Consider the following 56693-nt stretch of genomic DNA (forward strand, 5'->3'; position numbering starts at 1 on the left):
GGACCGGGCCCGCAAGCTGATCGAGGACGAGGGCCTGGAGCCCGGCATGGTGACCAGGGCGTTCAGCGACGAGGTGGCCAAGGGCTTCGTGATCTCCACCAAGCCCGCCTCGGGCACCACGGTGCGCGCGGGCTCGGCGGTCGCCCTGGTCGTCAGCAAGGGCAGCCCGGTCGACGTCCCGGACGTCACCGGCGAGGACCTGGAGGACGCGAAGTCCGAGCTGTCGGAGGCCGGCCTGAAGGTGAAGGTCGCCGCGGAGCGGGTGAACTCGGAGCACGACAGCGGCCAGGTCGCCCGGCAGTCCCCGGACGCGGGCGGCCGGGCCGCCGAGGGCGACACGGTGACGCTCACGCTGTCCAAGGGCCCCCGGATGATCGAGGTCCCGGACGTGGTCGGCGACAGCGTGGACGACGCCAAGCGCACGCTCCGGGACGCGGGCTTCGAGGTGGAGGAGGACCGAGGGCTGCTCGGGCTGTTCGGCGACACCGTCAAGAAGCAGTCGGTGGACGGCGGGGACACGGCTCCCGAGGGGTCCACCATCAAGATCACCATCAGGTGACGGGGCACCGCCGGCCGCATGACACCCTGGATGGGTGAAGAGTCAACAGTCCGCCCCCTCGGCCTCCGCCGCCCTCCCCCGCAACCCCGTCGGCGCCCACGTCCCGGTGGCCGGCGGGCTGCACTCCGTGGGGCTGTCCTACGCCCGTGACCTGAAGGCCGAGGCCGTGCAGGTCTTCGTCGCCAACCCGCGCGGCTGGGCCACCCCGGCCGGCAGCCCGAAGCAGGACGAGGCCTTCCGGGAGGCCTGCGCGGCCGGGTCCGTCCCGGCGTACGTGCACGCGCCGTACCTGATCAACTTCGGCTCGCACACCGAGGCGACGGTGGAGCGGTCGGTGGAGTCGCTGCGGCACTCGCTGCGGCGCGGGCGGGCCATCGGGGCGCTGGGCGTCGTGGTGCACACCGGGAGCGCGACCGGCGGACGGGACCGGGCGGTGGCCCTGAAGCAGGTGCGGGAGCACATGCTGCCGCTCCTCGACGAACTGACCCACGACGACGACCCGTACCTGCTCCTCGAGTCGACCGCCGGGCAGGGCGCCTCCCTGTGCTCACGGACCTGGGACTTCGGGCCGTACTTCGATGCGCTGGACGCCCACCCGAAGCTCGGGGTGTGCCTGGACACCTGCCACATCTTCGCGGCCGGCCACGACCTGACCGGACCGTCCGGCATGCACCGGACCCTCGACCTGCTGGTGGAGACGGTCGGCGAGGGCCGGCTGAAGCTGATCCACGCCAACGACTCCAAGGACGTGGCGGGGGCGCACAAGGACCGGCACGAGAACATCGGCACCGGTCACATCGGCGAGGACCCCTTCCGCGCGCTCATGACGCACCCGGCCACCGAGGGCGTGCCGCTGGTGATCGAGACGCCCGGCGGCAAGGAGGGGCACGCGGCGGACGTGGAGCGGCTGAAGAAGCTGCGCGACGGCTGACCCCCGGGGGTGCCGCGCCGGGTCACGGCTCGGGGCCGTCCCCGGGCTCCTCCTGGTAGGAGTAGCGCTGCTCCCGCCACGGGTCGCCGATGTTGTGGTAGCCGCGCTCCTCCCAGAAGCCGCGCCGGTCGGCGGTCATGTACTCGATGCCGCGGACCCACTTCGGGCCCTTCCAGGCGTACAGGTGCGGGACGACCAGCCGCAGCGGGAAGCCGTGCTCGGCGGTGAGCAGTTCGCCGTCCTTGTGCGTGGCGAAGAGGGTGCGCTCGGCGGTGAAGTCGGACAGCCTGAGGTTGGAGCTGAAGCCGTACTCGGCCCAGACCATGACGTGGGTGACGGCGGGCGCGGGCGGTGCCAGCTCCAGGATCGTGGCGGCCGGGACGCCGCCCCACTCGGAGCCGAGCATGCTGAACTTCGTGACGCAGTGCAGGTCGGCGACGACCGTGGTGTAGGGCAGGGCGGTGAACTCGTCGTGGGTCCAGCCGTGCTTCTCGCCGTCGGTGGTGGCGCCGAAGACGCGGAACTCCCAGCGCTCCGGGCGGAACTTGGGGACCGGTCCGTAGTGGGTGACCGGCCAGCCGCGCTGCAGCCGCTGCCCGGGCGGGAGCTCGAACCGCGACGCTCCTTGCGAACCGTCTTCTCCCGATCCGTGTTCCACCGGCTGACCCATGCCTTCCATCCTGACAGACCCGGACCCGTGCCCCCGACCCGCCCCCCTTACATTCGGGCAAACCGCCCCATCAGTCACCAAAGTGTCACCAAGGCGTCTAAGCATGCACTTACTTACTAAGTCTAGACTTACTGGACGATCTTCGACACCGGTGCAATCATGCCGCGCAACACGCCTGTTCCCGTTCGAAGGAGCGTCAAGCGATGCAGGGCGACCCGGAAGTCATCGAGTTCCTCAATGAGCAGCTCACGGCCGAGCTGACGGCCATCAACCAGTACTTCCTGCACGCGAAGCTGCAGGACCACAAGGGCTGGCACAAGCTCGCGAAGTACACGCGCGCGGAGTCCTTCGACGAGATGCGCCACGCCGAGGTGCTCACCGACCGCATCCTGCTCCTGGACGGCCTGCCGAACTACCAGCGCCTCTTCCACGTGCGGGTCGGCCAGAGCGTGACCGAGATGTTCCAGGCCGACCGGGAGATCGAGCTGGAGGCGATCGACCGGCTGCGCCGGGGCATCGAGGTGATGCGGGCCAAGCACGACATCACGTCGGCCAACGTCTTCGAGGCGATCCTCGCCGACGAGGAGCACCACATCGACTACCTGGAGACCCAGCTCGACCTGGTCGAGAAGCTGGGCGAGTCGCTGTACCTGTCGACGGTGATCGAGCAGACCCAGCCGGACCCGTCGGGTCCGGGCTCGCTCTAGGCCACCGGGGCCTCAGGCCGCCTCGGGAAGCTCCGCGAGGACCGGCTCGCCCTGGTCGGCCAGCCGCCGGCGGGGGCAGGCGCCGCGGCCGAGCAGGGCCTGGATGCGGCGTACGCAGCCGCCGCAGTCGGTACCCGCCTTGCAGGCGGAGGCGATCTGCCGGGGCGTGCACGCACCGGCCTCCGCGTGGCTCTTCACCTGTTCCTCGGTGACACCGAAGCAACTGCAGACGAACACGCGGTTCACCTCCCGGGCGGGATCCATGGTCGTGCCGTACCGACGACCGGAGGGCCCGACTGATCGGTGAGGCAAACCTAACCTAACCCATCGCCCAGGGCCTGCGACAGTGCGAGGGGCGCGGATCCCGTGTGACCCGCGCCCCATTTCGCCCGCCCGGGGGCGGCCCGTCACTGGTCCCGGTACATCTCCGCCACCAGGAACGCCAGGTCGAGCGACTGGCTGCGGTTCAGCCGCGGGTCGCAGGCCGTCTCGTAGCGCTGGTGCAGGTCGTCGACGAAGATCTCGTCGCCGCCGCCCACGCACTCGGTCACGTCGTCGCCGGTCAGCTCCACGTGGATGCCGCCCGGGTGGGTGCCGAGCGCCTTGTGCACCTCGAAGAAGCCCTTGACCTCGTCGAGCACGTCGTCGAAGCGGCGGGTCTTGTGGCCGGAGGCCGCCTCGTAGGTGTTGCCGTGCATCGGGTCGGTGATCCAGGCGACGGTGGCACCGGACGCGGTGACCTTCTCCACCAGCTCGGGGAGCTTGTCGCGGATCTTGTCCGCGCCCATCCGGACGATGAAGGACAGCCGGCCCGGCTCGCGCTCCGGGTCGAGGCGCTCGATATACTGCAGCGCCTCCTCGGCCGTGGTGGACGGGCCGAGCTTGATGCCGATCGGGTTGCGGATCCGCGAGGCGAACTCGATGTGCGCGTGGTCGAGCTGCCGGGTGCGCTCGCCGATCCACACCATGTGCGCGGAGACGTCGTAGAGCTGCCCGGTGCGCGAGTCGACGCGGGTGAGGGCCGACTCGTAGTCCAGCAGCAGCGCCTCGTGCGAGGAGAAGAACTCGACGGTCTGGAACTCGGCCGGGTCCGTGCCGCAGGCCCGCATGAAGTTCAGCGCGTTGTCGATCTCCCGGGCGAGCTGCTCGTAGCGCTGGCCGGAGGGGGAGGACTTCACGAAGTCCTGGTTCCAGGCGTGCACCTGCCTGAGGTCGGCGTAGCCACCGGTGGTGAAGGCACGCACCAGGTTCAGCGTGGACGCCGAGGCGTGGTACATGCGCTTGAGCCGCTCGGGGTCCGGGACGCGGGCCGCCTCGGTGAAGTCGAAGCCGTTGACGGAGTCGCCGCGGTAGGTCGGCAGCGTCACGCCGTCGCGGGTCTCGGTGGGCTTCGAGCGCGGCTTGGAGTACTGGCCGGCGATCCGGCCGACCTTCACCACGGGCACGGAGGCGGCGTAGGTGAGGACGGCCCCCATCTGGAGGAGGGTCTTGAGCTTCGCCCGGATGTGCTCGGCGGACACCGCGTCGAACGACTCGGCGCAGTCGCCGCCCTGGAGGACGAACGCCTCTCCCCGGGCGACCGCGGCCATGCGGGCACGCAGCTGGTCGCACTCCCCGGCGAACACGAGCGGCGGATACGACTCGAGCTCGGCGATCACATCGCGCAGAGCCTCGGCATCCGGGTACTCGGGCTGCTGCGCCGCGGGCAGGCTTCGCCAAGTCGCCTGAGCGGCGACGCTTCGGGAATCAGCGTTCACGGTCACGCGCCCAACAGTACGCGGTCGGTCACGGCGTCCAGCACCACGCCCAGTCCGTGAGACGGGACCCCGGTGCGGGCCGCCGCGGCCGGGTTGGTAGCCTCACGCGCCTTCTGAGTTCGAATTCACAGGCAACTCGCACAGACGTTCACATCGAGCGCACACCGGGGTGGGGTTTTGATCGCGGACCATCGCAGAGACCGCAAGAAGAAGAGACTGCTCGTCTACGGCGTCGCCTCGGCGGTGGCCGTCGCCGCCACGGCCGGCGGCCTGGCCCTGGCCTCGCCGGACCTGCTCGGCTCGGACACCGCCCAGGCCGTGACCGGCCCGCCCGGGGCCCGGCTGCAGAGCGAGTTCGAACGGGCCGCCGAGGAGTTCGACGTCCCGCAGAGCGTGCTGATGGCCGTCTCCTACCGGCAGACGCGCTGGGAGGACCACGACGGTCTGCCGAGCACCACCGGCGCCTACAACGTCATGGGCCTCACGGCCGTCGACGAGGACAGCCTGGACAACCGCAGCGCCGCCGAGGAGCGCGAGCACCGGCTCGAGCACATGAACCGCAGCGGCGACCCGGTCGTCGAGCGGCACTTCGACGCCGACAAGGCGCTCAAGAGCCTCGACGAGAAGCCCGTCGACACCGACGACCCGCGGCTGCACACCCTGGACGAGGCGGCCGGTCTCATCGACGCCTCGGCCGACGAGGTGCGGAGCGACACCGCCGAGAGCATCCGGGCGGGCGCCGCGCTGCTGGCCAAGTACCAGAAGGACGCGACCGGTTCGCTGCCCGAGGACCCCGGCGCCTGGTACCCGGCGGTGGCCCGCGCCAGCCAGGCACCGGACCACAAGGGCGCCCAGCTCTTCGCGCAGCGCGTGTTCGAGTCGATCAAGACCGGTGAGCAGCGCGTCACCACCGACGGCCAGTCCCTCACGCTGCCGGCCGACCCGGCGGTGGAGCCGAAGAAGACGACGGACCTGGAGCTGGCCGCGGCCTCCGCCGCCCCCGCGCCCGAGTGCCCGTCCGGCCTCAACTGCGACTTCCGCCCGGCCGCCTACAAGCAGAACGGCGGCATCGACGACTGGGGCAACTACAACGTCGCGAGCCGCCCCACGGCCGGCCACGAGATCACCTCGATCGTGATCCACGACACCGAGGGCAGCTACAGCAGCGCCCTGGGCGTCTTCCAGAACTCCCTGTCGTACGCCAGCGCCCACTACCTGATCCGCGCCTCCGACGGGCTGGTCACCCAGATGGTGGAGACGAAGAACGAGGCGTGGCACGCGGCCAACAAGACCCTCAACATGCACTCGATCGGCATCGAGCACGAGGGCTACGCGATCAAGGACGGCAGCTGGTACACCGAGCCGCAGTACGAGTCCTCGGCCGCGCTGGTGAAGTACCTGGCCGGCAAGTACGACATCCCGCTGGACCGTGAGCACGTCCTCGGCCACGACGAGGTCCCGGGCGTCCTGGACGGCAACGTGAAGTCCCAGCACTGGGACCCGGGCCCGTTCTGGGACTGGAACCACTACATGGACCTGCTGGGCGCCCCCACCGGCGCCGAGGGCCCGGGCGGCCCGTACCGGGCCGGCCAGGTGGTCCGCGTCGTCCCGCCGTTCACCACGGCGAACCAGCCGAAGATCACCAACAGCGGTTCCCCGGTGGCCCAGCAGCCGGCGAACTTCACCTACCTGTACTCCTCGCCGTCCACCTCCTCGGCCGCGCTGACCGACCCCTACCTGGGCAGCCAGAGCCCGACCGAGGGCTGGAACTGGGCCAACAAGGTCCTGGCCGGCGGCGAGTACGTGGTCGCCGAGGCCCAGCAGGACTGGACGGCCATCTGGTACGGCGGCAAGAAGGCCTGGTTCTCCAACCGGGGCGGCCAGTTCGCCACCGCCGTCGGCACGCCGGACGTGGTCACGCCCAGGTCGGGTTCGGGCTCCGTCCCGGTCTACGGGCGCGCCTACCCGGAGGACAGCGCGTACACGGGCACCGGTGTGCCGGTGCAGACCAGGAACAACGAGTCGCTGACCAAGTACGGCGTCCTCGCCGGGCAGAAGTACACCCTGGCCGGCGGTGCCCTGAAGGGCTCGTACTTCAACAGCGGCAACATGGACGGTTCGGGCACGGGCTCGCGCACGGTGGTGGTGGGCAGCACCACGTACTACCCGATCCGCTACAACCACCGCATCGGCTACGTGCGCACGGCCGACGTCCAGCTCGTCAAGGGCACCGCGCCCGACCCGGGCACCGACCGGTACGACCTCCTCGGCCGGGACGCCTCGGGCGTGCTGTGGCAGTACCAGGGCACCGGCAGCGCGTCCTCGCCGTTCTTCGGCCGCTTCCGCGTGGGCGGCGGCTGGAACACCTACGACGCGGTGACCACGCTCACGGCCCTGCGCGCCGACGGCACCGGCGACATGGTGGCCCGCGACAAGAGCGGCGTGCTCTGGTACTACAAGGGCACCGGCGACGTGGCGAAGCCGTTCGGGCCCCGCATCCGGGTCGGCGGCGGCTGGTCCGTCTACGACACGGTCACCGGCGCCCGCGACCTGACCGGCGACGGCAGGCCCGACCTGATCGCCCGCGACAAGAGCGGCGTCCTGTGGCTCTACAAGGGCACCGGCAGCGCCTCCGCGCCCTTCGAAACCAAGTCCAGGATCGGCGGCGGCTGGTCCGTCTACAACACGCTGACCGACACCGGCGACCTGACCGGCGACGGCAGGCCGGACCTCGTCGCCCGCGACAAGAGCGGCGTCCTGTGGCTCTACAAGGGCACCGGCAGCGCCTCCGCGCCCTTCGAAACCAAGTCCAGGGTCGGCGGCGGCTGGTCCGTCTACGACGTGCTGCGCGGCCCGAGCGACCTGAACCGGGACGGCCGGCCGGACCTCGTCGCCCGCGACAAGGACGGCGTGCTCTGGTTCTACCAGGGCACCGGCAGCGCCTCCGCGCCGTTCAAGGGCCGCACGAAGATCGGCAACGGCTGGAAGATCTACGGCATGCTCGTCTGAGCCGTCGGCCGTCGGCCCCGGCGCGGATGCGCTAGGGTCGACGGCATGTTCGCGCACTCGACCCGCACCTGGTGGTGGACCGCTCATCCGGCGGCCCACTGACTGCGCGCGACACACGACTCCGCGAAGGCCGCCCGAGGGGCGGCCTTCGGTGTTTCCGAGCCCGGGTCCGTTCCTCTCCGACAACCGAGAAGGACCCGGACCCATGACACCGCTCGACGGCCTCCTGGCCGACCACCGCCCGTTCGCCCTGCTCCGCCGCCGCGCCCCCGGTCACGACCACGACCTCGTGGAGCTGCTGACCGGCCCGGTCACGGAGTACGCCACGCTCGCCGAACTGCCCGACGAGGGGCTGGCGCTCGTCCCCTTCCGGCAGATCCGCGAGCGCGGCTTCGACGTCCGCGACGACGGCACCCCGCTGCTGATGCTCACCCCCGAGGAGCGGTGGACGCTCCCGCTCGCCGAGGCGCTGGACCGGCTGCCCGCGCACGAGGTCCGGGTCGAGGGCGGTGGGTTCGACGTCGGCGACGAGGAGTACGCGCGGATCGTCGGCCGGGTGCTGGACGAGGAGATCGGGCGGGGCGAGGGCGCCAACTTCGTGATCCGGCGGACGTACGAGGGCCGGATCCCCGGGTTCGGGCGGGCCGACGCGCTGGCGCTGTTCCGGCGGCTCCTGGAGGGCGAGCGGGGCGCGTACTGGACGTTCGTCGTGCACACCGGGGACCGGACGCTGGTCGGGGCCAGCCCGGAGGTGCACGTGCGGATGTCCGGGGGCACGGTCGTCATGAACCCGATCAGCGGCACGTACCGCTACCCCGCCGAGGGCCCGACCCCCGAGCACCTGCTCGGTTTCCTCGCCGACGGCAAGGAGATCGAGGAGCTGTCGATGGTCGTCGACGAGGAACTGAAGATGATGTGCACCGTCGGCGACATGGGCGGGGTGGTCGTCGGCCCGCGCCTGAAGGAGATGGCGCACCTCGCGCACACCGAGTACGAGCTGCGCGGGAAGTCCTCCCTGGACGCGCGGGAGGTGCTGCGGGAGACGATGTTCGCGGCGACGGTCACCGGCTCGCCCGTGCAGAACGCCTGCCGGGTCGTCGAACGGCACGAGAGCGGCGGGCGGGGCTACTACGCGGGCGCGCTGGCCCTGCTCGGGCGGGACCCGGGCGAGGGGCCGGGAAGTCCGGCCGGTCTCCAGACGCTCGACTCCCCCATCCTGATCCGCACCGCCGACATCGACGCCGAGGGGCGGCTGCGGGTGCCGGTCGGCGCCACGCTGGTGCGCGGCTCGGACCCGGCGGGCGAGGTCGCCGAGACCCACGCCAAGGCGGCCGGGGTGCTGGCGGCTCTGGGCGTCCGTCCGTCCCGGCCGCGTGCGCGGGAGGAGCGGCCGGGACTGGCCGACGATCCCCGGGTGCGGGCCGCGCTGGACGGGCGCCGCGCCTCGCTCGCCCCGTTCTGGCTGCGGATGCAGGAACCGTCGGCCGCGCTGAGCGGACACGCGCTGGTCGTCGACGCGGAGGACACCTTCACGGCGATGCTCGCGCACGTCCTGCGCTCCTCGGGGCTGACGGTGAGCGTACGGCGCTACGACGAGCCGGGGCTGCGCGAGGCGGTGCTGGGGCACGAGGGCGGCCCGGTGGTGCTGGGTCCGGGCCCCGGCGACCCCTGCGACCCGGCCGACCCGAAGATGCGCTTCCTGCGGAACCTGACCGCCGAGGTGCTCGGGGCGCACCGGCACGGCGTGCTCGGCGTCTGCCTCGGGCACGAGCTGATCGCGGCGGAGCTGGGGCTGGACATCGTGCGCAAGGAGGTGCCGTACCAGGGTGCGCAGACGGAGATCGACCTGTTCGGGCGGCCGGAGACGGTCGGCTTCTACAACAGCTTCACCGCCCGCTGCGACGACGCGGTCGCCGCCGAACTGGCCGCGCACGGCATCGAGGTGAGCCGCTCGGTGGGCGGCGAGGTGCACGCGTTGCGGGGTCCGGCGTTCGCGGGCGTGCAGTTCCACCCGGAGTCGGTGCTGACCCTGAACGGCACCGCGATCGTGCGGGAGCTGGCCGGTCAGCTCCGCGGCACCAGCACGTTGTCCGAGCGGCGGCCCTGACGGTAGTCGAGGACGTTGCGCGCCGTCGTCTCGACGATCTGGCCGACGGCGTCCTCGGTGTAGTACGCCTGGTGGGAGGTGACCAGGACGTTCGGGAAGGTGACGAGGCGGGCCAGGGTGTCGTCCTCGACGGCCTCCAGGGACTTGTCGAGGAAGAACAGGCCCGCCTCCGCCTCGTACACGTCCAGGCCCACGCCCGCGAAGCGGCCCGAGCGCAGCTCGCCGACGAGGGCCGCGGTGTCGATCAGGCCGCCCCGGCTGGAGTTGATCAGGATGGCGTCGTCCCGCATCGACTTCAGCGCGGCGGCGTCGAGCAGGTGCCGGGTCTCGGGCATCAGCGGGACGTGCAGGGTGACCAGGTCGGAGCGGGCGAGCAGCTCGTCCTTCGGGACGTAGCGCATGCCGAGTTCGGCACAGGCCGGGTTCTCGGCGACGTCCCAGCCGAGCAGGCGCATGCCGAAGCCGTGGGCGATGCGGGCGAAGGCCTCGCCGATCTTGCCGGTGCCGAGGACGCCGGCGGTGCGGCCGTGCAGGTCGCGGCCCATCAGGCCGTCGAGGCGGAAGTCGAAGTCGCGGGTGCGGTTGGAGGCGCGCACGATCCGCCGGTTGACGGCCATGGCGAGGGCCCAGGCGAATTCGGCGACCGAGTGGGGCGAGTAGTACGACACGCGGGCCACGGTCATGCCGAGCCGCTCGGCCGTGGCCAGGTCGACGTTGTTGAAGCCGGTGGAGCGCTGGGCCACCATCCGGGTGCCGCCGGCCGCGAGGATCTCCAGGACCGCGGCGCCGAGGTCGGCGTTGACGGACGTGGAGACGATCTCGTGGCCCGCCGCGATGGGGGCGGTGTCCTCGTTGAGGAAGACGTCCAGGCAGCGGACGTCTTCCTGGTCGCGGAAGGCCCGCTCGATCAGGGGCTTCTCGTCGGCCTGGACGCCGAAGGCAAGGATCTCCATGACCGCTCCCGTCGTGGTGGGCTCCGGGCCGAATATACGGGCCCGGGCCTGCCCTCGCCGGTCAGCCGGAGGAGACGCCGGCCTCCTCGTACCGCGCCGGGCCGGCCGTCCTCGGGCGGGCCGTGACCTCGGCGGCCGGGGCGCGGGACGCCCGCGGGCACGCCGTACTCGTCGGCGAGGCGGGTGGCGACGCCGGGGCGTCCTCGCCGACGAGGGTGATCCGGGCCGCGACGCCGAGCGCGGCGAGGGTGTCCTCGATGCGCCGGATGCCGTCCCGCTCCCGGAGCCGCGGCCGCGGTCCCGCGCGCGGGTCACGCGTCGTCCAGGCCCCGTTCTATCGCGTACCGCACCAGCTCCACGCGGTTGTGCAACTGGAGCTTGCCCAGGGTGTTCTGGACGTGGTTCTGCACGGTGCGGTGGGAGATGACGAGGCGTTCGGCGATCTGCTTGTAGCTCAGGCCCTTGGCCACCAGGCGCAGCACCTCGGTCTCCCGGTCGGTGAGCCGGGGCGCGCCGGGGTCGTCGGTGCCCGCGGCGGGCGCGGGTTCGGAGGCGAGGCGGCGGTACTCGCCGAGGACCAGTCCGGCCAGCCCCGGGGTGAAGACCGGGTCGCCGGCGGCGGTGCGGCGCACCGCGTCCCGCAGTTCCTCGGTGGAGGCGGACTTCAGCAGGTAGCCGGTCGCGCCGGACTTCACGGCCTCCAGCACGTCGGCGTGCTCCCCGCTCGCCGAGAGCACCAGGACGCGCAGCTTCGGGTCGGCGCCGACCACCTCCTTGCAGACCTGGACGCCGGGCTTGCCGGGCAGGTTGAGGTCGAGCACGAGGACGTCGGGCGCGGCGGCCGCGGCCCGGCGCACCGCCTGGTCGCCGTCGCCGGCGGTGGCGACGACGTCGAAGCCGGACTCGGCCAGGTCCCGGGCGACGGCGTCGCGCCACATCGGGTGGTCGTCGACCACCATCACCCTGATCGCATCCGGCCGTTCGGGGTCCAAAGGTCCGGAGGTCCGTCGTTCAGTCATGGTCCGCTGCCTTCCCCCGTGCGGTGGTGCCGACGGTCTTCTTCGGTGCCTTCAGTTCGACTTCCGTGCCCTGTCCGGGCACCGAGATCAGCTCGGCGGTGCCGCCGAGGTCGCGCAGCCGGCCGCGGATCGAGAGGGCCACGCCGAGCCGTCCCTCGCCCTCGGCCTCGGCGAGCCGCCCCTCCGGGATGCCGGGTCCCTCGTCGCGGACGGTGACGATCACCTCGTCCGGTTCGTCCTCGACCAGGATCCACGCGCGGGCCCGCTCGCCGACGTGCCGGCGGACGTTGTCCAGGGCGGCGCCCACGGCGGCGGCCAGCTCCCGTGCGGCACCGGGGGCGAGGAGCACCGGGGCGCCCGGCTCGGCGAGGTTCACCAGTGAACCGGCGTACGGGGCGAGCAGGGCGCGCAGGTCGACGGGACCGTCCGGGTCCGCCGCCTCCGGTTCCTCCACCTCCCGTACGACGGCGCCCTCGGCGGCGTCCTCCGACACGCGGGAGACGGGCACCAGGCCGCCGGAGACGAGGGTGCGCAGGGCCACCTCCTGCTCACCGGCGAGCCGGCCCAGCTCGGCCGCCTCGCCGCCGATGACGGCGCCCCGGCGCTGCACCATCGCCAGCACCTGGAGGACGCTGTCGTGGATGTCGCGGGCGAGCCGTTCGCGTTCCCTGGTCGCCGCCTCGATCTCCAGGGCGCGCGCGAGGGTGCGCTCGGAGGCGCGGGCGACCTCGACGACGTAGCCGATGGCGATGGAGGCGACCCAGACGAGGACGACGTTGTGGACGGTGTCGCGGGCCGGGGTGCCGCGTTCGACCAGGTTGGCGACGGCGACGAGGGTGGAGGCGACGGCGGCCCAGCGCCAGCCGCCCTTGATGGCGAAGGCCAGCACGGAACCCGCGGTCCATATCGACGGCAGGGTCGGCCCGCCGTCCATGACGCGCTCGTGGGCGTCGGCGAAGGGTGTGAGCAGGATGCCGGCCAGGGCGATGGTGAGGTCGGCGGCGAGGAACCGCTTGGTGCAGCTCGCGGCGTTCTGGACCTTGGGCAGGGTGGCCAGGGTCCACACGAGGAGGAGGGCGTAGTAGGCCACGGCGAGCCAGGGGCGGGCGAAGCCGGAGTGGGCGGTGGCGAAGAAACCGATCGCGTACAGCATGGTGAGCACGCGGTAGCCGGCGAGCGCGCGCCACAGCGGCAGCTCGACGGACATCCTCATGACTCTCTCGCGCCTGGCCATCTTCCCCTCCCCCGAACGCCCGGTGCTCCTGTCCGCCCTAGGTCCCGGTCCGGCTCCTGTCGGCCCTGGCCGCCGCCTTGCCCGCTTCCTTCTCGGCCTTCGCCGCCTCCGCGAGCTGTCGCTTCATGGCGGTCGCGTACATGTCGACGTACTCCTGGCCGGAGAGCTTCATGATCTCGTACATGACCTCGTCGGTCACCGCGCGGAGCACGAAGCGGTCGTGCTCCATGCCCTGGTAGCGGGTGAAGTCGAGCGGGCTGCCGATGCGGATGCCCGGGCGCATCAGCTTCGGCATCACCTGGCCGGGCGGCTGGATCTTCTCGGTGTCGATCATGGCGACCGGGATGACGGGCGCGCCGGTGGCCAGGGCCACGCGCGCGAGGCCGCCCGGCTTGCCGCGGTAGAGGCGGCCGTCCGGGGAGCGGGTGCCCTCGGGGTAGATGCCGAACAGCTCGCCGCGTTCCAGGACCTCTATGCCGCTCCTGATGGCGGCCTCGCCCGCGCCGCGCACGCCGGAGCGGTCCACCGGGAGCTGGCCCACGCCCTTGAAGAAGGCGGCGGTCAGCCTGCCCTTGACCCCGGGGGTGTTGAAGTACTCGGCCTTGGCGATGAAGGTCACCTTGCGGTCGAGGACGGCGGGCAGGAAGAACGAGTCGGAGAACGAGAGGTGGTTGCTCGCCAGAATGGCGGGGCCCTCGGCCGGGATGTGCTCAAGGCCCTCCACCCAGGGCCGGAAGGCGAGCTTCAGCGACCCCCCGACGGTGACCTTCATCGCGCCGTACAACAACCGAGTGCCTCCCGTGTGTGAGGTTCAGACCTTAACCCGCGCCGCCGTCAATGGCCCCGACGGCCCTGGTCGGTGTCCGTGCGGTCGCGTACGGTGAAAGACCCGCGAGTCCCCCTTGACGACAGGAGACCGAGACGTGCCGGTGCTGCCCGGAGCCGAGCCGTTCCGCCACGAGGGCGGGGAGACCGGCGTCCTCCTCTGCCACGGTTTCACCGGCTCCCCGCAGTCGCTGCGCCCCTGGGCCCGGTACCTGGCCGAGCGCGGTCTGACCGTGTCGCTGCCGCTGCTGCCCGGACACGGCACGCGCTGGGAGGACATGCAGGTCACCGGCTGGCAGGACTGGTACGCGGAGGTGGACCGCGAGCTGCGCGCCCTGCGCGAGCGCTGCGCCCGGGTCTTCGTGGCCGGCCTGTCCATGGGCGGTGCCCTGGCGCTGCGGCTCGCCGCGAAGCACGGCGACGCGGTCGAGGGCGTCGTCCTGGTGAACCCGGCGAACCGGATGCACGGCGTCGCCCAGCACGCCCTGCCGGTCCTGCGCCACCTGGTGCCCGCCACGAAGGGCATCGCCAGCGACATCGCCAAGCCGCTCAGCACGGAGCTGGGGTACGACCGGGTGCCGCTGCACTCGGCGCACTCGCTGCGCGCCTTCTTCCGGCTGGCCGACGGCGACCTGCCGCAGGTGACCCAGCCGCTGCTGTTGCTGCGCAGCCCGCAGGACCATGTGGTGCCGCCGGCCGACTCGGCGCGGATCCTGGGCCGGGTGTCGTCGACGGACGTGACGGAGATCCTGCTGGAACACAGCTACCACGTGGCGACGTTGGACCACGATGCGGACCGGATCTTCGCGGAGAGCGTCGCGTTCATCGGCCGGCTCGCACCCGGTTCCGTCAGGGAACCGGAGACCGGTCTCGGCAAGGAAGGGACGGCCGCAGGTGGCTGAGCACGACTCCGACCGTGAGGACCGCGAGGAGCGGGGCGTGGGGCGGGAGCACCGCGAGGGGCCGGAGCGCGCGGCGGAGGGCGGGCCCGAGGCGCAGGGCACGCCCTTCGACGAGGGCGCCGCCTGGGACGCGATCGTCGCCGGGTACGGGGAGGAGCCCCCGGACCCGCCGGGCGCGAAGCCCTTCAAGTCGGTCGAGGACCTGGCCCTGCTGGAGACCGAGGTGAACGACGAGAAGCCCGCGGCGGACCGGCCCTCCCCCGACCGGCCGCTGGGCGGCTCCGTGGCGTTCGCGCCCGGTGTCGGCCCCCGCGACCACACGCCCGCCGAGCCCTCCGACGACGACTTCGACGCGGACGACGAGGGCCACTTCGTACCGCCCGAGCCGCCGCCGCTGCCCGACGCGGACGCCACGTCGAAGTTCGCCTGGCTGGGCGTGCTCGGCGGCCCGGTGCTGCTCCTGCTGGCGGTGGTGCTCGGCTGGGAGATGACCTGGTGGCTGACGACCCTGAGCATCGGCGGCTTCCTCGGCGGCTTCGCCACCCTGGTGGTGCGGATGCGGACGGGCGACGAGGACGACGACGACCCGGGGCGCGGCGCGGTGGTCTAGTCCCCCCGGGACCGCGGTCGCGCGCTCGCGGCCGGTCAGCCGGTCGTGGCGGGTACGCGGAGGGCGGTCAGGACCGGGAGATGGTCCGTGGCCGCCCTCAGGTCGTCCTCCGCCACCCCGGGCAGCCCCGCCGGCACCCCGCAGCCCAGCACCTCGACGCCCTCGGTGACGAAGACCGCGTCGATCCGGCGGTCCGGGGCGGCGGCCGGGAAGGTGTACTCCCCGCCCCAGGGCGCGGCGGTCCAGCAGTCACGCAGCCCGTCGCCGAGCCGCCGGAAGGTACGGCCGCCGGGACGCTCGTTCAGGTCGCCGCCCGCCACGGCGTGGGTGACGCCGAGGGCGGCCAGGTGGTCGAGGAGCAGCCCGGCCTGCTCGTGGCGCTCGTCCGGCCGCAGCGACAGGTGGGTGCTGAGGACGCCGAGACGGGCCCCGCCGATCCGGACCACGGCGGTGGCCAGGCCCCTGCGGTGCTGACCGGGGGTGAGCGGGAGCAGCACGTCCTCGGTGCGCTCCACGGTGGCCCGCAGGGAGCAGAGCAGCGCGGGGCCGGCCGCGGTGGCGCCGCCGGAGAGGAGGACCAGGTCGCTCGCGGCGGCGAGGCGGGTGATCTTCTTGCGCCAGCGGAAGAAGCGGGGGGCCTCCTGGAGGAGGACGAGGTCCGGTGCGCAGGCCTGGATGACGCGGGAGAGGGCGCCGGTGTCGTCGCGCAGCGAGCGGACGTTGTAGCTCAGGACGCGGATGACGGCGGAACCGTCGGGTTCTGTGCGGGAGTTGGGGAGCGCGGGAAGGGACGTTGCCATGCGGTCAATTTACGGGACCGCATGATCGGCCGCCTTGTGGGCCGGGGCGCGGGGACGGCGGGCGAGTGCCGGTCCGTCGTGGCTCGTCGCGCCCGCGGGGCGGAGCCCCGAACGGACTCCGCCCCGCGCGCCTTGGGTCGGGACGGTGCCCGCCGCTCGAAAAGCAACCGTCACATGATCGGGTCGGGTTCCCTCGCCAGGTCGGCCGCGCCCACCAGGCCCGCCTTGTTGCCGAGTTGGGCGGCGATCACGTCGGCGACCGGGCGCCAGTTGCCGCCGACCAGCCAGCGCTTGTACGACTTGCGGATCGGGTCGAGGACCAGGTCGCCCTCGTCCGAGAGGCCGCCGCCGACGATGAAGGCGGACGGGTCGAAGAGCGAGGCCAGGTCGGCGAGGCCGGCGCCGGCCCAGCGGGCCAGTTCCCGGTAGGAGTCGACGGCGACCGGGCAGCCCTGCCGGGCGGCGACGGAGATGTGCTTGCCCTCGATGCCGTCGGGGGTGCCGTCGCCCAGCGCGAGCAGCACCTCGGCGCGCTCGGGGGTGGCGTTGGCGCGCTGCTTTGCGTACCGCACCAGCGCCCGGCCCGACGCGTACTGCTCCCAGCAGCCCTGCGAGCCGCAGCCGCACAGCAGACCGTCGGGCACCATGCGGATGTGGCCGAACTCGGCGGCCACGCCGAAGTGACCGCGGCGCAGCTTGTTGCCGATGATGATGCCGCCGCCGAGGCCGGTGCCGAGGGTGATGCAGATGACGTTGCGGTGGCCCTTGCCGCCGCCGAACTTGTACTCGCCCCAGGCCGCGGCGTTGGCGTCGTTCTCCACGACGACGGGGAGCCCGACGCGCGCCTCGACCTTCTCCTTGAGCGGCTCCTGGCGCCAGTCGATGTTGGGCGCGAAGTAGACCGTGGAGCGCTGGCGGTTGACGTATCCGGCGGCACCGATACCGACGCCGACGATCTCGTGCCCCACGCGCGCCCCCTCGACCGCGGACGCGATGGCGTCCACGATGGCCTCGGGCGTGGTGGGGGTCGGCACCTTGTGGGTCGAGAGGATGTTGCCTTCCTCGTCGACCACGCCGGCCGCGATCTTCGTGCCGCCGATGTCGACGCCGATGGTGAGTCCCATGAATCCCTCAGTTCGGTCGAGCCCCGCTAAGGGCAACCGTACCCGAGGCGGGGCTCAGTCCAGGTCGATGCGCTGTCCGGGACCGGTGCCCCCGTCGCCCTCGTCGCCCTCGTCGGTGCCGCCTTCGCCCTGGTCACGGGGGTCGCGCGGGTCCTTGGACGGGGTGTCCCCGGTGGTCCAGCGGCGTTCCTGGTTCTGGACGGCGGAACGGTAGGCGGCGAGGAGTTCACCACCGGCGGCGGCGAGGTGGTCGAACACGTCCGGGTTGCGCTCGAGGACCGGTTCGACGGCGGCCTTCGCCTGCTGGACGACCTGCCGGACCACCTGCTGGGCGGCGGGTCCGGCGACCTGGCCGAGCAGCGGGGCCTGGAGGCCGGACAGCTTGTCGGCGACGGTGTCGACGAGCCGGCGCAGTTCCTCGGCGGCGGAGCCGGGCGGCGGCCCGTACGCGGCACGGCGGCGGGCCTTCTCCGCCTCCAGGTCCTCGGCGCACGCCGTCGCCCAGGCGTCGGCGTCGGTCGCGCGCGTCTCGTCGGCCGCGCGCGCCCCACCGGTCGCACGCGTCTCGTCGACCGTGTCGGCCTCGTCGGGGCGGGGGGCCTCGGACGGGGGGAGCTCTTCGCTCATGACGGACTCCTGACTACGGTTCGTCCTTACGACGTTACCCGAACGCGGGCGGCCCCGGCCGGGTCATCGTCCGCGCGGCCACAGCGCCGGGTCGGGCGCGAACCGCACGGCGAGCGTGCCCTCCCGCAGCGCGGCCCCGTCGACGGTGCAGCGGCGCAGCGCGGACGGCAGCGGGACGGTACGGCGGAACGGCCCGGCGGCGACGACCAGTTCGTCCCCGCGGCGGATCAGGTCGAGTTCCTCGCGTACGGCGCCGGGCAGCGGGATGTGCCAGACCAGGACGCCGTCCTCGGCCAGCCGGTCGGTGACGGGCCACTCGATGGGGGAGGCCGCCGGGTTGACGCCGGGCACGTCGAGGGCGGCGAGGTCGTCCGTGCCGCGCGGGTCGCGGCCGAGGTGGGCGACGGCACGGACGTCGTACGTCCCCCGCCACTCCTCCAGCGTCTTGCGCTGCTGGGCGAGGGGGCCGCCGAGCCAGCTGTCCGCCGGGACGTCCTCGGGCAGGACGCGGTTGGCGACCAGCAGGTCGGTGCGCAGGCCGCGCAGGGCGAGGCCGAGGGCCGTGGCGCGGACGGCGTCGGCGCCGGCCGGCCCGGGCTCGGCGACCAGCCGTACGGTGGTGTTCCGGTCGGCCAGGACGGCCTCGGCGGCGGCGAGTTCCAGGTCCCAGCGGGCGCTCGCCTCGTACAGGGCCTCCGCCGGCATGGGGACGCCCGCGAGCCGGCCGAGGACGGGGCGCAGGGCGCGGGCGGCCTGTCGTTCCGGCGGGAGCAGGAGGCGCAGGGTGCGGCGCAGTTCCTCGGGCGCGGCGAGCAGGGCGAGGGCGCGGGGTGCGGGCGGGAGGTCGACGACGAGCAGGTCGTGCGCCTCGGCGAGCGCCGCCTCGCGCAGGGCGCGCAGCAGGGCCAGGTCGTCGGCGCCGGGCAGCGGGGTGAGTTCCCCGGGCTCGAGACGGGAGGCGCCGAGGAGGTCGAGGGCGGAGGCGGCGCGGTCCTGGAGGGCGGCGAGCGCGTCCCGGAAGCCCTGGGCGGCGTCGGGGCGCCAGGCGGTGAGGCCCGGTTCGACGGGGGTCGGGGCGGGGCCGGTGGGCACGCCGAGCGCGGCGCCGAGGGTGTCGTCGCGGTCGGTGCCGAGGAGGAGGGTGCGGGTGCCCTCGCGGGCGGCGGTGAGCGCGGTGGCGGCGGCGAGGGTGGTACGGCCGGTGCCGCCGGGACCCGTGATCAGGAGGGTGCGCATGGGGGTGAACGGTACCTGGGGCTTCTACCGGTCGGGCGTGTGACCGGCACGCGGTGCGGGTAACGGGGTGCGCGGCCCGGTGTCGCGGGGTGGCCTGCCCGCGCGCGGCTGCCGCGCTCGGGCGGGAGGTGCCCCTCGTCCGCCGTGCCGCCCGGGGATGCCTCCCGGCCGTTCAGGCACCGGGGGAGGCACGCCTGCCGCGGCCGCGGCGGCGGGCGACAGCCCGCGGCCGCGCTACGTGCCCGACTCCACCCGCTTCTTCAGGCCCGCCAGGGCCCGGTCGATGATGACCTTCTCCGCCTTGCGCTTGATCATGCCGAGCATGGGGATCTTGACGTCCACCGTGAGCCGGTAGGTGACCTCCGTGCCCGTGCCGGCCGGGCGGAGGAGGTAGGAGCCGTCGAGGGAGCGCAGCATCTGGGACTTCACCAGCGTCCAGGAGACCTCGTGCTCGCCGGGCCAGGTGTAGCCCAGCGTCTGGTCGTCCTTGATCGCCCCGGCGTCCATGACGAGTCGGACCTGCTCGGCACGCCCCTGCGCGTCGGTCGCGAGGACCTGCGCCTCCTTCACCTCGCCGGTCCAGTCCGGGTAGCGCGCGAAGTCGGCGATCACCGCCATGACGTCGGCCGGTGCCGCCTCGATGGTGATGCTCGAGCTGGTGTGTTCCGCCATCGCCGTGGATCCTCCGGATGCGGTCCGCTACTGAGGTGGTCGTGCGCCCGTCGCGCGCACGTGTGTGCCGCGTGAAGGCTATCGCGCACGGGGGCGGCCCGTGCCACCACCCGCCTGCGCAGGTCCGCCGCCCCTGTTCACCACTCCAGCACCCACGGCCGTCCCGTCGACGCGAAGTGTCCGACGTTCACGCACTCGGTCGCCCCGACGCGCATCCGCCGGGTCAGCGGCTGGTGCACGTGCCCGAACAGGGCGTAGCGGGGGCGGGTGCGGCGGATGGCGTCGAGCAGCGCGCGGCTGCCCCGTTCGAAGCGCCGGGCCACGGTGTCGTAGACCAGGTCGGGCACCTCCGGCGGGATGTGGGTGCACAGCACGTCCACCTCGCCGACGGCCTCGATCTTGGCGGCGTACTCCTCGTCGCCGATCTCGTACGGCGTGTTCATCGGGGTCCGCAGGCCGCCGCCGACGAAGCCGAAGACCCGGCCGCCGATCTCCACCCGCTCCCCGTCGAGGACGGTGGTGCCGGGGCGGGCGTACTCGGGCCACAGCGGGGGCACGTCCACGTTGCCGTAGGTGGCGTACGTCGGGGTGGGGAACGCGGCGAACAGCTCGGCGTACTGCTTGCGCACCGCCCCTTCGATCAGCTCGCGCCGGTCCCCGTCGACGCCGGCCCACAGCCGCGCGCCGAACTCCCGGGCCTCGGCGAAGCGGCGGGCGGTGCGCAGCTCGACGATGCGGTCGGCGTTGGCCACGCCGAACAGGTCGGGGAAGATGCCGCGCGCGTGGTCGGCGTAGTCGAGGAAGAGAACCAGGTCCCCGAGGCAGATCAGGGCGTCGGCGCCCTCGCCGGCCCGGGCCAGGTCGCGCGCGTTGCCGTGGACGTCGCTGACCACGTGGACGCGCGTGGTCGTGTTACGGGGCGGTGTGGGTGCCATGGCGATCAAGCGTAGGCAGCGCGCGCCGGATGTGAACAGTGGCGGTCGGACCTGCGGTTACTGGCTGGTCGGACGCCCCGTCGACTACTGTGCGCACAGCAAACCCCATCCGTGTGACGCAGCGAACATCTCGCGGGGACCCCCTGTCGGAGAACGCATACCGGCGGGTAACGTCCGGGCAGTCCAGTCGTGCTCGGGATTTCAACATGTGAATCGCGCATGAGTTCTCCCGAGCACTTGCCCGAGCCTTGGACCGCACCGTCGCATCACACAGTGTCGTGGCGCCGGCGCCCTATGAGGAGCAGCAGTCTTGCGCGAGTTCAGCCTTCCGGCCTTGTACGAGGTCCCCGCGGACGGAAACCTGACCGACATCGTCCGCAGAAACGCCGCGCAGCATCCCGACGTCGCCGTCATCGCCCGCAAGGTGGGCGGCGCCTGGCAGGACGTGACCGCCCGCGCCTTCCTCTCCGAGGTGCACTCCGCCGCCAAGGGCCTGATCGCCTCCGGTGTCCAGCCGGGCGACCGGGTCGGCCTGATGTCCCGCACGCGCTACGAGTGGACCCTGCTGGACTTCGCCATCTGGAGCGCGGGCGCGATCACCGTGCCGGTGTACGAGACCAGCTCGCCGGAGCAGGTGCAGTGGATCCTCGGCGACTCGGGTGCCACGGCGTGCGTCGTGGAGTCGGCCGGGCACGCCGCCGCCGTCGAGTCGGTGCGCGACCGGCTGCCCGCGCTCAAGAACGTCTGGCAGATCGACGCGGGCGCCGTCGAGGACCTGGGGAAGCTGGGCCAGGACGTCACGGACCGGGCCGTCGAGGAGCGCGGCTCGATCGCGAAGGCCGACGACCCCGCGACCATCGTCTACACCTCCGGCACCACCGGCCGTCCCAAGGGCTGTGTCCTCACCCACCGCAGCTTCTTCGCCGAGTGCGGGAACGTGGTGGAACGGCTGCGTCCGCTCTTCCGCACCGGTGAGTGCTCGGTCCTCCTCTTCCTTCCCCTCGCGCACGTCTTCGGGCGTCTGGTCCAGGTCGCGCCGATGATCGCGCCGATCAAGCTGGGCTGCGTCCCCGACATCAAGAACCTCACCGACGAACTGGCCGCGTTCCGGCCCACGCTGATCCTCGGCGTCCCGCGCGTCTTCGAGAAGGTGTACAACTCGGCGCGCGCCAAGGCGCAGGCCGACGGCAAGGGCAAGATCTTCGACAAGGCCGCGGACACGGCGATCGCGTACAGCAAGGCCCTGGACGCCCCGTCCGGTCCGTCCGTCGGACTGAGGATCAAGCACAAGGTCTTCGACAAGCTCGTCTACAGCAAGCTCCGTACGGTCCTGGGCGGGCGCGGCGAGTACGCCATCTCCGGCGGCGCCCCGCTCGGCGAGCGGCTCGGCCACTTCTTCCGCGGCATCGGCTTCACGGTCCTGGAGGGCTACGGCCTGACCGAGTCCTGCGCGGCCACCGCCTTCAACCCCTGGGACCGGCAGAAGATCGGCACGGTCGGCCAGCCGCTGCCCGGCTCCGTGGTGCGCATCGCGGACGACGGCGAGGTGCTGCTGCACGGCGAGCACCTGTTCAAGGAGTACTGGAACAACCCGGGCGCGACCGCCGAGGCGCTGGCCGACGGCTGGTTCCACACCGGCGACATCGGCACCCTGGACGAGGACGGCTACCTGCGGATCACCGGCCGCAAGAAGGAGATCATCGTCACCGCCGGCGGCAAGAACGTCGCCCCGGCCGTCATCGAGGACCGCATCCGCGCGCACGCGCTGGTCGCGGAGTGCATGGTGGTCGGCGACGGACGGCCCTTCGTGGGCGCGCTGGTCACCCTGGACGAGGAGTTCCTGGGCCGCTGGTGCGCGGAGCACGGCAAGCCGGCCGGCTCGACGGCGGTGTCCCTGCGGGAGGACCCGGAACTGCTGGCGGCGATCCAGGACGCGGTCGACGACGGGAACGCGGCGGTGTCGAAGGCGGAGTCGGTGCGCAGGTTCCGGGTGCTGGGCGCTCAGTTCACCGAGGACTCGGGGCACTTGACGCCTTCGCTGAAGCTCAAGCGGAATGTCGTCGCGAAGGACTACGCGGACGAGATCGAGGCGATCTACTCCAAGTGAGGGCGCCTGTGGGCGTGCCTCCCGGTCGCCGTGGGCGGGCGCGGGCCGGCTGTGGTTTCCCGTGCGGTTCCCCGCGCGCCCAGGCATCTCCGGCTTCCCCGTGCCGAGAGGGAACGCGCGTCACAGCAACCCCTTCAGATGCTCCGCCAGCAGGTCCCAGCGCCATTTCTCCTCCACCCACGCCCGGCCCCGCTCGCCCATCCTCCGGCGCAGTTCCGGGTCTCCCAGGAGCGTGACGACGCGGTCGGCGGTCTCCTCCGGGGCGTTGCCGCGGACCACCCAGCCCGTCTCGCCGTCGAGTACCGCGTCGGGGGCGCCGCCCGAGTCGCCGGCGACGACGGGGAGGCCGGTCGCCGAGGCCTCCAGGTAGACGATGCCGAGGCCCTCCACGTCGAGGCCGCCGCGGCGGGTGCGGCAGGGCATGGCGAAGACGTCGCCGGCGCCGTAGTGGGCGGGCAGCCCGGACCAGGGCACGGGGCCGGTGAAGTGGACGGAGCCGGCCACGCCGGTCTCGACGGCGAGGCGGCGCAGGTCCTTCTCGTAGGGGCCGCCGCCGACGATCAGCAGGACGGCGTCCGGCTCGGCGGCGAGGATGCGGGGCAGGGCGCGGATCAGGGTGTCCTGGCCCTTGCGCGGGACCAGGCGGGAGACGCAGACGACGACGGGGCGGTCGGTGAGGCCCAGGCGGGCGCGCACCTCGTCGCCGCCGCCGGCCGGGTGGAAGGTCTTCTCGTCGACGCCGGGCGGCAGTTGCACCATCCGGGCGGCGGCCCCCGGCGTGAGCGCGCCCGCGATGCGGGAGCGGGTGTACTCGCCGAGGTAGGTGATCGTGTCCGTCGACTCCCCGATCCGGCGCAGGAGTTGGCGGGCGGCGGGCAACTGGGCCCAGCCCGCCTCGTGGCCGTGGGTGGTGGCGACCAGGCGCTCGGCGCCCGCCTTCCGCAGGGCCGGGGCCATCAGGCCGAGGGGCGCGGCGGCCCCGAACCACACGGAGGTGCAGCCGTGCTCGCGCAGCAGGCCCACCGCCCGCCGGGTCGCGCCCGGCGTCGGCAGCAGCATGGTCGTACGGTCCCGTACGACGGTGAAGGGCTGCTCGGCGTCGAAGGCGGCGGTGGCCTCGACGCCCTCGCGGCCGCGCTTCCAGGTGGAGGCGTAGACGACGAGCCGGTCGGGGTCCAGGCGCAGCGCCATGTTGTGCAGGAAGGCCTGGATGCCGCCCGGACGGGGCGGGAAGTCGTTCGTTACGATCAAGGTCTTGCGCACGTCGCCGACCCTACCGAACCGGCCTCCGGGCGCCGGGGGCGGCGGTCTCCTGTGGCACGCGCACAGGTGTCCGGGTCATCATGTCCGCACCGGCAGGCAGGGCAGGCACGGACGGGCAGGGAGCACGTGAAGACGAAGGACGCGGGGCGGTCACCGCTGTGGCTGCTGTCGACCTGGGGCGCCTCGCGGCTGGTGCTGATGCTGCTGGTGCTGAAGGTCCTGGTCTCTCCCGGTCCGGACGTCACGAGCGACGTCTCCGTGATCTACCACGGCTGGTACGACGTCCTGCGCACCGGAACGTTTCCCCAGAACGACGTCACCTGGCAGTACCCGCCCGCCGCCGCCCTCGCGATCCTCTCCCCCGCCCTGCTGCCCTTCTTCTCGTACGCGACGGCGTTCTTCGTCCTGGTCTGCGTCACGGACGCGGCCGTCCTCGCGCTGCTGTGGCACGCGGGCCGGGGGGCGGGGCGTTCTCGGCGCGGCGCGTGGGTGTGGGTGGTGGGCGTACCGCTGCTCGGTCCGACGGTGTACGCCCGTTACGACGTGATGGTCACCGCCGTCGCGGTGGCCGCTCTGGTCCTCGCCGGGCGGCACCCGCGGGTGGCGGGGGGCCTGGCCGCGTTGGGGGCGCTGCTGAAGGTGTGGCCGGCGCTGGTGCTCCTCGGCATGCGGGGGCGGGCGCCGTGGGTGGCGGCCGTGCTGAGCGGGGCCGGGCTCGCCGCGGTGTTCGCCGTGTCGATGCCCGGGTCGTTCGCGTTCCTGACCTTCCAGCGCGAGCGGGGCATCGAGGTCGAGTCGCTGGGTTCGCTGGTCTTCCACGTGGCCCGGCACTTCGGCTGGGAGGGCGGCGTGCTGCTGAACTACGGCTCGATGGAGTTCCTGGGTGCGCACGTGGGCACGGTGGGCACGGTCTCGCTGGGGCTGAGCGCGGTGGCCTTCGGGTGGCTGCTGCTGTGGCGGCTGGCGGCGGCGCGACGGCCGGCCCGCCCGCGGTCCGCCGCGCACACGGCGGCGGACGCGGCCTTCGTGGCGGTGCTGATGTTCACGGTGACGAGCCGGGTGATCAGCCCGCAGTACCTGGTGTGGCTGATCGGCCTCGGGGCGGTCTGCTGGTGCTTCCGGGCGAGCCGGATGCGGGTGCCGGTCACCCTGGTGCTGGTGGCGAGCCTGGTGACGGTGCTGGAGTTCCCGCTGCTGTTCGGCGACGTGGTGACGAGCACCCCGCTCGGCATCGCGCTGCTGTTCGTCCGCAACGGCCTGCTGGTCGCCGCGTCCGTCGTCGGCGCCCGGGCCCTGTGGCGGGACACGGTGCGGCGCGGGCGCCGGGAAGCGGCCGGGGGGTCCGGGCGGGTCAGCCGAGCCGCGTCCGCAGATACTCCCGCCAGCGCGCAGTGAAGTCCCCGAGGGTCGTCCCGAGCACGTCGTGCAGCGCGTCCTCGACGGCGCCGGCGCGCTCGGCGTGCGCGCCCACGGAGCGGTAGAGGGCGTCGAGCCGGTCCTCGCCCCACTGCTCGGCGACCATCCGGCAGGCCAGCCAGCCGCCCTCGTACGCCCGGGCCAGTTCCCCGGCGTCGGCGGTGAAGCCGAAGTCCTCGTCGGCCGGCAGCCGCGCGGGCGGCTCGCCCCCGGCGACCGCCTCGGCCAGTTCGGGGGCGGCCTGGGCGGCGGTGCGGTCGCTCGTGCGGTACCCGACCCAGTCGGCGTACCCCTCGGAGAGCCACAGCGGGGTGGCGGAGGTGGTGTCGGCGCGGGTGGCGACGTGGGTCGTCTCGTGGGTGAGCACGACCTGCTTGCCGAGGTCGCCGAGGAGCCCGTACGCGTCCGGGTTGACGATGATCCGGTCCGCGGGGGCGCGCTCCCGGCCGCCCGTCTCCCCGGTGGTGACGGCGGCGATGCCCCGGTAGGAGGAGGCGGGCGAGCCGAGCAGGCCGGCCATGCCCTCCAGGGACCGGGGGACGACCACGACGACCCGGCGGGCCCAGGCGCCGTCCCAGGCGTCCGAGACGGCGGGCACCGCCCGGTCGGCGAGGCCCGCGAAGCGGCGCAGGGTGCCGGTGGGCTGCCCGACGCCGAGGACGAGGCTGTGCTTCCCCCGGACGACGTCGACCGCGCCCTGGTCCCAGGGCTGCTGGCCGGACTTCCCGGCGGGCCGGTCGGAGTCCACGGACCACCGTCCGCCGGCGCCGTCCCGGCTCAGCCGCAGCGTGCGGCCGGTGGCGACCTCGCCCCGGTCGTAGCCGTCGACGCGGTAGCGCAGCTCGACGTCGGCGGTGGCCCGGTCGCCGGTGCGCTCCACCGTCCGCACCCGGTAGGACCAGGCGGCCAGCGGGATCGCGCTCACCTCGCCGAGACCGGCACTGTTGCCGGTGCGCGCGTAGGCGGCGGCGTCATGGGCGAGGACGGCGGCCGCACGCCGGTCCAGGACCCGCTGGACGTCGGCCCGGTCGGACTCGGCCGCGCTCCGCCCGGAGCACCCGACGAGCCCGGCGAGCCCGGCGAGCCCGGCGAGCAGCAGGCACAGCACGGCCGCACACGTCCCCGACACCCGCCTTCGCCCGGCCACCCGCCCGATCGTACGGGCGCCGGACGGCGGAAGGCGCCGGCAGGGTGGGACACGGCCGGGGGACGCCGTGGGGTCACACCCTGGTGATCGAGGAGATCGGCATCATGCCGACCGGGTCGTAGCGCACCGGGGCGCCGGGGTGGGGGGCGTGGATCACCTGGCCGTTGCCGGCGTACATGGCGATGTGGCTGGCGTCGCTGCGGTAGGCGACCAGGTCGCCGGGGCGCGCCTCGGCCAGGGAGACGTGTCGTCCGGCGCCGGTCTGCGCCTGGGAGGTGCGCGGGATGCCGACGCCGGCCTGCGCGTACGCCCACTGGGTCAGGCCCGAGCAGTCGAAGCCGGAGGGGCCGTTGGCGCCCCACACGTAGGGCTTGCCGAGGGCGGAGCGGGCGGCGGCGAAGGCGGCCGCGGCCCGGCCGGAGGCGGGGGCGGCGGCACCGGCCAGGGCGGTCAGGTCCTCGCGGCCCGAGCGGGACCCGCGCTCGTAGGCGGCGCGTTCGTCGTCGGGGAGGGCGGCGAGCAGCGCGCGGGCCCGGGCGAGCTTGCGCTCCACGGTCTTCTTGTGGGCGGCGACGGCCCGGCGGCCCTTCTCCAGCTCGGTGAGCTTGGCGGCCGCCTCGGCACGGTCCTGGGCGAGGCCGCGCATCGCCTCCTGGAGCTCCTTCAGCTCGCCGGCCTGGCGGGTGCTGATCCGGTCGAGCACGGAGGCCCGGTCGAGGTAGTCGTCCGGTTCGGCGGACAGCAGCAGCGCCAGCGACGGATCGATGCCGCCGGAGCGGTACTGGGCACCGGCCAGCGAACCGAGCGCGTCCCGCATGGTGTTGACGCGCTCCTGCTTGCGGGCGATGGAGTCCTGCGCGGTCGTGACCTCCTCGCGCAGCACCTCGGTGCGGGCGTCGGCCTTGTTGTAGGCCTCGGTCGCCCGCTCCGCCTCGGTGTGGAGCCGGTCCACCTCCGCCCGCCGGTCGTCGTGCGGGGCGGCCGCGGCCGGTACGGCGCCCAGGAGCGCGGCGGCAACGGAGAGCAGGCCGACGGCGGCGGTGGAGCCGCGGTCGAACCCGGATGGTGCAAGGCGGCGATGGGACCCCACGGGAAGCCGCACTCCTTCCGCTGGCGGACGGGGAAACGCGGCAGACAGTAACCCCGCGGCGGGGCACCGGCCAACGACCCGCGGCCCCGCGCAGCACGACGCCCCGCCGCTGACGCAGGTCACCGGCGGGGCGGGGGGTCACAGGGCCCGCACGAGATTCGCCCGAACGGGCGCTGCGGGAGGGGTGACGTCGGGGCCTCGGGCCTCGGGTCAGACCCGGACGCCGAACATGAACGGGCCGCCGATCGTGTTCATCGACTCGTAGCGGACGTTCGTGCCGGTGCGCGGGGCGTGCAGGACCTGGCCGTTGCCGGCGTAGAGGCCGACGTGGTGCAGGTCGCCGAAGAAGAAGACGAGGTCGCCGACCTGGAGCTGGCTCACCGAGGAGATCCGCGTGCCGTAGTTGGCCTGTGCCTGGGAGGTGCGCGGGATGCCGACGCCGGCCTGCGCGTATGCCCAGGAGGTCAGGCCCGAGCAGTCGAAGGAGGACGGGCCGGTGGCACCGTAGACGTACGGCGTGCCTATCTTGCCCTGGGCGGCGGCGAAGGCGGCGCCCGCGCGGCCGGAGGCGGGGGTGGACTTGCCGCCGGTGAGGACCTCACGCTCGCTGGTGCGGTTGGCGCGCTGCTCCTCCTCCTGGAGGGCCGCCTTCTCCTGCGCGGTGAGGGTGTTGAGCAGCTTCTGCGCGGAGGAGAGCTTGCCCTGGACTTCCTTCTTCTTCTTGCCCAGTTCGGTGCGGGTGGAGGAGAGGTCCTTGAGCTTCTTGGAGGCCTCGGAGCGCTGCTGGGCGAGGTCGCGCTGCTTCTCCTGGATCTTCTTCAGCGCCTCGACCTGCTGACCGCTCAACTGGTCGAGGGTGGAGGCCTTGTCCAGGTAGTTGTCCGGGTCGGCGGACAGGAAGAGCTGGAGGGAGGGGTCGATGCCGCCGGAGCGGTACTGGGCACTGGCCATCGAACCGAGGCCGTCGCGCAGTTCGTTGAGCTCCTCCTGGCCGCGGGCGACGTTGTCCTGGAGGGTGGAGATCTCCTTCTGGAGCTTCTCCTGCTTCTCCTTGGCGCCGTTGTACTTCTCGGTGGCCTGCTCGGCCTCCTCGTAGAGCTTGTCGACCTTCGCCTTGACCTCGTCCTTGCTCGGCTTCTCACTCGGAGCCGCGTTGGCGGCCTGGGAGCTGAGAGCGACGGCGGCGGCGGCAGCGGTGGTGAGCACGGTCACACGCGTGCGGCTCGGCTGCTTGGGACGACGGTGGGACGCCACGGAGACGAGCTCCTTCTTGAGAGGGATCACCCGTTCGAGGGTTCGAAGGGTGACCCTAGTGACCCACTCGTGATCAGTTCAAATCCTCCGTCGAAAAATCACGGTTACGCACCGCGTTATTCGCCACAACTCACCTGCAGTGACGCTCACCTGACACTACGTTGCGTGACGGTTCCGTCAATTCGGGCATAGAGCGCCTACGTTGCGCTTGGTACGGAAGTGAATGAGGGGCTAGGAAAGCCGCTTGAGGAGCACCGCGGACGCCACCGGGCGTGCGCCGGCGCGCGCGACGCCGTCGGCGACCTCGCGGTCGGTGGAGACGACGATGACCGGCCGGCCCGGCGGCTCGGCCCGCACCAGTTGGCGGATCAGCTCGTCGGCGGTGACCCCGGGCTTGGAGAACAGCACCCGCACCCCGCGCGGCGGCGCGAGCAGCACCGGCGCGACGAGTTCGGCCCCGTCGAAGACGCAGGTCGTCTCGGCGCCGGTCTGCGCCGCCAACTGGGAGAGCTGGCCGAGCAGCCGCAGCCGCTGCTTCTCCAACGGCATCTGCGGATAGCCGGTCTTGGTGACGTTGTAGCCGTCGACGACCAGGTGGGCCTGGGGCAGCGCCAGCAACTGGTCCAGGATCGCGGGGTCGCTCTCGGACAGGGCGCGGTGGGCGATGTCCTTGGGCGTCATCCGGCCGGGCTCGACCGCGTCCACGGTCTCGGCGGGCCGCACGGACACCGGGGGCAGCGCCAGCTCGCGGCGCAGGCCCTGGGTGGCGTCGAGGAGGGTGTCGAGCAGGAGGCGTACGCGCATGTCCTCGACGCTGCGGCCCTCGCGGGCGGCCTTGCGGGTGGCCTCCAGGGCGGCCTCCGCCTCGCCGAGGCGGGCCTTGAGGCGGCGGGTCTCGCTCTCGGCCGCGGACACCTGGGTGTGCGCCTCGGAGCGGACGGCGTCCGTCTCGGCCCGCAGCTTGCGCAGCGCCGCCTCGCCGCGCTTGACGTCACTGAGGGCGGAGCGCAGCTTGCGGTGCAGCGACTCGCTCTCCCGCTTCGCCGCGTCCAGCTCGGCGCGCAGCCGCTCGGTCTCGGCCTTGGTGTGCTCCCGGGCCCGGGCCAGCTCCTCGTGCAGCCGCTCCAGCTCCGCGCGGCTCTCCTCGCCGGCGCGCTCGGCGTCCGCGCGCTGCGCCTCCTCGCCCGCGGCGGTCACCATCTTCACCCAGCCGTGCGGGCGCAGCACGTAGGCGGCGGCGGCCACGTCGAGGGGGTCGGCGGCCGGGAGGGCGGACCCGGCCTCCAGGGCGCCGGCCAGTTCCGGCTGGGCGTCGCGGAGCTTCTCGCCGATGCGCTGGCGGAAGAGCGGGTCGGTCTCGACGGCGGCGGCCATGGCGTTGCCGGCGAACTTGGCCCGGCGGTTCGGGGCGAACCTGGCGTACTGCCGCAGCTGTGCGGGCAGCTCACCGAGGGTGAGCGAGCCGAAGCCGTCGGACACGATCTGCACGACCCGGCGGCGCACGCCGTCGGGCAGCGGGCGGTCGAGCACCTCAGCGGCGCCGTCGCCCGGCCCCCCGCCGTGTGTCTCCACCATCCGTCACCCCAATGTCTCAGGGCGATCCCGGACCGGGATCGCCTTGTGCGGGGCCGCTCCGCTCAGGAGGCGGCATCCGGCCTGTCCACGAGTTCCACCTGGTCCACGGCGTTGCACCAGCGGCAGCGCACCGACTCGATGGTCTCACTGAGCACCTCGCGCTCCTCCACCGTCGGCTCACCGGCCAGATCGAGGTGGACGTACTCGACGACCTTCGAGGCCCGGGTCACGTCGAAGCGGGTGAGGTTGCCGCAGAGGGTGCAGCGCCACCGCGTCGTGTCGGTCGGCAGGGGAACCGTCATCGTGGCTGTTCGCTCTCTTCCAGTGTCGGTGACGCGCCGGGCCGCCCCGGTGCGTGTGGCACGTAACCCTACGGCCTGGCGGGTGCCCGACGCCCGTGTGTCCACGGCGGCGAGGCACTATGGCCGCTTGCGCCCGTTACGTCATGATTCATGTTCATGATCCGCAACTGGAGCACGACGGCCCGCAGAGCAGCCGCGGCGGTCAGGAGGCTCGTCCGGCCCGCACCGGCCCGGCGGCGGGCGGCCCCGGTGACGTACACGCTGATCACGCTCTGCTGCCTGCTGTTCCTGCTCAGCCCGGCGGCCGGCCTCAATCCGGTGTACGGCACCGGGGAGGAACTGCTGGCGGCGCAGCGCGCCTACTTCCGGCGCTGGGGCGTGATCCCCGCAGAACTGTTCGAGGACTCCCCCGGATCGGCGCTCACCCCGGCCACGGCGCTGTTCGTCCACGGCAGCTGGGTGCACCTGCTGGGCAACATGCTCTTCCTCTACGTCTTCGGCGCGATGACCGAGCAGCGGATGGGCCGTCTCCAGTTCGCCCTGTTCTACCTCGGCTGCGGCTACCTGGCCCTGGTGGGCTACGCGGGTGCCAACGCCCACTCCCAGGAGTCCCTGGTCGGTGCCTCGGGGGCGATCTCCGCGGTGCTCGGCGCGTTCCTGTTCCTCTTCCCGCGGGCCCGCGTGACCAGCCTCCTGCCCTTCCTGTTCTTCCTGCCGCTGCGCTTCCCGGCATGGGTCGTGCTGCCGTTCTGGGTGGCCCTGCAGTGGATGGCGGCGGGACGGGCCGGCGACGGCCCGGGGGTGGCCTACCTCGCGCACCTGGTGGGCTTCGGGCTGGGCTTCGCCTTCGCCTGGGTGCGATTCGGGCGTACGACTAGAGTGAAGGGCGTTCCAGTGGCGGCGCCCGAGGGAGAGAACCAGCCGTGATCAGCGCGATCGTCCTCATCAAGACCAGCGTGGACCGCATTCCCGAGATCGCGGAGCAGATCGCCGCGCTGGAGAGCGTCACCGAGGTCTTCTCCGTCACCGGCACCTACGACCTGATCGCCATGGTGCGGGTGAGCCGGCACGAGGACCTGGCCGAGGTGATCCCCGGCCGGATCAGCAAGATCCCGGGCGTGGAGGGCACGGACACCCACGTGGCGTTCCGCACGTACTCCCAGCACGACCTGGAAGCGGCCTTCGCCATCGGCCTGGACAACTGAGACGCGCCCCGAACCGGGGCGGTGACGCCGACGACCGACCCGGCGACGGTGGCTTCGGGGAACAGGGCTTCGACCCCGGGACCGGCCGCCCGTTCACCCTGCACCGGCCCGAGGGCGAGATCCGCCGGGCCGAGGTCACCGTGACCCGCCACGGCGGCGAACCGGCGGCCTCGGCGCCCGCCCGGCCCGCGCCGGCCTGGTCCGCACCGCGGAGGGCCCTGGCCCGCCAGACGCCGCGCGGCGGGGTCCCCACGGACGTCACGGAGCGGGCGCTGCGGAGGGTGGTGCCGGGGGCGCGGCTGCCGGGCCGGGCGGACCGTGCCGCTCAGGCGCCGGCGGCCGAGGTGGTGTCGGGCACACAACGACCGTCCACGGTGCGGTAGTTCCACCGGGCGCCGTCGCTCACCAGCTCCCTGACGGCGGTCACGAACCGCTCGACGTGCTCGTCCGGGGTGCCCGCGCCGAAGCTCACCCGGACGGCGTTGAGGGACTTCTCCCCGGGTGCCGCCTCGGGGGCGCCGCACTCGCCCTGCGCCTGGGGGTCGCTGCCTAGCAGGGTGCGCAGCAGCGGGTGGGCGCAGAAGAGACCGTCGCGCACACCGATGCCGTACTCGGCGGAGAGGGCGGCCGCGAAGTGCGAGCTGTTCCAGCCCTCCACGACGAAGGAGAGCACGCCGACGCGCGGCGCGTCGTCGCCGAACAGGGAGAGGATCCGCACCTCGGGGACGTCGGCGAGACCCTCCCGCACCGTGCGGATCAGGTACTCCTCGCGGGCGACCAGCGTGTCGAACCCGGCCTCCGCGAGCGCCTTGCAGGCCGAGGCGACGGCGTGGGCGCCGATGACGTTGGGCGAGCCGGCCTCGTGCCGGGCGGCGCTGTCGTGCCACTCGACGTCGACCCCGCCGTCGGCACGCCGCCCGACCCTGCGGCTGGCACCGCCGCCGGCCAGGTACGGCTCGGCCTCGCGCAGCCAGTCGGCCCGCCCGGCCAGCACGCCGGAGCCGAAGGGCGCGTACAGCTTGTGCCCGGAGAAGGCGACCCAGTCGACGTCCAGTTCGGTCACGGAGACCGGGCGGTGCGGGGCGAGCTGGGCGGCGTCCAGGACGATGCGGGCGCCGTGCGCGTGGGCGGCGGCGGCCAGTTCGCGCACGGGCCACAGCTCGCCGGTGACGTTGGAGGCGCCGGTCACGCAGACCAGGGCGGGCCCGTACGGCTCACGGGCGGCCAGGGCCCGCTCCAGGGTCTCGACGGCCTGCGCGGGGCTGCGCGGGGCGTCCAGGTAGGTCACGTCGGCCTGGCGCCAGGGCAGCAGCGAGGCGTGGTGCTCGGTCTCGAAGACGAAGACCCGGCACCCGGCGGGCAGCGCGGCGGCGAGCAGGTTGAGGGAGTCGGTGGTGGACCGGGTGAAGACGACCTGGTCCTCGTCCCGGCAGTCCAGGAACGCGGCGACGGTCCGGCGGGCGTTCTCGAACAGGTCGGTCGACAGCTGCGAGAGGTACCCGGCGCCCCGGTGGACGCTGCCGTAGTAGGGGGCGTAGGCGGCCACGTCGTCCCAGACCCGCTGCAGCGCGGGCGCGCTGGCGGCGTAGTCGAGGGCGGCGTAGGTGACCTCCCCGCCGGTGACGAGCGGAACGGTGACGTCCCGCCCGAGGACGGGCAGCGGAGCGGCGACAGCGGTGGGTACGGACATGACGGACTCCCGTGAGGAACCGGCGCGGAGGAACGCGCCGCGAAAGAGAAGAAGGGTGTGCGGAGGCGGGGCTCTGCGGCCGAGGGCCTGTCCTTCGGCCCAGCGGGGGCCGCGGGGACGTGAAGGCACCGCTTCGGTGGCGGCGGGCCGGTCCGGAGGACGGGCCCTAGCGCATTCGCTGGTTCACGGGAGACTCCCTCGGACGACCCAGGACCCCTGGTTTCGCGAGGGGTCCGCGCTTGCCGTGGACCTTGCTGTCCACGACCTGGTCTTCACCCGGGGCACCCCGCCACGGACGGAGGGTTGCCGGACAGTCGGCCGGGGCCTCATGACTGTCACTCATGACCTGTCGGAAAACCTAGGGGAAATGATCGGCGTCCCGCAACCCGGGTCCGGATCGCGGGACGCACGTCACACACGAGGGCCGCTACGCGTGGGTCGCCGAGACCCAGCGGTCCAGGACGCTCCGGGCCGCCCCCGAGTCGACGGCCTCGGCCGCCCGCTCCATCCCGGCCCGGATCTGCTCGGCCAGCGGTCCCGTGCCCGGCTCCAGCGCCACCAGGGCCGCCGCCGAGTTCAGCAGCACCGCGTCCCGTACGGGGCCGGTCTCGCCGGCCAGGACACGGCGGGCGACGTCGGCGTTGTAGGAGGCGTCGGCGCCCCGCAGCGCCTCGACCGGCACCAGCTCGATGCCGACCTCGCGCGGGTCGAAGGTCTCCTCGGTCACCCGGCCGTCCCGCACGACCCAGACCCGGGACGTGGCGGTCGTGGTCAGTTCGTCGAGGCCGTCGTCGCCCCGGAAGACCAGGGAGGAGTGACCGCGCTCGGCGAAGACACCGGCGATGATCGGCGCCATCCGGGCGTCGGCGACGCCGATCGCCTGGGCCCTCACCCGGGCCGGGTTGGTCAGCGGACCCAGGAAGTTGAACACCGTCCGGATGCCGAGCTGGCCGCGCGCCGACGCCACGTGCCGCAGGGCCGGGTGGAACTTCACCGCGAAGCAGAAGGTGATGCCGGCCTCCTCGGCGACCTCCGCCACCCGCTTGGGCGTCAGCTCCAGATTGACCCCGAGCTTCTCCAGCACGTCGGAGGCCCCGGACGCGGAGGAGGCGGCGCGGCTGCCGTGCTTGACGACCTTGGCCCCCGTACCGGCCACGACGATCGCCGACATGGTGGAGATGTTGACCGTCTTGGCACCGTCCCCGCCGGTGCCGACGATGTCGACGGTCTCCCCCGGCACCTCGATCACCGTGGCGTGGTCGTACATCGTGCGGACGAGACCGGAGATCTCCTCGACGGTCTCCCCCTTGGACCTCAGGGCCACCGCGAAGGCGGCGATCTGCACGTCGGTCGCCTCGCCGCGCATGATCACGTCCAGCGCCCAGGCGGTCTCGTCCGCGGACAGGTCGCGGCCGTCCAGCAGTCCGTTCAGCAGGGCGGGCCAGGAGCGGCCCGCCGCGGTGTCGCCTCCAGCGGGGGTCACAGCGCTCATGAGCCGCTCCTGAATCGTGTGTGTCGTGGTCCGTCGTGGACAGGGGATGTCGCTTCTCCACCCTATCCAGCCCCGGACACGGCCGAAGGGCCCCGTCCGAGGATCGGACGGGGCCCTTCGGCCGTGGTGTGGCGACGCTGGAGGGTCAGTGGTGGCCGTGGCCGCTCGTGATCTCCTTGTACTCCTCGACGGTCGGCTTCGGAATCTGCGAGTCCTCGCCGTAGTAGGCCTCGCTCAGCTTGGCGCGGAGCTTCTCGGAGCCCTTCACCTTGCGCTGGACGCCGTTCTCGTCGACCGTGGGGCCGATCTCGGCCGGCTGGTACTGCTCGTGCGCCGTGAGCGTGTGCAGCTGGTCCTGGCTGAGCGGCTCGTGGACCTCGATGAACTCACCGTGCGGCAGGCGCTTGATGATGCCCGACTCGCGGCCGTGCAGCACCTTGTCCCGGTCCCGGCGCTGGAGGCCGAGGCAGATCCGCTTGGTGACGATGAACGCGAGGACCGGTCCGAGGAAGAACCCGATCCGGACGAACCAGGTGACCGCGTTGATCGACAGGTGGAAGTGCGTGGCGACGATGTCGTTGCCACCACCGACCAGCATGATCAGGTACGCGGTGACCCACGCGACGCCGAAGGCGGTGCGGGTCGGGGCGTTGCGCGGCCGGTCCAGGATGTGGTGCTCGCGCTTGTCCCCGGTCACCCACGACTCGATGAACGGGTAGAGGGCGATGACCGCGAGGAAGATGCCGAAGATCACCAGCGGGACGAACACACCGAGGACCAGTGTGTGACCCCAGAAGTTGATCTCCCAGCCCGGCATGGCGCGGACCAGACCCTCGGCGAAGCCCATGTACCAGTCGGGCTGGGCGCCGGTCGACACCTGGTCCGGACGGTAGGGGCCGATGGCCCAGATCGGGTTGACCGACACGATGCCGGCGATCGCCGCGATGACACCGAAGACCAGGAAGAAGAAGCCGCCCGCCTTCGCCATGTACACCGGCAGCAGCGGCATGCCGACGACGTTCTTGTTGGTCTTGCCGGGACCCGCGAACTGGGTGTGCTTGTGGTAGAAGACCAGGATCAGGTGGCCGACCACGAGCCCGAGCATGATGCCCGGCAGCAGCAGGATGTGGATCGAGTAGAACCGGGCGACGAAGTCGGTCCCGGGGAACTCCCCGCCGAACAGGAACATCGAGATGTACGTACCGACGATCGGCACGGACAGGATCGCGCCCTGGGTGAAGCGGACACCGGTGCCGGAGAGCAGGTCGTCCGGGAGCGAGTAGCCGGTGAACCCGGTGAACATGCCGAGGACGAACAGCAGGAAGCCGAACAGCCAGTTGATCTCACGCGGCTTGCGGAACGCGCCGGTGAAGAAGACGCGCATCATGTGCACGAACATGCCGGCGAGGAAGATGATCGCCGCCCAGTGGTGGATCTGCCGGATCAGCAGACCGCCGCGCACGTCGAAGCTGATGTCGAGCGTCGACTTGTACGCCTCACTCATCAGCTGTCCCTGCATGGGGACGTACGAGCCGTGGTACGTGACCTCGTTCATCGACGGGTGGAAGAACAGCGTCAGGTACACACCCGTGAGGATGATGATGATGAAGCTGTAGAGGCAGACCTCACCCAGCATGAACGACCAGTGGTCGGGGAAGATCTTGCGCATGTTGGCCTTGGCCAGGGAGTAGATCCCCAGCCGGCCGTCGGCCCAGTCGGCGACCCGTTCGCCGGCCGGTGCCTTCCCGCGAGAGCGGGGTGCGTCGTTGGCTGCAGTACTCATCCGCGCTCCCAGAATGCAGGACCGACGGGCTCCTCGAAGTCGCTGAGCGCCTCGAGGTACCCCTCGTCGTTCACACCGATGCGCAGCTGCGGCAGCGGGTGACCGGCGGGACCGAAGATGACCCGGGCGCCGTCGGCAAGGTCGAAGGTGGACTGGTGGCAGGGGCAGAGCGCGTGGTGCGTCTGCTGCTCGTACAGGGAGATCGGGCAACCGACGTGGGTGCAGATCTTCGAGTACGCCACGATGCCCTCGTGCGACCACTCGAGCTCGCGCTTGTCCTTGATGGAGTCCGGCTCCAGCCGGATGATCATCAGGGCGGCCTTGGCGATCTCGTTCTGGAAGTCGTGGTCGTGCTCCTCCAGGCCCTCGGGCTTGGCGAAGGTGAGGGAACCGACCCCGATGTCCGACGGGCGCATCGGCTCGTTCGTGTTCATGTTGACGAGCAGCTTGCCCTTGGACCACAGCGTGTGGCGGAGCTTCGTCCCGGGCAGCGGGCCGAGGTCGCGCAGCAGGAAGACGCCGGAGAGCGGCATCAGCGTGAGCGCGCCCAGCATCGTGTTGCGGATCAGCTTGCGCCGCCCGATCACCGACTCCTTGGCGCCCTGCTTGAAGTCCGCGTGGACCTTCGCACGGGTCTCGGGGTCGGCCTCGATCGGGTGCCGCTCGTCGGCGACCTCCTCGTCGGACATCAGGGTGCGCGCCCAGTGGACGGCGCCCGCGCCGATGGTGAACAGCGCCACGCCCAGGGTCAGGCCCAGCGCGAAGTTCATCGCGTTGATGTGCCCGAGCGGGAAGACGTAGATCGACTTGTCGTGCGGGATCGCGACGAACGAGGCGATGAAGCCGAGGGTGGCCAGCATCGACACCGTGAACAGCAGGGCGACCGCGCGCTCGGACCGCTTGGCGGCCCGCTCGTCGATGTCCTGGATCCGGTGCTCGTGGGGCGGCAGCCCCGGGTCCGCGAACGGGTTCTTGTCGTCCGCGGGCTTCGGCACGTGCGTGCCGCCCTGCTCAGCCGGCAGGTTCTCTTCTGGAATGTCTTGGCTACTCATGACTTCTTGGCCTTTGCGGTCCGAGCGGCGACCCACACGGCGACGGCGATGCAGGCACCCAGGCCGAAGATCCAGCCGAACAGGCCCTCGCTGACCGGCCCGAGGCCGCCGAGCGACAGACCGCCCGGGTCCACGGTCTCGTCACCGTTGACCGCGTCCAGGTAGGCGATGATGTCCTTCTTGTTCTGCTCCGACAGCGTGGTGTCGGGGAAGGAGGGCATGTTCTGCGGGCCGGTCTGCATGGCCTCGTAGATGTGCTTCGGGTTGACACCCTCGAGGGTCGGCGCGAACTTGCCGTGCGTCAGGGCACCGCCCTTGCCGGTGAAGTTGTGGCACTGCGCGCAGTTGGTGCGGAACAGCTCACCGCCCTTGGCGATGTCCGCGCCCTCGGGGCCGTACTTCTCCTCCGAGGGGACGGCCGGACCGGCACCCAGCGAGGCGATGTACGCCGCGAGCTGGTCGATCTCCGCCTGGGAGTAGATGACCTTCTTCTTCGGGACCTGCGCGCCGGGCTGCTGGGCCGGCATACGGCCGGTGCCCACCTGGAAGTCGACGGCCGCGGCGCCCACGCCGACCAGGCTCGGACCGTCGGTGCTGCCCTGCCCTCCGGTGCCGTGGCAACTGGCACAGCCGACGGCGTAGAGCTTCTTGCCCTCGTCGATGGCGAGGGACTGGGCGGTTTCATCGGCCTGCGCCTTGCTCGCGGGTGCGAACGCGGCGTACAGCCCCCCTGTGCATGCCAGCGCGAGGAGTAGGACGACGAGTGCCGCCAGCGGATGGCGTCGTCGTGCGGAGAGCTTTTTCACGGATTACCCCGGTGTCAGGATCTTCTGCGTCGATGCTTCTGGTATTGCGCGGGTGCGTGCCGCGACTACTTGATCAGGTAGATCGTGGCGAACAGGCCGATCCAGACGACATCGACGAAGTGCCAGTAGTAGGACACGACGATGGCGGCGGTCGCCTGCTCGTGGGTGAACCTCCGGGCCGCGTAGGTGCGGCCGAGGACCAGCAGGAAGGCGATCAGTCCGCCCGTCACGTGCAGTCCGTGGAAGCCGGTGGTCAGGTAGAACGCCGAGCCGTACGGGTCCGACGAGAGCGAGATGCCCTCGTGCTTGACCAGCTCGGTGTACTCGAACACCTGACCGCCGATGAAGATCGCACCCATCACGAAGGTGACGATGAACCACATCCGGAGCTTCTTCACGTCCCCGCGCTCGGCCGCGAACACGCCGAGCTGGCAGGTGAGGGAGGAGAGCACCAGGATCGTGGTGTTCGTCGCGGAGAACGGGATGTTCAGCGCGTCGGCCTTCTCGGACCAGAAGTCCGGGCCGGTCACCGATCGCAGGGTGAAGTACATCGCGAAGAGGGCCGCGAAGAACATCAGCTCGGAACTCAACCAGATGATGGTTCCGACGCTGGTGAGGTTCGGCCGGTTGACCGACGGGTGCGCGTGCCCGGTTTCTACTGTCGTTGCTGTCGCCACGACCGACATTATGTCGGTCGCTTATCCCGCCCTCACCCCGGGGGGTGCCGTTCGGTGTGTTCCCCCTGTCTGCACTGCCCGGATGGCCCATCGAACGGCCCGTCGAAGCCCTGTCCGAACCAGTGCTGACGAGGCGTCCGAGGGGGTAGCATCCGGCCCAACGGGCTGCGACAGCCTCACCGGTCTCACCGCGTATCGGAGGAAGCATGCAGGCGACCGCCACGGTGCTGGTCTACAGCGACGACTCCAACACCCGCGAACAGGTGCGGCTCGCGACCGGCCGCCGGCCGGCCCCCGACGTGCCCGTGGTCGAGTTCGTGGAGTGCGCGACCCCGGCCGCCGTGCTCAGGGAACTGGACAAGGGCGGCATCGACGTCTGCGTCCTGGACGGCGAGGCCGTGCCCGTGGGGGGCATGGGCATGTGCCGGCAGATCAAGGACGAGGTCTTCCGGTGCCCGCCGGTGCTGCTGCTCATCGCACGGCCGCAGGACGCCTGGCTGGCGACCTGGAGCCGGGCGGAGGCGGCGGTGGCGTTGCCGGTGGAGCCGGTCGAGTTCGCGGGCGCGCTGGCTTCGCTGCTGCGGGAGAAGAAGCTGCAGGGGGTCTAGAGCGCCCCGGGGGGCGGAGCCGCACAGTGCCGCGGCTCCGTGCCCCCGAGGTCTGCTGCCCGGGCCCCTAGGCGCTCTCCGGCCTGAGCCTGGCCCGCTCCCCCGTGCCCGCGGCGTTGTCCGTGCCGCCCGTCAGGGCGCTGCCCGTGCGCCACTTCGCCCAGTCCAGGTTCCAGTCGCCGTAGCCGTTGCCGAAGGGTTCCATCGTCTCGCCGCCCGAGTTGACGACCTCGACGAGGTCGCCCTCCTGGACGGTGTTGAAGAACCACTCGGCGTTGTCGGTGCTCATGCCGACGCAGCCGTGGCTGACGTTGGCGATGCCCTGGGAGCCGACGGACCAGGGGGCGGCGTGCACGTACTCGCCGCTCCAGGTCACGCGGGTGGCCCAGTAGACCGGCAGGTCATACGACTCCGAGGAGCCCTCGGCGATGCCGACGGTGCTGCTGCGCATGCGTACGAAGGATTCCTTGCCGAGGACGACCTTGACGCCGTCGCGGGTCTCGAAGCCGGGCTTGCCGGTGGTGACCGGGATCTCCCGGATCTCCTCGCCGTCCTGGAAGACCGTGAGCGTGTGCGCGGCGGCGTCGGTGACGGCCACGACGCGGTCGTCCGTGGTGATCGTCAGGGGCTTGGCCTTGCCGCCCCACATCCGGTCGCCGATCTTGATGCCCTCGAGGGTGCTGTGCACCTTGACGGTGGCGTGCGCGGGCCAGTACTCCTCGGGCCGGTAGTGGAGCTTCTTGTCGTCCACCCAGTACCAGGCGCCCTTCACCGCGGGCGTGGAGTCGACCTTCAGGGCGCGCTCCACTATGGCCCGCTGGGCGGGGTCCTGGACGGGCTGGCTCAGCTCCGCCGTGACGGGCTGGCCGACGCCGTACGCGCCCGCCTTGGGCCCGAAGGCGACGTCCAGGGTCTTCTTGGCACCGGGCTTCCCGGTCTCGAAGGTGAGGACCTTGCGGCCGGGCGCCCCGTCCCCGTCCTCGGTGCTGACGCGCACCGTGTAGCTGGCGTTGGCGGCCAGGGGGGAGGTGCTGTGCCAGCGGGCTCCGTCGGCGGACAGCTCGCCCGCGACGTGGCGTCCGGTCGCATCGACGGCTGTGACGTCCGTGATGCGCCCGTCGGCGCCCTCGGCGACCACCTCCAGGGGTTTGTCCGGGTCGGCCTTCTTCCCGGCGTCCTTGGGGCCGTTGAAGGAGATCTGGCCCGCCGCGTCGTAGGGGTTGGCGGACAACGGGTTGTCGTCGCCGCTGCAGGCGGTGACGCTCGCGCCGAGGGCGATCACCAGCAGGGTGCAGCCGACGACCGTACGCCCCCGCGCCTGGAAGTGAACCGGGTTGCTCATGAGCCCACGCTAGGGAGAGACGTCAACGGCGGCACGGTGGATAAGCCGGACGGGTGAGCGGCGATAGGACAGACGAAGGGGCCCGGACGCTCCTGACGGAGTGTCCGGGCCCCTTGGTGCGCGGCGCGTGCTACTGGGTGCGGTTCTCACCGCGGTAGTACTCGAAGACCCAGCCGAACAGGCCGATCAGCAGGATCGGTGCCGAGAAGTACACCAGCCACCAGCCGAGGGCGATGCCCATGAAGGCGAAGGCGCCACCGACGGCGAGCGCCAGCGGCTGCCAGCTGTGCGGGCTGAAGAACCCGACCTCACCGGCGTCGTCCGCGACGTCCGCCTCGGTGTTGTCCTGCGCGCCCACGTCGACCCGCCGCGCCGTGAAGGCGAGGTAGAAGCCGACCATGATGGCCAGGCCGAAGGCCAGGAAGAGCGCGGTGGTGCCCGCCGGCTCCTTCGACCAGTAGCCGTAGACGATCGCCACGGCGAGCAGGAAGACGCTCAGCCAGATGAAAATCTTGCCCTGGATCTTCACTTCCCGGCCTCCTTGCCGCCGGCGAGGGCCTTCTCACCGTGGCCGACGTTCTCCAGCTGGTCGAGCGCGGAGATCTCGGGGTAGTGCAGGTCGAAGGCGGGGGATTCACTGCGGATGCGCGGCAGCGTGAGGAAGTTGTGCCGCGGCGGCGGGCAGGAGGTCGCCCACTCCAGCGAACGGCCGTAGCCCCACGGGTCGTCCACCTCGATCTTCTTGCCGTACTTGGCGGTCTTCCAGATGTTGTAGAAGAACGGCAGGATCGACATGCCGAGCAGGAACGAGCTGATCGTCGAGATCGTGTTCAGGGCGGTGAAGCCGTCCGCGGCCAGGTAGTCGGCGTAGCGGCGCGGCATGCCCTCGGCGCCCAGCCAGTGCTGGACCAGGAACGTGCCGTGGAAGCCGATGAACAGCGTCCAGAAGGTGATCTTGCCGAGGCGTTCGTCCAGCATCTTGCCGGTGAACTTCGGCCACCAGAAGTGGAAGCCGGCGAACATCGCGAACACCACGGTGCCGAACACCACGTAGTGGAAGTGCGCCACCACGAAGTACGAGTCCGAGACGTGGAAGTCCAGCGGCGGCGAGGCCAGGATGACACCGGTCAGACCACCGAAGAGGAAGGTGACCAGGAAGCCGGTGGACCACAGCATCGGTGTCTCGAAGGACAGCGACCCCTTCCACATGGTGCCGATCCAGTTGAAGAACTTCACACCGGTCGGGACCGCGATCAGGAAGGTCATGAAGGAGAAGAACGGCAGCAGCACGCCGCCCGTGACGTACATGTGGTGCGCCCACACCGTCACCGACAGACCCGCGATCGCGATCGTCGCGCCGATCAGGCCCATGTAGCCGAAGATCGGCTTGCGGGAGAAGACCGGGATGATCTCACTGACGATGCCGAAGAACGGCAGCGCGATGATGTAGACCTCCGGATGCCCGAAGAACCAGAACAGGTGCTGCCACAGCAGGGCCCCGCCGTTGGACGAGTCGAAGATGTGGGCACCGAACTTGCGGTCAGCCTCCAGCGCGAACAGGGCCGCGGCCAGCACCGGGAAGGCCAGCAGGACCAGAACACCGGTCAGCAGCACGTTCCAGGTGAAGATCGGCATGCGGAACATGGTCATGCCCGGCGCGCGCATGCAGATGATCGTGGTGATGAAGTTGACCGAGCCGAGGATGGTGCCGAAGCCGGAGAAGGCCAGACCCATGATCCACAGGTCACCGCCGATACCCGGCGAGTGCACCGCGTCCGACAGCGGCGAGTACGCGAACCAGCCGAAGTCGGCCGCGCCCTGCGGGGTCAGGAACCCGCCCACCGCGATGGTCGAGCCGAACAGGTACAGCCAGTAGGCGAACATGTTCAGCCGCGGGAACGCCACGTCCGGCGCACCGATCTGCAGCGGCATGATCCAGTTCGCGAAGCCCGCGAACAGCGGCGTCGCGAACATCAGCAGCATGATCGTGCCGTGCATCGTGAACGCCTGGTTGAACTGCTCGTTCGACATGATCTGCAGACCGGGCCGGGCCAGCTCGGCGCGCATGAAGAGCGCCATCACCCCGCCGATCACGAAGAACGCGAACGACGTCACCAGGTACATCGTGCCGATCGTCTTGTGGTCGGTGGTCGTCAACCACTTCACCACGACGTTGCCGGGCTGCTTGCGCCGTACCGGCAGCTCGTTCTCGTACGAGTCCTCCGCTGCCGAGGCACCCTGGGGTTCGTTGAGGATGCTCACAGGTTGTTCGTCTCCCGGTTCTTCTCGTGGCTCGTCTGAGCGATGCCCGCGGGAACGTAACCGGTCTGCCCCTTCTTCGCGAGGTCCTGGAGGTGCTGCTCGTAGCGCTCCGGGGAGACGACCTTGACGTTGAACAGCATCCGGGAGTGGTCCACGCCGCACAGCTCGGCGCACTTGCCCAGGAAGGTCCCCTCCTTGTTGGGGGTGACCTCGAAGGCGTTGGTGTGGCCCGGAATCACGTCCTGCTTCATGAGGAACGGCACCACCCAGAAGGAGTGGATGACGTCACGCGAGGTCAGGACGAAGCGGACCGTCTTGCCCTTGGGGAGCCAGAGGGTCGGGCCCGGGTTGTTGGTCTGCGGGTTCCGCGTGCCGGGGACACCGCAGTCGTAGACACCGCCGGCGTTGGCCGGGAAGTCCTCGACGAACCGGTCGGGGATGCCGGCCAGTTCCTTGGAGGTCTTGGCGTCGCCGGTGGAGCCCGGGACGTTCTCGATGTGGTTGAAGCACCAGCTCCACTGGAAGCCGACCACGTTGACCGTGAGGTCGGGCTTCTTGTTGAGGCTCATGAGATCGGACTCGTCACGCGCGGTGAAGTAGAACAGCACCGAGACGATGACGAGCGGAACCATGGTGTACAGCGCCTCGATGGGCAGGTTGTACCTGGTCTGCGGAGGGACCTCGACCTTGGTGCGGCTGCGCCGGTGGAAGAAGACACTCCACAGGATCAGGCCCCACACCAGCACGCCGGTGGCCAGCGCGGCAGCCCAGGAGCCCTGCCACAGGGAGAGGATCCGCGGAGCCTCTTCCGTGGTTGGGGTGGGCATGCCGAGGCGGGGGAAGTCCTCGTATGTGCAACCGGTGGCGGTCGCCAGGACCAGGCCCGCGGTCAGTGCCTGCAGCAGCTTCCGCCGCATCGGGCGCCGCGGCGAGCGGTCGGAGCCGTTGGGACTCACGTAGCGCCTTCCCGAGAGTCTCGCCCGCGCGGTTGGCTGCGGCCTGCCTTCTCGCTGGTCGGTCGCCGCCCTGCGTCGGGCAGGGGTTTGATGTTTATGCGGACCAAACCCTAGCCGACGCCCTCCGGGGGGTCGCGGGGAGGGTGGCATACGCGCCGGGGGTCACTCCCAAGGGTGCGGTCGGGCGCCTGCGGGGAGGGTGCCAGGGGTTGTTCGGCGGCTGACGGTTCGTCGTGGTCGTGCGCGCCCACGCGGCTGAGCCGCACGCGTCACGGCCCGGTGCCCCTGACGGGGCGCCGCCGCCCCGGGCGTTCTAGCGTTGCCGTGTGGCCTACTTCGATGCTGCTTCCGCTGCTCCTCTTCATCCCGTCGCCCGGCAGGCGCTGTTGGCGTCCCTCGACGAGGGGTGGGCCGACCCCGCCCGGCTGTATCGCGAAGGGCGGCGGGCGCGGCTGCTGCTGGACGCCGCCCGCGAGGCGGCTGCCGAGGCCGTGGGGTGCCGGGCGGACGAGCTGGTGTTCACCCCTTCGGGGACGCGGGCGGTGCATGCGGGGGTGGCGGGGGCGCTGGCCGGACGACGGCGCGTCGGACGCCACCTGATCGTGTCAGCGGTCGAACACTCCTCCGTCCTGCACGCGGCCGAGGTGCACGAGACGGGCGGCGGGGCTCTCACCCAGGTCCCCGTGGCCCGGACGGGCGCGGTGGACCCGGCGGCGTACGCGGCGGCCCTGCGCGAGGACACGGCACTGGCGTGTCTCCAGTCGGCCAACCACGAGGTGGGCACCGAACAGCCGGTGGCGGAGGTGGCGGCTCTCTGCCGGGCGGCGGGGGTGCCGCTGCTGGTGGACGCGGCGCAGTCACTGGGCTGGGGGCGGGTCGAGGGCGACTGGTCGCTGCTCGCGGGCAGTGCCCACAAGTGGGGCGGGCCCTCGGGCGTGGGGCTGCTCGTCGTGCGCAAGGGGGTGCGGTTCGCGCCGCAAGGGCCCGGGGACGAGCGGGAGTCGGGGCGGGCGCCCGGGTTCGAGAACCTGCCCGCGATCGTGGCCGCGGCGGCGTCGCTGCGGGCGGTGCGGGCCGAGGCCGCGGCGGAGGCGGCCAGGCTGCGGGAGCTGACGGAGCGGATCCGGGCCCGGGTGCCGGCCCTGGTGCCGGACGTGGAGGTGGTCGGTGATCCGGCGCGGCGGCTGCCCGGGATCGTCACCTTCTCGTGTCTCTATGTCGACGGGGAGACTCTGCTGCACGAACTGGACCGTGCCGGTTTCTCCGTGTCGTCCGGATCGTCCTGCACGAGCAGCACCCTGACGCCGAGCCACGTCCTGAAGGCGATGGGGGTCCTCACCGAGGGCAACGTCCGGGTGTCGCTGCCGCCGGGGACCCCGGCCGAGGCCGTCGAACGGTTCCTCGAGGTGCTGCCGGGCACGGTGGCCGCGGTGCGCGAGAGGCTCGGGGCGCCGGTCGCGACGGGGACCGTCCGCGCGGCCGGCCCCGACCTCGTCGTGGACGCGCTGGGCCGGCGCTGCCCCATTCCGGTGATCGAACTGGCCAAGGTCATCGACGACGTCCCCGTCGGCGGCACCGTGCGCGTCCTCTCGGACGACGAGGCGGCCCGCCTCGACATCCCGGCGTGGTGCGAGATGCGGGGGCAGGAGTACGTGGGCGAGGAGCCGGCGGAGAGGGGAACGGCCTACCTGGTCCGCCGGACCGGCTGACGCCGGGCAGGGGTGCGGGGCTGTGCGGGCCTGCGGCTCGGCCGCGGGCCGACCGGCCCCGCAGCCGCCCCCGCACCGGCACCGGCACCCGCACCCGCACCCGCACCCGCACCCGCACCCGGCGACGCTCCTCGCGAGGCGCCGGAACAGTCTCCCCGCTTCAGCCCAGGTGCTCCTGGACCTCCTCCGCGGCCTCTTCCCCGTACGCCTTCGTGAACCGCTCCATGAAGTGCCCGCGCCGCAGCTGGTACTCCTGCGTGCCCACCGTCTCGATGACGAGCGTCGCCAGCATGCAGCCGACCTGCGCCGCCCGCTCCAGCGGCACGCCCCAGGCCAGCCCGGACAGGAAGCCCGCGCGGAAGGCGTCGCCGACGCCCGTGGGGTCGGCCTTGCGCTCCTCGTCGGGGACGCCGACCTCGATGGTCTCCTCGCCGGCCCGCTCGATGCGCACGCCCCGCGCGCCGAGGGTGGTGACGCGGTGGCCGACGCGGCCGAGGATCTCCTCGTCCGTCCAGCCGGTCTTGGTCTCGATGAGCCCCTTCTCGTACTCGTTGGAGAAGAGGTAGGTCGCCCCGTCCAGCAGTATCCGGATCTCGTCGCCGTTCATCCGGGCGATCTGCTGGGAGAAGTCGGCGGCGAAGGGGATGGACCGGGTCCGGCACTCCTCGGTGTGCCGGAGCATCGCCTCCGGGTCGTCGGCGCCGATGGAGACCAGGTCGAGGCCGCCCACGCGGTCGGCGACGGTCTTCAGCTCGATGAGGCGGGCCTCGCTCATCGCTCCCGTGTAGAAGGAGCCGATCTGGTTGTGGTCGGCGTCGGTGGTGCAGACGAAGCGGGCGGTGTGCAGGGTCTCGGAGATGCGGACCGAGTCGGTGTCGACGCCGTGCCGGTCCAGCCAGGCCCGGTACTCGTCGAAGTCCGCGCCGGCCGCGCCGACGAGGATCGGCCGGGTGCCGAGCTGACCCATGCCGAAGGCGATGTTCGCGGCGACCCCGCCCCGGCGCACGTCGAGCTGGTCGACCAGGAAGGAGAGCGAGACCGTGTGCAGTTGGTCCGCGACGAGCTGGTCGGAGAAGCGGCCGGGGAAGGTCATGAGGTGGTCGGTGGCGATGGAGCCGGTGACTGCGATGCGCACGGCGTGGACTCTCTCCTGAGGGGAGGCGGGTTGACGGTTCACGCTACCCGGCGTGACCGCCAGGCTGAAGCAGGTGAAACTACCCGGTAGTACGACTTTCTTCGCACGACGGGACGTGCCTACGGTTCTGTTATGACGAACCTGAGGACCGCCGACCCCGCCCCGGCCGACCTGGACGGCGACCTGGAGTCGCTGCGCGGCGACTGCGCCCGGATGACCCGGCGTTGGTCGGCCCCCGCCGACGCCGCCGCCCGGCCGGTGCCGCTCACCCTCATCCACGGCGTCCGGGTGCCGCCGGCGTCGGCCCGGCTGCTGGAGGCGATGTCGGACTACGGCGACTGAGCGCCTCGCCGCAGGGCCACTCGGAAGCCGTTCGGGGCGGTTCCCGGGGCCGTTCGGGCGACTGGCGCCGTCACCGGGAACCGGATCCCGGCCCACCGCGTCCCACCGCTGTCCCCAGGAACAGTCGAAGGAGCGATGCGGTGAACACCCAGCGACCCGACAACGACGACGTCGACGCCGCCGACGAGGCCGGCACCGGGCGTCCCGCGCGGCGGCGGCCCCGGGCGGTCGCGGTCGCGTCGGTGGCCGCCGCCGTGCTGGTCATGGGGGGCGGCGGCGCCTACCTGGCCACGTCCGCCGCCGGGGACGACACGGACGGCGGTACGGCATCCGGCGCATCCGGCCCCTCCGGCGACGGCACTCCCCCGCCCCTCACCCTCGACGACCACGCCGGGACGTCCGGCGAGGGCGGCCCGCCCGGCATCGCGCCCGGCGAGCCCGACCCGTACGGCGTCACCTACCGCGCCGACGGGCCGCTCCCCGAGGGTCCCGGCTCGGCGCCCGTGTACCGGGCCGAGGGCGGCGTCACCGAGGCCGAGGTGGCGCGGCTGGCCCGGGCGCTGGGGCTGGAGGGCGCACCCCGGGTCCAGGGCGGGGCGTGGAGGGTCGGCAACGCGAAGGACGGTTCCGGGCCACTGCTCACGGTGGACCGGCAGGCGCCGGGCACGTGGACCTTCCACCGCTACGCGCCCCGCACGGACGACTGCGGGAAGGGCGCCGAGTGCAAGGCGCCGTCGGCCGACGGGACACCGGTGGGCGAGGCGGCCGCGAAGAAGGCGGCGGCGCCGGTGCTGAAGGCGCTGGGCCAGGACGACGCCAAGCTGGACGCGAGCCAGGTCATGGGCGCCCGCCGGGCCGTGAACGCGGCACCGGAGGTGGGCGGGCTGCCCACGTACGGCTGGACGACAGGGATCGTGGTCGACGCGTGGGGCGAGGTGGTCGGCGGCAGCGGCCGGGTGAAGGCGCCGGTCAAGGGAGACACGTATCCGGTCCTGGGCGCCGAGGAGACGCTGGCGCGGCTGAACGCGCCGGGGGCGGGAGCCGGGACCGGGCGCGCCGGGGGCATCGGCGGCTGTGCCCGCCCCGTACCGCATCAGGACGGGGCGGACATGCCCTGCGCGCTGCCGACCGGTGCGCCGGACTCACCCGGGACCCGAGGGAAGCGGACCGCCACGGTGGAGGACGCCGTGTTCGGGCTGGCCGCGCATCCGGTGCGGGGACGGCAGACGCTGGTGCCGTCCTGGCTGTTCGAGGTGCGGACGCCGGGCACGGACGACGCGGTGACGGTCACGTACCCGGCGGTCGACCCCGCGTTCCTGACGACGGCCCCGCCCGCCTCCCCCGCTCCCTCCGGCGAGCCGGACGCGAAGCCCGGGAAGCCGCGGGACGTGCGGGTGAGCGGCTACACGGCCGAGGGCGACGAGCTGACCGTGCACTTCACGGGCGGGGTGTGCTCCGACTACGACGCGAAGGCACGGGAGAGCGGCGGGAAGGTGACCGTCGAGGTGACCGAGACCCCGCATCCGGACAAGGTGTGCATCCTCATCGCCAAGGAGTACGAGCGGACGGTGCGGCTCGACAAGCCGCTGGGGGACCGGACGGTCGTGGATTCCCACGGCGAGAGCGTCCCGCTGCACAAGCCGGGCGCACGGCTGCCGGCTCCGTCCGGGGCCCGGTGACGCCGGCGACGGGCCCAGAAGCGGCGGAAGGGCGGTGGCCCGGGGTTCGTCCCCGGGCCACCGCCCTTCTCGCGCTCGGCGCCGCGCGGCGCGCTGCTCCTCAGCTGAAGGAGTCGCCGCAGGCGCAGGAACCCGTCGCGTTCGGGTTGTCGATCGTGAAGCCCTGCTTCTCGATCGTGTCCACGAAGTCGATGGTGGCGCCGCCGAGGTAGGGGGCGCTCATGCGGTCGGTGGTGACCTTGACGCCGCCGAAGTCCTTCACCACGTCACCGTCGAGCGAGCGCTCGTCGAAGAAGAGCTGGTAACGCAGGCCGGAGCAGCCGCCGGGCTGGACGGCGACGCGCAGGGCCAGGTCGTCGCGGCCTTCCTGGTCGAGCAGGGCCTTGACCTTGGCCGCGGCGGCGTCGGTCAGGATGATGCCGTCGGTGACGGTGGTGGTCTCGTCCGATACGGACATCTACATCTCTCCCGGGTTGTACGGAGACTGCTTGCCGACGGTGTCAACCGACGGAGCCGCGGATTCATTCCGGGCGGGACCGAGTCTTTGCCTCGGTGTCCCCCTCATGCTCGCACACGCGACCGCCTGCGGTCAGGGGCCGGGGACGGCGGCGGTGGACGACGGCCCCCGGACGGGCGGCCCGGGGCGCCGGGATTCACGTCACACCGACACTATCGGCATCGTCAAAGTGACGTGAACCGGCTATGATATATAGCGTCAGTTCGACGAAAAGGGTCGACCGAAAAGTAGAAAGGGTGCGTGTCGTGACCACCGCCCAGCCCCAGGAGCTCGACGTTCAGCCGACGCCCCTCGCCCTGCTGCTGCTCGGCCGCGAGGCCGACCCGAGGAGCGAGCGGGGCGTGGAGTGCCCCGGCGACCTTCCCTCGCCCTCGGACCCGGACCTGGTCGCACGCGCCCGTGCGGCCAAGGAGAAGCTCGGCGACAAGGTCTTCGTCCTCGGTCACCACTACCAGCGCGACGAGGTCATCCAGTTCGCCGACGTCACGGGCGACTCCTTCAAGCTGGCCCGGGACGCGGCGGCGCGCCCCGAGGCCGAGTACATCGTCTTCTGCGGTGTGCACTTCATGGCGGAGTCGGCCGACATCCTGACCTCGGACGACCAGAAGGTGGTCCTGCCCGACCTGGCGGCAGGCTGCTCCATGGCGGACATGGCCACCGCCGAACAGGTCGCCGAGTGCTGGGACGTGCTGACCGAGGCCGGGATCGCCGAGCAGGTCGTGCCCGTGTCGTACATGAACTCCTCCGCGGACATCAAGGCGTTCACCGGCAAGCACGGCGGCACCATCTGCACCTCCTCCAACGCCGAGCGCGCCCTGAACTGGGCGTTCGAGCAGGGGGAGAAGGTCCTCTTCCTGCCCGACCAGCACCTGGGCCGCAACACCGCGGTGCGGGACCTGGGCATGTCGCTGGAGGACTGCGTCGTCTACAACCCGCACCGGCCGAACGGCGGGCTGACCACGGAGGAGCTGCGCGCCGCGAAGATGATCCTGTGGCGGGGCCACTGCTCGGTGCACGGCCGCTTCAGCCTCGACTCGGTCAACGACGTGCGCGAGCGCATACCGGGCGTGAACGTCCTGGTGCACCCCGAGTGCAAGCACGAGGTCGTGGCGGCGGCGGACTACGTCGGCTCGACCGAGTACATCATCAAGGCCCTGGAGGCGGCCCCGGCCGGTTCCAAGTGGGCCATCGGCACCGAACTGAATCTCGTCCGCCGCCTGGCGAACCGTTTCGCCTCCGAGGACAAGGAGATCGTCTTCCTCGACAAGACGGTCTGCTTCTGCTCGACCATGAACCGCATCGACCTCCCGCACCTGGTCTGGGCCCTGGAGTCGCTGGCCGAGGGCACCCTGGTCAACCGCATCGAGGTCGACAAGGAGACGGAGGCCTTCGCGAAGCTGGCCCTGGAACGGATGCTGGCGCTGCCGTAGGGGCGCCGACGGGGTTCCCCCGACCCGCGGCGGCTCGCACGGCTGGGGCCCTGCCCGACCACCATCGGTGTCGGGCAGGGCCCCAGCCGTTCCCGGGTGCCTCAGACCTTCGCCGGCTCCGGCTCGTCCGACGCCTTTGCCTGCGGCGCCGCCCCGCCGCCCTTCTTCGCCGCCCGCTTCTTCGCGCGCCGCTCCTTGCGGAGCTCCAGCATCGCGTAGAGGGTCGGGACCAGGAGCAGGGTCAGCAGGGTCGACGTGATCAGGCCGCCGATGACGACCACCGCGAGCGGCTGGGCGATGAAGCCGCCCTCGCCGGTGACGCCCAGCGCCATCGGGAGGAGGGCGAAGATCGTCGCCAGGGCCGTCATGAGGATGGGACGCAGCCGGTGGCGGCCGCCCTCGACGACGGCTTCGACGACGCCGTAGCCCTGCTTGCGGTACTGGTTGATCAGGTCGATCAGCACGATGGCGTTGGTGACCACGATGCCGATCAGCATCAGCATGCCGATCATCGCCGGGACGCCCATCGGGGTGCCCGTGGCGATCAGCAGGCCGATCGCACCGGTCGCCGCGAACGGGATGGACACCAGCAGGATCAGCGGCTGGGCCAGCGACCGGAAGGTGCCGACCAGCAGCATGAACACGATGGCGATGGCCGCGAGCATGGCCAGGCCCAGGTTGACGAAGGCCTCGTCCTGGTCCGCCGTGACGCCGCCGATCTCGGCCGTGGCGCCGGCCGGCAGGTCCAGTCCGTTGATCTTCGACTGGAGGTCCGCGCTGACCGCGCCGGTGTTGTCGCCGGTCGGCTTGGCGGTGATGGTCGCCGAGCGCTGGCCGTCGATGCGGGTCATCGAGACCGGGCCGTCCACCATCTGCACGGTGGCGATGTCGCCCAGCTTCGCCGCGCCCAGGTTCAGGGCCTTCAGCTCGGCCATCGTGGTGGCGGGCTGCGCCGACTTGATGACGACGTCGCGCTCGGTGTCGTCCAGCGTCGCCTTGGCCGCCGGGGTGCCGCGCACCGCCTGGGCGACGGCCGCGCCGAGGGTCTGGTCGGTGAAACCGGCCTCCGCGGCCTTCGCGTTGGCCTTGACCGAGATGCGCGGCACGCTCTGCGCCAGGTCGCTGGTGACGTCGGTGACGTCGTCGAGGCCGGCGACCGCCTTGCGGACCTGCTCGGAGGCCTCGCGGAGCACCTGCGCGTCGGCCGCCTTCACGACGACGCTGAGGTCCTGGCTGCCGAAGCCGTCGCCGCCGGCGACCGTGGTGGTGCCGATGCCGTCGAGCTCGGCCAGCCCGTCCTCGATGTGGTCCTGGACGTCCGTGTACGAGGCCGAGTCCTCCAGCATGACCTGGTAGGAGGCCTGGTTGGTGTCCGTGCCGCCGCCGAAGGCGGCCATGAAGCCGGACGAGCCGATGGTGACCTGGTAGTCCTTGACGCCCTTGGTGTCGCCGAGCAGCTTCTCGACCTTCTTGGCCTGCTCGTCGGTCGAAGCGAGGCTGGTGCCGGGCTTCAGCTCCTGCTGGATGCTGAGGACCTTCTGCTCGCCCTGGTCGAAGAAGTTGGTCTTCAGCAGCGGCGCCATGCCGAAGGTGCCGACCAGCACGACGACCGCGATGGCCACACTGACCAGGCGGCGGCGGGTGGCGAAGCGCAGGACGGGGACGTAGAAGCGCTGCAGGCGACTCCTGGCCTCCTTCTCCTCGGCGAGACGACGGGCCTCGGCCGCGTCCTCCGGGGTGCCCTTCGGGGGCCGCAGGAACCAGTACGACAGGACCGGCACGACCGTCAGCGACACCAGCAGGGACGCCAGCAGCGCCGCGGTGACGGTGAGGCTGAAGGAGCCGAACAGCTCGCCGACCATGCCGCCGACCAGCCCGATCGGCAGGAACACGGCGACCGTGGTGAGCGTGGACGAGGTGACCGCCCCGGCGACCTCGCGGACGGCGCCCAGGATGGCGTCCTTGCGCTCCTCGCCGTAGCCGAGGTGGCGCTTGATGTTCTCCAGGACCACGATCGAGTCGTCGACGACGCGGCCGATCGCGATGGTCAGCGCACCCAGCGTCAGCATGTTGAGCGACAGGTCGCGCGTCCACAGGACGATCAGCGCCAGCACCACCGACAGCGGGATGGAGACCGCGGTGACCAGGGTGGAGCGGATCGACGCCAGGAAGACCAGGATGACCAGGACGGCGAAGAGCAGCCCGAGCCCGCCCTCCGTGGTCAGGCCGGAGATGGCCTTGGAGACGGCCGGGCCCTGGTCGCTGACGACCGTGAGGGTCGCGCCGGAGCCGAGCTGCTCGCGCAGGCCGGGCAGCTTGTCCTCGACGGCGTTCGAGATGGAGACCGCGCTGCCGTCGTGGTCCATGGTCACGACGACCGCGAGGGACGGCTTGCCGTTGGTGCGGGTGAGGGAGTCGGCCTTGGCCTCCTCCTCCTTGACGGTGGCGACGTCGCCGAGGCGCACCGGCTTGTCGACGCCCTCGCCGGTGACCATGAGGTCCTGGATCTGCTTCACCGAGGTGTAGCCGCCGCCGACCTGGACGGTGCGGTTGGCGCCCGCCTCGTCGAAGGAACCGGCCGGGACGGTCGCGCCGCCCGCCTGGAGGGACTGGGCCAGCGCCTGCGGGCTCACCTTGGCCGCGGCCAGCTTCGCCGGGTCGGGCGTGACGGTGACCTGGACGTCGCGCACGCCGTCGACCATGACCTGGGCGACGCCGTCGATGTTCTTCAGCTCCGAGACGACCGTCTTGTCGAGCTGGTCGGCCAGCGCCTGCTGGTCCTTGTCCGAGGTGACGGCGAGGACGACGGTCGGGATGTCGTCCGTCGAACCGGAGATGACCTGCGGGTCCACGCCGTCCGGGAGCTGGGCGCGGGCCCGGTTCACGGCCTGCTGGACGTCGGCGACGAGCTGCTGGGTGTTCGGGCCGTAGTCGAAGGACGCCATGATGACGGCGTTGCCCTCACTGGCCGTGGAGGTGACGCCCGAGATCCCGTCGACGGCCTCGAGGTTGTCCTCGATCGGCTCGACGACCTGCTTCTCGACCACGTCGGGCGAGGCACCCTGGTACGGGGCCAGGACCGACACCATGGGCAGTTCGATGGTGGGCAGCAGCTGCTGCTTGAGCTGGGGTATCGCGATCGCCCCGAAGACGAGCGCGACGATCGACATCAGCCCTATCAGGGCCCGTTGCGCGAGGCTGAATCTCGACAGCCAGGACATGGGTCAGGGTCTCTCTTCTGTGGCCGAGCAGGGACGGGGCACATGGCAGCGCCGGGCGCGGGCGGCACACGTGAGCGCCCACCCCACCACCCTGGGCCATGGCGGACCCCGCATCCCTAGGCCCCAGGTCCATTTCCTTATCCCGCGCCTACTCCCTCCGCAGTACACGCGGGCCGCGCTCACTCCACCCTTGGACGTACCAGCCCGGATTCGTAGGCGGTGACGACCAGTTGGGCGCGGTCGCGGGCGCCCAGCTTGGCCATGGCCCGGTTGACGTGCGTCTTCACGGTGAGCGGGCTGACCTGGAGGCGCTCGGCGATCTCGTCGTTGGAATGCCCGCCGGCGACCTGGACCAGCACCTCGCGCTCCCGCACGGTCAGCGACTCCAGACGCTCGGCGCGCGCCGGGTCGCGGTCCTCGCCGGCGGTGTCCTGCTGGGCGAGGAAGCGGGCGATCAGCCCCTTGGTGGCGGCCGGCGACAGCAGCGCCTCGCCGCCGGCCGCGACGCGGATCGCGCTGAGCAGCTCGTCGGGCTCCGAGCCCTTGCCGAGGAAGCCGGAGGCCCCGGCCCGCAGCGACTGCACCACGTAGTCGTCGACCTCGAAGGTGGTCAGTATGACCACGCGGACGTGGGCGAGGGACGGGTCGGTGCTGATCATGCGGGTGGCGGCGAGCCCGTCCGTGCCGGGCATCCGGATGTCCATCAGCACCACGTCGGGCCGGTGTTCGGCGGCCAGCCGGGCCGCCTCCGCGCCGTCGGACGCCTCCCCCACCACCTCCATGTCGGGCTCCGAGTCGACCAGCACCCTGAAGGCACTGCGCAGCAGCGCCTGGTCGTCGGCGAGCAGGACACGGATCGTCATACGGGCCCCTTGGTGGCGTCGGTGCGGTTCCTGACCGGAAGGATCGCATGCACGCGGAAACCGCCCCCGTAGCGGGGACCGGTGGTGAGAGTGCCGCGCACCGCGGTGACGCGTTCGCGCATGCCGAGCAGACCGTGCCCGCCGCCCCCGACGGCGGGGTCGGGGGCCTCGCCGTCGCCGGTGCCGTCGTCGAGCACGGTCACCTCGATGTTCGGCCCGACCCGTACGACGCTGACCTCGGCCTTCGCCTGCCGCCCCGCGTGCTTCTGCACATTGGTCAGCGCCTCCTGGATGATGCGGTACGCGGCCAGGTCGACGGCGGCGGGCAGCTCCGTGCCGTGGTCGGTGCGGGCGACCTCGACCCGCAGTCCGGCGTGGTGGAAGGTGCCGACGAGTTCGTCGAGGCGGGCGAGGCCCGGGGCGGGCTCGGTCGGTGCCTCGGGGTCGCCGGACTGGCGCAGCAGCCCGACGGTGGCCCGCAGCTCGTCCAGCGCGCTCCGGCTGGCCTCGCGTACGTGGGCGAGCGCCTCCTTGGCCTGGTCGGGCCGCCGGTCCATGACGTGCGAGGCGACCCCGGCCTGCACGTTGACCAGGGCGATGTGGTGGGCGACGACGTCGTGCAGGTCGCGGGCGATGCGCAGCCGCTCCTCGGCGACGCGGCGGCGCGCCTCCTCCTCGCGGGTGCGTTCGGCCTTCTCCGCCCGGTCCCGGATGGCCTGCACGAAGGCCCGGCGGCTGCGGACGGCGTCCCCGGCGGTGGCGCCGATGCCGGTCCAGGCGAAGACGGCGAGGTTCTCCTGCGCGTACCAGGGCAGCGGCCCGGCCAGCATGGCGGCGCCGGTGAGCACGGTCATGGTGAGCAGGCCGACCCGCCAGGTGGTGGGGCGGTCGGTGGAGGCGGCGACGGTGTAGAGGGCGACGACGGCGGACATGACGACCGGGGCGCGCGGGTCGCCGGTGACGCTCTCGACGACGGAGACGCAGCCGGTGACGACGAGGACGGTCATCGGCTCCCGGCGGCGGAAGGCGAGCGCGGCGGCGCCGGCGGTCATGAGGGCGAGACTGAGCGCGTCGGGGGTGCGCAGGCCCCAGC

General features: G+C 72.0%; 51 protein-coding genes and 1 riboswitch (2 of these 52 cut by a window edge). Of the genes, 17 read left to right on the plus strand and 34 right to left on the minus strand.

Annotated elements, in window-relative coordinates:
* On the plus strand, positions 1–559 hold the end of the coding sequence (pknB, locus tag Sdi02f_RS31455; protein ID WP_167458286.1) for a Stk1 family PASTA domain-containing Ser/Thr kinase. Its footprint begins 1376 nt before the window's first position; the window shows 559 of its 1935 coding nt (coding positions 1377–1935); its start codon lies off the left edge, out of view; the stop codon is at positions 557–559.
* Positions 560–593: 34 nt separating this feature from the next.
* Positions 594–1490: a deoxyribonuclease IV gene (locus Sdi02f_RS31460; RefSeq protein WP_030402140.1), complete on the plus strand. Its 897-nt coding sequence runs from the start codon at positions 594–596 to the stop codon at positions 1488–1490.
* A 22-nt stretch (positions 1491–1512) separates the two neighbouring features.
* Here the strand turns inward: Sdi02f_RS31460 and Sdi02f_RS31465 are convergent, their stop codons facing one another.
* Positions 1513–2160: a sulfite oxidase-like oxidoreductase gene (locus Sdi02f_RS31465; RefSeq protein ID WP_030402139.1), complete on the minus strand. Its 648-nt coding sequence runs from the start codon at positions 2158–2160 to the stop codon at positions 1513–1515.
* 203 nt (positions 2161–2363) lie between these two features.
* Between Sdi02f_RS31465 and bfr the strand changes: the two genes are divergently transcribed.
* Positions 2364–2867, plus strand: coding sequence for a bacterioferritin (gene bfr / locus Sdi02f_RS31470; protein WP_030402138.1), 504 nt, complete (start codon positions 2364–2366; stop codon positions 2865–2867).
* A 12-nt stretch (positions 2868–2879) separates the two neighbouring features.
* On the opposite strand, the gene Sdi02f_RS31475 is transcribed toward bfr, so the two are convergent.
* The gene (locus tag Sdi02f_RS31475; protein ID WP_030402137.1) at positions 2880–3131 is read right to left on the minus strand and encodes a (2Fe-2S)-binding protein; all 252 of its coding nucleotides are present in this window, start codon (positions 3129–3131) and stop codon (positions 2880–2882) included.
* A 143-nt stretch (positions 3132–3274) separates the two neighbouring features.
* Positions 3275–4630 (minus strand): class II 3-deoxy-7-phosphoheptulonate synthase, encoded by a 1356-nt coding sequence (locus tag Sdi02f_RS31480; RefSeq protein WP_030402136.1) that lies wholly within the window; start codon positions 4628–4630, stop codon positions 3275–3277.
* Between the two features lie 171 nt (positions 4631–4801).
* Between Sdi02f_RS31480 and Sdi02f_RS31485 the strand changes: the two genes are divergently transcribed.
* From Sdi02f_RS31485 to Sdi02f_RS31495, 3 genes are all read left to right on the plus strand, one after another.
* Entirely contained in the window at positions 4802–7633 is a 2832-nt protein-coding gene (locus tag Sdi02f_RS31485; RefSeq protein ID WP_108934433.1) for an N-acetylmuramoyl-L-alanine amidase, read from the plus strand.
* A gap of 45 nt (positions 7634–7678) precedes the next feature.
* The gene (locus tag Sdi02f_RS36910; RefSeq protein ID WP_078493144.1) at positions 7679–7735 is read left to right on the plus strand and encodes a trp operon leader peptide; all 57 of its coding nucleotides are present in this window, start codon (positions 7679–7681) and stop codon (positions 7733–7735) included.
* A gap of 103 nt (positions 7736–7838) precedes the next feature.
* The gene (locus tag Sdi02f_RS31495) at positions 7839–9740 is read left to right on the plus strand and encodes an anthranilate synthase family protein (RefSeq protein WP_108934434.1); all 1902 of its coding nucleotides are present in this window, start codon (positions 7839–7841) and stop codon (positions 9738–9740) included.
* Here Sdi02f_RS31495 and Sdi02f_RS31500 read toward each other — a convergent pair.
* The 4 genes from Sdi02f_RS31500 to Sdi02f_RS31520 all read right to left on the minus strand — a co-directional run bounded on the left by Sdi02f_RS31500 (position 9698) and on the right by Sdi02f_RS31520 (position 13718).
* A complete protein-coding gene (locus Sdi02f_RS31500; RefSeq protein ID WP_031087603.1) occupies positions 9698–10693 on the minus strand; it encodes a 2-hydroxyacid dehydrogenase in 996 nt (331 codons plus the stop codon). The two genes, Sdi02f_RS31495 and Sdi02f_RS31500, sit on opposite strands and share 43 nt — an antisense overlap.
* Positions 10694–11004: 311 nt before the next feature.
* Positions 11005–11712 carry a response regulator gene (locus tag Sdi02f_RS31510; protein WP_030402132.1) on the minus strand — a complete coding sequence of 236 codons (708 nt, stop codon included), beginning with the start codon at positions 11710–11712 and terminating at the stop codon, positions 11005–11007.
* On the minus strand, positions 11705–12946 hold the full coding sequence (gene macS / locus Sdi02f_RS31515) for a MacS family sensor histidine kinase (RefSeq protein WP_055469459.1): 1242 nt from the start codon (positions 12944–12946) through the stop codon (positions 11705–11707). The genes Sdi02f_RS31510 and macS overlap by 8 nt, the downstream gene beginning before the upstream one ends.
* A gap of 37 nt (positions 12947–12983) precedes the next feature.
* A complete protein-coding gene (locus Sdi02f_RS31520) occupies positions 12984–13718 on the minus strand; it encodes a lysophospholipid acyltransferase family protein (protein ID WP_051783458.1) in 735 nt (244 codons plus the stop codon).
* Positions 13719–13869: 151 nt separating this feature from the next.
* Between Sdi02f_RS31520 and Sdi02f_RS31525 the strand changes: the two genes are divergently transcribed.
* Both Sdi02f_RS31525 and Sdi02f_RS31530 read left to right on the plus strand, forming a co-directional pair.
* Entirely contained in the window at positions 13870–14673 is an 804-nt protein-coding gene (locus Sdi02f_RS31525) for an alpha/beta hydrolase (protein ID WP_108934435.1), read from the plus strand.
* Entirely contained in the window at positions 14666–15283 is a 618-nt protein-coding gene (locus tag Sdi02f_RS31530; protein WP_030402128.1) for a hypothetical protein, read from the plus strand. Before Sdi02f_RS31525 ends, Sdi02f_RS31530 begins: the two co-directional genes overlap by 8 nt.
* A gap of 35 nt (positions 15284–15318) precedes the next feature.
* Here the strand turns inward: Sdi02f_RS31530 and Sdi02f_RS31535 are convergent, their stop codons facing one another.
* The 6 genes from Sdi02f_RS31535 to Sdi02f_RS31560 all read right to left on the minus strand — a co-directional run bounded on the left by Sdi02f_RS31535 (position 15319) and on the right by Sdi02f_RS31560 (position 20677).
* Positions 15319–16083 carry an endonuclease/exonuclease/phosphatase family protein gene (locus Sdi02f_RS31535; RefSeq protein WP_030402127.1) on the minus strand — a complete coding sequence of 255 codons (765 nt, stop codon included), beginning with the start codon at positions 16081–16083 and terminating at the stop codon, positions 15319–15321.
* 170 nt (positions 16084–16253) lie between these two features.
* Positions 16254–17207, minus strand: a complete 954-nt coding sequence (locus Sdi02f_RS31540) for an ROK family glucokinase (protein ID WP_007448618.1) — start codon at positions 17205–17207, stop codon at positions 16254–16256.
* 54 nt (positions 17208–17261) lie between these two features.
* Complete coding sequence (locus Sdi02f_RS31545) at positions 17262–17834, minus strand: DUF5304 domain-containing protein (RefSeq protein WP_108934436.1); 573 nt, start codon at positions 17832–17834, stop codon at positions 17262–17264.
* A gap of 63 nt (positions 17835–17897) precedes the next feature.
* Positions 17898–19070: an ArsA family ATPase gene (locus Sdi02f_RS31550; RefSeq protein ID WP_031087609.1), complete on the minus strand. Its 1173-nt coding sequence runs from the start codon at positions 19068–19070 to the stop codon at positions 17898–17900.
* A gap of 234 nt (positions 19071–19304) precedes the next feature.
* Entirely contained in the window at positions 19305–19742 is a 438-nt protein-coding gene (locus Sdi02f_RS31555; RefSeq protein ID WP_108934437.1) for an SRPBCC family protein, read from the minus strand.
* A gap of 137 nt (positions 19743–19879) precedes the next feature.
* Positions 19880–20677, minus strand: a complete 798-nt coding sequence (locus tag Sdi02f_RS31560; protein ID WP_063788317.1) for a metallophosphoesterase family protein — start codon at positions 20675–20677, stop codon at positions 19880–19882.
* Positions 20678–20987: 310 nt separating this feature from the next.
* Here Sdi02f_RS31560 and Sdi02f_RS31565 point away from each other — a divergent pair, with 310 nt between their 5' ends.
* Complete coding sequence (locus Sdi02f_RS31565) at positions 20988–22784, plus strand: AMP-dependent synthetase/ligase (protein WP_031087610.1); 1797 nt, start codon at positions 20988–20990, stop codon at positions 22782–22784.
* A 120-nt stretch (positions 22785–22904) separates the two neighbouring features.
* Here Sdi02f_RS31565 and Sdi02f_RS31570 read toward each other — a convergent pair whose 3' ends face one another.
* Positions 22905–24047, minus strand: coding sequence for a glycosyltransferase family 4 protein (locus Sdi02f_RS31570; RefSeq protein ID WP_108934438.1), 1143 nt, complete (start codon positions 24045–24047; stop codon positions 22905–22907).
* Positions 24048–24173: 126 nt separating this feature from the next.
* On the opposite strand from Sdi02f_RS31570, the gene Sdi02f_RS31575 reads away from it, so the two are divergent.
* Positions 24174–25442, plus strand: coding sequence for a glycosyltransferase 87 family protein (locus tag Sdi02f_RS31575; protein ID WP_030402120.1), 1269 nt, complete (start codon positions 24174–24176; stop codon positions 25440–25442).
* Here Sdi02f_RS31575 and Sdi02f_RS31580 read toward each other — a convergent pair.
* From Sdi02f_RS31580 to Sdi02f_RS31600, 5 genes are all read right to left on the minus strand, one after another.
* Positions 25399–26610: a hypothetical protein gene (locus tag Sdi02f_RS31580; RefSeq protein WP_245962253.1), complete on the minus strand. Its 1212-nt coding sequence runs from the start codon at positions 26608–26610 to the stop codon at positions 25399–25401. The two genes, Sdi02f_RS31575 and Sdi02f_RS31580, sit on opposite strands and share 44 nt — an antisense overlap.
* Positions 26611–26683: 73 nt before the next feature.
* Positions 26684–27700, minus strand: a complete 1017-nt coding sequence (locus tag Sdi02f_RS31585) for a C40 family peptidase (protein ID WP_031087613.1) — start codon at positions 27698–27700, stop codon at positions 26684–26686.
* A gap of 210 nt (positions 27701–27910) precedes the next feature.
* Positions 27911–28954 (minus strand): C40 family peptidase, encoded by a 1044-nt coding sequence (locus Sdi02f_RS31590; protein ID WP_030402117.1) that lies wholly within the window; start codon positions 28952–28954, stop codon positions 27911–27913.
* A 231-nt stretch (positions 28955–29185) separates the two neighbouring features.
* Complete coding sequence (locus Sdi02f_RS31595) at positions 29186–30529, minus strand: NYN domain-containing protein (RefSeq protein WP_030402116.1); 1344 nt, start codon at positions 30527–30529, stop codon at positions 29186–29188.
* 62 nt (positions 30530–30591) lie between these two features.
* Complete coding sequence (locus tag Sdi02f_RS31600; protein ID WP_030402115.1) at positions 30592–30831, minus strand: hypothetical protein; 240 nt, start codon at positions 30829–30831, stop codon at positions 30592–30594.
* A gap of 156 nt (positions 30832–30987) precedes the next feature.
* On the opposite strand from Sdi02f_RS31600, the gene Sdi02f_RS31605 reads away from it, so the two are divergent.
* Together Sdi02f_RS31605 and Sdi02f_RS31610 are read left to right on the plus strand one after the other, a co-directional pair.
* On the plus strand, positions 30988–31758 hold the full coding sequence (locus Sdi02f_RS31605; protein ID WP_030402114.1) for a rhomboid family intramembrane serine protease: 771 nt from the start codon (positions 30988–30990) through the stop codon (positions 31756–31758).
* Positions 31755–32036, plus strand: a complete 282-nt coding sequence (locus tag Sdi02f_RS31610) for an Lrp/AsnC family transcriptional regulator (protein WP_030402113.1) — start codon at positions 31755–31757, stop codon at positions 32034–32036. Before Sdi02f_RS31605 ends, Sdi02f_RS31610 begins: the two co-directional genes overlap by 4 nt.
* A gap of 325 nt (positions 32037–32361) precedes the next feature.
* Here the strand turns inward: Sdi02f_RS31610 and Sdi02f_RS31620 are convergent, their stop codons facing one another.
* The 6 genes from Sdi02f_RS31620 to ctaE form a co-directional block, all read right to left on the minus strand.
* On the minus strand, positions 32362–33726 hold the full coding sequence (locus tag Sdi02f_RS31620; protein ID WP_030402112.1) for an aminotransferase class V-fold PLP-dependent enzyme: 1365 nt from the start codon (positions 33724–33726) through the stop codon (positions 32362–32364).
* 230 nt (positions 33727–33956) lie between these two features.
* A riboswitch (SAM riboswitch) is annotated at positions 33957–34073 on the minus strand.
* 80 nt (positions 34074–34153) lie between these two features.
* A complete protein-coding gene (trpD, locus tag Sdi02f_RS31625) occupies positions 34154–35218 on the minus strand; it encodes an anthranilate phosphoribosyltransferase (RefSeq protein WP_030402111.1) in 1065 nt (354 codons plus the stop codon).
* 145 nt (positions 35219–35363) lie between these two features.
* Complete coding sequence (qcrB, locus tag Sdi02f_RS31630) at positions 35364–37001, minus strand: cytochrome bc1 complex cytochrome b subunit (protein ID WP_030402110.1); 1638 nt, start codon at positions 36999–37001, stop codon at positions 35364–35366.
* Positions 36998–38053, minus strand: coding sequence for a cytochrome bc1 complex Rieske iron-sulfur subunit (gene qcrA / locus Sdi02f_RS31635; protein WP_030402109.1), 1056 nt, complete (start codon positions 38051–38053; stop codon positions 36998–37000). The genes qcrB and qcrA overlap by 4 nt, the downstream gene beginning before the upstream one ends.
* Positions 38050–38859: a cytochrome bc1 complex diheme cytochrome c subunit gene (gene qcrC / locus Sdi02f_RS31640; protein WP_030402108.1), complete on the minus strand. Its 810-nt coding sequence runs from the start codon at positions 38857–38859 to the stop codon at positions 38050–38052. The genes qcrA and qcrC overlap by 4 nt, the downstream gene beginning before the upstream one ends.
* Before the next feature lie 65 nt (positions 38860–38924).
* A complete protein-coding gene (gene ctaE / locus Sdi02f_RS31645; protein ID WP_003976664.1) occupies positions 38925–39545 on the minus strand; it encodes an aa3-type cytochrome oxidase subunit III in 621 nt (206 codons plus the stop codon).
* 197 nt (positions 39546–39742) lie between these two features.
* On the opposite strand from ctaE, the gene Sdi02f_RS31650 reads away from it, so the two are divergent.
* The gene (locus tag Sdi02f_RS31650) at positions 39743–40144 is read left to right on the plus strand and encodes a DNA-binding transcriptional response regulator (protein WP_030402107.1); all 402 of its coding nucleotides are present in this window, start codon (positions 39743–39745) and stop codon (positions 40142–40144) included.
* A gap of 67 nt (positions 40145–40211) precedes the next feature.
* Here Sdi02f_RS31650 and Sdi02f_RS31655 read toward each other — a convergent pair whose 3' ends face one another.
* From Sdi02f_RS31655 to ctaC, 4 genes are all read right to left on the minus strand, one after another.
* The gene (locus tag Sdi02f_RS31655; RefSeq protein ID WP_108934440.1) at positions 40212–41486 is read right to left on the minus strand and encodes a L,D-transpeptidase; all 1275 of its coding nucleotides are present in this window, start codon (positions 41484–41486) and stop codon (positions 40212–40214) included.
* A gap of 130 nt (positions 41487–41616) precedes the next feature.
* Complete coding sequence (locus Sdi02f_RS31660) at positions 41617–42015, minus strand: cytochrome c oxidase subunit 4 (RefSeq protein WP_030402105.1); 399 nt, start codon at positions 42013–42015, stop codon at positions 41617–41619.
* A complete protein-coding gene (gene ctaD, locus Sdi02f_RS31665; RefSeq protein WP_108934441.1) occupies positions 42012–43748 on the minus strand; it encodes an aa3-type cytochrome oxidase subunit I in 1737 nt (578 codons plus the stop codon). The genes Sdi02f_RS31660 and ctaD overlap by 4 nt, the downstream gene beginning before the upstream one ends.
* Positions 43745–44704, minus strand: a complete 960-nt coding sequence (ctaC, locus tag Sdi02f_RS31670; protein WP_030405047.1) for an aa3-type cytochrome oxidase subunit II — start codon at positions 44702–44704, stop codon at positions 43745–43747. Before ctaC ends, ctaD begins: the two co-directional genes overlap by 4 nt.
* A gap of 326 nt (positions 44705–45030) precedes the next feature.
* Between ctaC and Sdi02f_RS31675 the strand changes: the two genes are divergently transcribed.
* Positions 45031–46413 (plus strand): cysteine desulfurase/sulfurtransferase TusA family protein, encoded by a 1383-nt coding sequence (locus tag Sdi02f_RS31675; RefSeq protein ID WP_108934442.1) that lies wholly within the window; start codon positions 45031–45033, stop codon positions 46411–46413.
* Between the two features lie 160 nt (positions 46414–46573).
* Here the strand turns inward: Sdi02f_RS31675 and Sdi02f_RS31685 are convergent, their stop codons facing one another.
* Positions 46574–47548 (minus strand): carbohydrate kinase family protein, encoded by a 975-nt coding sequence (locus tag Sdi02f_RS31685; protein ID WP_030405045.1) that lies wholly within the window; start codon positions 47546–47548, stop codon positions 46574–46576.
* A gap of 132 nt (positions 47549–47680) precedes the next feature.
* On the opposite strand from Sdi02f_RS31685, the gene Sdi02f_RS31690 reads away from it, so the two are divergent.
* Positions 47681–47890, plus strand: a complete 210-nt coding sequence (locus Sdi02f_RS31690; RefSeq protein WP_031088050.1) for a hypothetical protein — start codon at positions 47681–47683, stop codon at positions 47888–47890.
* Between the two features lie 140 nt (positions 47891–48030).
* The gene (locus Sdi02f_RS31695) at positions 48031–49569 is read left to right on the plus strand and encodes a hypothetical protein (RefSeq protein WP_108934443.1); all 1539 of its coding nucleotides are present in this window, start codon (positions 48031–48033) and stop codon (positions 49567–49569) included.
* A 100-nt stretch (positions 49570–49669) separates the two neighbouring features.
* Here Sdi02f_RS31695 and Sdi02f_RS31700 read toward each other — a convergent pair whose 3' ends face one another.
* A complete protein-coding gene (locus Sdi02f_RS31700; RefSeq protein ID WP_030405042.1) occupies positions 49670–50026 on the minus strand; it encodes an iron-sulfur cluster assembly accessory protein in 357 nt (118 codons plus the stop codon).
* 305 nt (positions 50027–50331) lie between these two features.
* On the opposite strand from Sdi02f_RS31700, the gene nadA reads away from it, so the two are divergent.
* Complete coding sequence (gene nadA, locus Sdi02f_RS31705) at positions 50332–51516, plus strand: quinolinate synthase NadA (protein WP_031088046.1); 1185 nt, start codon at positions 50332–50334, stop codon at positions 51514–51516.
* A gap of 101 nt (positions 51517–51617) precedes the next feature.
* Here nadA and Sdi02f_RS31710 read toward each other — a convergent pair whose 3' ends face one another.
* The 3 genes from Sdi02f_RS31710 to Sdi02f_RS31720 form a co-directional block, all read right to left on the minus strand.
* On the minus strand, positions 51618–54737 hold the full coding sequence (locus Sdi02f_RS31710) for an efflux RND transporter permease subunit (protein ID WP_031088038.1): 3120 nt from the start codon (positions 54735–54737) through the stop codon (positions 51618–51620).
* A 179-nt stretch (positions 54738–54916) separates the two neighbouring features.
* The gene (locus Sdi02f_RS31715; protein WP_108934444.1) at positions 54917–55600 is read right to left on the minus strand and encodes a response regulator; all 684 of its coding nucleotides are present in this window, start codon (positions 55598–55600) and stop codon (positions 54917–54919) included.
* Positions 55597–56693, minus strand: the 3' portion of a protein-coding gene (locus Sdi02f_RS31720) for a sensor histidine kinase (RefSeq protein WP_031185911.1). Its footprint extends 133 nt past the window's final position; the window shows 1097 of its 1230 coding nt (coding positions 134–1230); the start codon falls outside the window, past its right edge — the gene reads right to left on this strand; it ends in the stop codon at positions 55597–55599. The genes Sdi02f_RS31715 and Sdi02f_RS31720 overlap by 4 nt, the downstream gene beginning before the upstream one ends.

The sequence above is a fragment of the Streptomyces ardesiacus genome (assembly GCF_003112575.1).
GTDB lineage: Bacteria > Actinomycetota > Actinomycetes > Streptomycetales > Streptomycetaceae > Streptomyces > Streptomyces ardesiacus.

Bases quoted from the DNA above. Each gene is read 5' to 3' on its own strand.
- Sdi02f_RS31465 (WP_030402139.1), bottom strand. From the start codon at position 2,160: ATGGGTCAGCCGGTGGAACACGGATCGGGAGAAGACGGTTCGCAAGGA.
- bfr (WP_030402138.1), top strand. From the start codon at position 2,364: ATGCAGGGCGACCCGGAAGTCATCGAGTTCCTCAATGAGCAGCTCACG.
- Sdi02f_RS31475 (WP_030402137.1), bottom strand. From the start codon at position 3,131: ATGGATCCCGCCCGGGAGGTGAACCGCGTGTTCGTCTGCAGTTGCTTC.
- Sdi02f_RS31495 (WP_108934434.1), top strand. From the start codon at position 7,839: ATGACACCGCTCGACGGCCTCCTGGCCGACCACCGCCCGTTCGCCCTG.
- Sdi02f_RS31500 (WP_031087603.1), bottom strand. From the start codon at position 10,693: ATGGAGATCCTTGCCTTCGGCGTCCAGGCCGACGAGAAGCCCCTGATC.
- Sdi02f_RS31510 (WP_030402132.1), bottom strand. From the start codon at position 11,712: ATGACTGAACGACGGACCTCCGGACCTTTGGACCCCGAACGGCCGGAT.
- macS (WP_055469459.1), bottom strand. From the start codon at position 12,946: ATGGCCAGGCGCGAGAGAGTCATGAGGATGTCCGTCGAGCTGCCGCTG.
- Sdi02f_RS31520 (WP_051783458.1), bottom strand. From the start codon at position 13,718: ATGAAGGTCACCGTCGGGGGGTCGCTGAAGCTCGCCTTCCGGCCCTGG.
- Sdi02f_RS31535 (WP_030402127.1), bottom strand. From the start codon at position 16,083: ATGGCAACGTCCCTTCCCGCGCTCCCCAACTCCCGCACAGAACCCGAC.
- Sdi02f_RS31540 (WP_007448618.1), bottom strand. From the start codon at position 17,207: ATGGGACTCACCATCGGCGTCGACATCGGCGGCACGAAGATCGCGGCC.
- Sdi02f_RS31545 (WP_108934436.1), bottom strand. From the start codon at position 17,834: ATGAGCGAAGAGCTCCCCCCGTCCGAGGCCCCCCGCCCCGACGAGGCC.
- Sdi02f_RS31550 (WP_031087609.1), bottom strand. From the start codon at position 19,070: ATGCGCACCCTCCTGATCACGGGTCCCGGCGGCACCGGCCGTACCACC.
- Sdi02f_RS31555 (WP_108934437.1), bottom strand. From the start codon at position 19,742: ATGGCGGAACACACCAGCTCGAGCATCACCATCGAGGCGGCACCGGCC.
- Sdi02f_RS31560 (WP_063788317.1), bottom strand. From the start codon at position 20,677: ATGGCACCCACACCGCCCCGTAACACGACCACGCGCGTCCACGTGGTC.
- Sdi02f_RS31595 (WP_030402116.1), bottom strand. From the start codon at position 30,529: ATGGTGGAGACACACGGCGGGGGGCCGGGCGACGGCGCCGCTGAGGTG.
- Sdi02f_RS31600 (WP_030402115.1), bottom strand. From the start codon at position 30,831: ATGACGGTTCCCCTGCCGACCGACACGACGCGGTGGCGCTGCACCCTC.
- Sdi02f_RS31605 (WP_030402114.1), top strand. From the start codon at position 30,988: ATGATCCGCAACTGGAGCACGACGGCCCGCAGAGCAGCCGCGGCGGTC.
- Sdi02f_RS31620 (WP_030402112.1), bottom strand. From the start codon at position 33,726: ATGTCCGTACCCACCGCTGTCGCCGCTCCGCTGCCCGTCCTCGGGCGG.
- trpD (WP_030402111.1), bottom strand. From the start codon at position 35,218: ATGAGCGCTGTGACCCCCGCTGGAGGCGACACCGCGGCGGGCCGCTCC.
- qcrB (WP_030402110.1), bottom strand. From the start codon at position 37,001: ATGAGTACTGCAGCCAACGACGCACCCCGCTCTCGCGGGAAGGCACCG.
- qcrA (WP_030402109.1), bottom strand. From the start codon at position 38,053: ATGAGTAGCCAAGACATTCCAGAAGAGAACCTGCCGGCTGAGCAGGGC.
- ctaE (WP_003976664.1), bottom strand. From the start codon at position 39,545: ATGTCGGTCGTGGCGACAGCAACGACAGTAGAAACCGGGCACGCGCAC.
- Sdi02f_RS31650 (WP_030402107.1), top strand. From the start codon at position 39,743: ATGCAGGCGACCGCCACGGTGCTGGTCTACAGCGACGACTCCAACACC.
- Sdi02f_RS31655 (WP_108934440.1), bottom strand. From the start codon at position 41,486: ATGAGCAACCCGGTTCACTTCCAGGCGCGGGGGCGTACGGTCGTCGGC.
- Sdi02f_RS31690 (WP_031088050.1), top strand. From the start codon at position 47,681: ATGACGAACCTGAGGACCGCCGACCCCGCCCCGGCCGACCTGGACGGC.
- Sdi02f_RS31700 (WP_030405042.1), bottom strand. From the start codon at position 50,026: ATGTCCGTATCGGACGAGACCACCACCGTCACCGACGGCATCATCCTG.
- Sdi02f_RS31710 (WP_031088038.1), bottom strand. From the start codon at position 54,737: ATGTCCTGGCTGTCGAGATTCAGCCTCGCGCAACGGGCCCTGATAGGG.
- Sdi02f_RS31715 (WP_108934444.1), bottom strand. From the start codon at position 55,600: ATGACGATCCGTGTCCTGCTCGCCGACGACCAGGCGCTGCTGCGCAGT.